The sequence below is a fragment of the Streptomyces sp. NPDC057743 genome, assembly GCF_042798755.1.
Taxonomy (GTDB): domain Bacteria; phylum Actinomycetota; class Actinomycetes; order Streptomycetales; family Streptomycetaceae; genus Streptomyces.
On record NZ_JBHVJX010000034.1, the window covers coordinates 1 to 57,671 of the forward strand.

Here is a 57,671-nt window from a genome sequence, read left to right on the forward strand (position 1 = left end):
TGGGGGGTGTTGTCTTTGTCATACACGCTACCCCCCCCCCCCCCCCCCCCCGGGCGCCCCCGCACCCGGCACCCACCACCCACCACCGCCGGCCCCACCCCACAAACCCCCGCGCCCACGGCGCAACCCCCACGGCGGGAGAGCCAACAACGTGGGCCAAGCCCCGCGCAGCGGAACGGCGGGAGAGCCAACAACGTGGGCCAAGCCCCGCGCAGCGGAACGGCGGGAGAGCCAACAACGTGGGCCAAGCCCCGCGCCGCGGTCACCCCTTGCTAACCGCCGCCAGAATCTCCGGCAGCCGGCCCGCTGCCCGGGGCGCCGCCACCCGCAGGCCCAGCGCCGCGATGCCCACGCCGTAGACCGCGCCGGCCGGGATCAGCACCCACAACAGGTGCGCGTAGCCCGCCACATGGAGCCAGACCATCAGCCCCGCCAGCGGCGAGACCAGCACCGCGGCCGTCAGGAAGCCGGCCAGCAGGCTGATCCAGGCGATCCCGGCCTGGCCGGGCGCCACGTTCTTGTTGCCCTCGGACGGGATGGAGTACGGGAACAGCGTGGAGGCCATCGCACCCGTGGCGACCAGCGCGCCCAGGAGGCCCAGCGAGATGCCGTAGACGTCGGGGAAGGCCGACCAGGGGCCGAGCAGGGCGGCGGAGCCGACGACGACCAGCGTGACGTACGGGACGGAGACCAGCGCCAGGCTCAATGCCCGGGCCCGCAGCTCCTCGTAGGCGTCCCGGGGGGAGGAGATCGTCGAGGCCACCATCCAGAACGCCGAGGTGTCCTGCCCGAATTGGTTGTACATCTGCATGCCGAGCAGGGCGGACGCGGAGAAGGAGGTGTAGATGGTGCCGTTGCCCTGGGCGGCGGTGACGATCGGCACGATCAGGCCGATGCCCAGCGCCATCGCCCAGGACATCTTGGACTTCGGGTCGCGCCAGGCATAGCGCAGGGTGCGCAGCATGACGGTGCCCGTGCGCCCCTCGGGCAGCAGCCGGGCGAGGCCGCGCTCCCCGTCGCCGGACCGGCGCGCGCCGTCCTTGTCGACGGCCTGGAGCGTGGAGGAGTCCGGCGAGGTCATCAGGGTCGTCAGGGTCCGCTGCCACCACCACAGGAGCAGCACCAGGGCCAGCACCGTCAGGGCCAGGCCGGCCGCGGCGCGCCCGTAGGAGCCGTGCCCGGCGTCGTCCACGGCGGAGAGCGCGGAGACCGGCGGTATCCAGCGCAGCACCTCGCCCGCCGGCTCCAGGGCGGCCAGGCCGCCCGCGCGGCCCAGTTGCTGCCCGGCGACGTTGACGACCTGGGCGCCCAGGGCGATGAACAGGCCGCTCAGCACGGCGAGATCGCGGCCGCGGCGGCTGGTCAGCAGCCGCGTCGAGGCGGTGGCGACGGCGCGCGCCAGCGTGACGCAGACCAGCACCACCAGGACGACGGCCAGCACGCCGACGACCGCGGCAACGGCGCCGTCCGCGACCGCCACGACGGAGCTGGCAACCAGGGCGAGCGTCACCAACGGGCCGACGCCCACCAGGGACGTCACCAGCAGCGCGCGGATCAGCCGTTGGGGCCGCAGCGGCAGCATCACCAGGCGGGTCGGGTCGAGGGTCTCGTCGCCCGTGGGGAAGAACAGCGGCATCACCGCCCAGCCCAGGGTGAGCATGGCGGTGAGGATGACGACGAGCGCCGCGGCGTGCGGATTGCCGCGCAGCGACACCAGGGCGAGCACGACCGCGGCGGCCAACACCAGCCCGCCGAGGGCCGAGATGACGAAGGCCGCGGTGCGCCCGGGCGACTGGCGCAGGCCGTTGCGCAGCAGCGTCAGTTTGAGCCGGACGAAGACCGGGACCAGGGAGGAGGGGGTGGCGAGGGTGGTCTCGGTGCTCATCGGGTGCCGCCGCCCAGCCAGTCGAGGTCCTGCCCGGTGCGGCGGCCGCCCGCGCCGACCAGTTCGAGGAAGGCGTCCTGGAGCGAGGGGGCGTCGCCGCGCACCGTGGCCAGCGGGCCCTGTGCGCGGATCCTGCCCGCGGCCATCACCGCGACCCAGTCGCAGAGCGACTCGACCAGCTCCATCACATGGCTGGAGAAGATCACCGTGGCGCCGGAGGAGGTGTAGCGCTCCAGGACGCCGCGGATGGTCTGCGCCGACACCGGGTCGACACCCTCGAACGGCTCGTCCAGGAAGAGGATTTCCGGGTTGTGCAGCAGCGCGGCGGCCAGGCCGATCTTCTTGCGCATGCCGGTGGAGTAGTCCACGACCATCTTGTGCTGCGAGCCGGACAGGTCGAGCACGTCCAGGAGCTGGCCGGCCCGCTTGTCCACCTCGGCGCCCGGTAGGCCGCGCAACCTGCCTATGTAGGCGAGGAGTTCGCGCCCGGAGAGCCGCTCGAAGAGGCGCAGCCCCTCGGGCAGTACGCCGATCCGGGACTTGACCGCCACCGGGTCCCGCCAGACGTCGTGCCCGCCGATCTCGACGAGCCCGGAGTCCGGCCGCAGCAGGCCGGTCACCATGGAGAGGGTGGTGGTCTTGCCGGCGCCGTTGGGGCCGACCAGGCCGATGAAGTGCCCTGCGGGCAGGGTCAGGTCGATGCCGTGGACCGCGGTCTGTTCGCCGAAGCGTTTCCACAGGCCCTCGATGCGGACCGCGGGCGGTCCGGCCACGGCCCCCTCCTGGGTCGCGGCCGACCCCTCCTGCCCTTGCACGTTTTTCGCTTCGCTGGCCACGGCCTGCCCTTCGACGTCCCCGCAGGGGTCTGGTCGTGACCCCCGTCCGGCAACCCACGATACGGGCAGGCTCTGACAACACTCCTCGCGCCGCCGTCAGCGGGTGCGGAGCGCCGCCGCGTCCCGGGCGCAGGCGTACGCGAGCGGACTGATCAACTCCTCGGCGTCCGGCAGCCATCGGTTGCTGGCGGTGGGACGGCGCGCCCACTGGATCGCGCCGTGCGGGCCCACCCGGGTCGGCGGCGCGGCGATGTACTCGCCCTCGCCGCGGCAGATCAGGTCGAGGGCGGCCGGCGTCCAGCCGAGGTTCCGGACCATGTCCGGGACCTTGGCGGCGGCGCCGGGGAGGACGAGGAAGAGCATCCGGCGGTCGGGGGTGCGGGTCACCGGTCCGAGCGTCACGCCCAGTCGCTCCATACGGGCCAGCGCCAGACAGCCCGCCATCTCGGGCACGTCGAGCGCCTCGAACGTCCGGCCCGTGGGCAGCAGGATCGACGCCCGCGGCTGCTTGCTCCACATCCGCCGCACGGCGGTGGCGCTGCCGCTGGCCTGGTTGGCCCAGCCGGGCGCGGTCGGATGGGCCCCGGGCGAGGGGCAGTTGGGGGCGTCGCACGAGCAGCGCGGCCGCTCGCCCTCGTGCTCCAGCCATGCGCCGGGGAACACCTCCCAATGGCGTTCCTCGGCGTAACGCACCGCAGTGTCGATGAATTGCTCGCCGCGCTGTTTGGGGATCTGCGGGGCTCCTGTGACTCCGATGGTCTCTTCCACGCAGAGGACAACTCCCCTTGTCACCAAGGGTTACGGCCGAATGGGTGACGGCCCCGGCGCATCCTTCCGGCACGTGGGGCGCATGGATGCACTAGTGGGGGCGCGTGTGCAGATGGGGTCCGGGAAGCGGGTAGCCACTTGCGTGACGGGCGGACGGACCGCCCGGCGGACGGCCGCGGAGCACTAGGGGAGCCCTGCGCCGCGGCGCCGCGACCGGTGCACGGACACCGCGCGCCACCCCTCCTCGTAGAACAGCCCTCCGCGGCGCGGACCTGGGGGCGGCCGCGCTTCGCACGACGACGCACGGGCATCGCGCGCATCGCACGCAACCCGGGCATCCACTGCGAAGCACGCCCTCCGGGTTCGTACCGCGCATATCCCGGATATCTCGGATATCCCAGATATATACGGGGAATTGATCGCGGGGACGGCGTTCGCCGGTGAACGCGCAGCAGCAGTACAGGGGGTACACACCATGGCCGCCAGGCCACTCGTCGCGCGCCAGCCCAATGAGCGGTTGCAAGCGCTGATTCAGGAAGCCGGCTGTTCCAACGCGGGGTTGGCCCGCCGCGTCAACATGTGCGGCGCGGAGCACGGTCTCGACCTGCGTTACGACAAGACCTCGGTGGCCCGTTGGCTGCGCGGACAGCAGCCGCGCGGCCGTGCGCCCGCCATCATCGCCGAGGCACTGGGCCGCAAACTGGCCCGCACGGTCACCATCGACGAAATCGGGATGGCCGACGGGAAGAACCTCGCGTCCGGGGTGGGGCTGCAGTTCTCGCCGACCGTCCTAGGGGCCATCGAGCAGGTCTGCGAGCTGTGGCGCAGCGACGTCGGGCGTCGGGACTTCCTCAGCGGGTCCACGGTCGCCGCCTCCGCGCTGGTCGAGCCCAGCCGGGACTGGCTGATCACCGGGGCGGATTCCCAGGTGTCGCGCAACGCCGGTGCGAGAGTGGGCACTTCGGACGTGGCGGCCGTACGGGCGATGACCTCGGCGCTCAGTGAACTGGACCACCGCTTCGGCTCCGGGCACGTGAGGCCCGTCGTCGTGCACTACCTCAACAGCGTGGTCTCCGGGCTGCTGGCCGGGTCGTACCGCGAGGCGGTGGGGCGGGAACTCTTCGCCGCCGTCGCCCGGTTGACGGAACTGGGCGGCTACATGGCCGTCGACACCGGCCAACCGGGCCTGGCGCAGCGCTACTACATCCAGGCCCTGCGGCTCGCGCAGGCGGCCGGCGACCGCGGCTACGGCGGCTACGTCCTCGCCGCCAGCATGAGCCATCTGGCCGCCTCGTTGGGCAATCCGCGGGAGATCTCGCAGCTCGCGCGGGCCGCCCAAGAGGGCGCGCGGGGCATGGTCACCCCCAGGGCCGAGGCGATGTTCTTCGCCGCGGAGGCGCGCGGGCACGCCCTGATGGGCGACGCCCGGGCCTTCCAGGCGGTGGCGGGCCGGGCGGTCTCCGCGATGGAGCGCGCCGAGGCGGTCACCGACGCCGGCGACGACCCGGTATGGATCGCCCACTTCGACCCGGCCTATCTGGCCGACGAACTGTCGCACTGCCACCGGGACTTGGGGCAGCCGGCACCGGCCGCGCAGCGCGCCCAGGAGGCGCTCGACGGGCATCCGGCGGACCGGGCGCGGCGCCGCGCCATCGGGCTGGTGCTGCTGGCCACCGCCCAGGTGCAGCAGCGGGAGGTCGAGCTGGCCTGCCATACGGGAACGAGGGCGATCGAGTTGCTGAACGGGCTGCGTTCGGACCGCGGCGCGGAATACCTGGAGGACTTCCGGCAGCGCCTGGAGCCGTATCAGGACGAACCCGTCGTAAGGGAATTCGCCGCCCGGATGAAACTGCGCGCCGTCGCGGCGTGAGCAACGCCTCATCAGGAGCGGCGGCGGGCCCTCGCTTCGAGGGGCGAAACCGGGCGGAAGGGGGTACCGGTCGAAGGGTGTTCGACCGTGTGCTGCCAGGGGCGGGCCGGGATTCCGGCCCGCCCCCGGTGCGTTCTGCGGGGTCGGCCGCGGTGGCCGGCGGTGGCCGGTGCGATGACCAGGACGCATGTCGAACGTTGCCGTGAACCGGTAGCGTGCAGCCGACGATTCCGTAGGTCTGCACGATGGTAGGAGTCCCGGTGACGCAGAGCGGACAGGGTCACGACCCGCAGAATTCTGCGGCCGGCCCGGCCAGAGAGGGCATAGTGCTGCCCGCCGGTGGCGGCGACGCATGGCCGCCCGACCAGCAGGCCGCGCCGCCCGCCGGGCAGCCGTGGGGCCAGCCCTGGGGGCCCGGCCAGCAGCCGCCCGCACCGCAGGGCGCCGGGCAGCCCGGCGCGGCCCCGGGCGGGCCGCAGCCGCACGGTCAGGCACCGTCGTACGGCTACCCGGCCGCGCCCCAGGCGCCCGCCGCGCCGCACCCGCCGCAGCAGGGCTTCCCGCCGCCCTCCCCGTCGCCGACGCCGCCCATGCCGGCCGCGCCGCCCCCGATGCCGCCGCAGGCGCCCCAGGCGGGCCCGCCGACCGCCGGCCCGATGCCGCCCAACGCGTCGGCCGCCGAGGCCACCGCGATCCTCTCCTTCGGCGGCCAGGGAGGGCCGCAGCCCGGCCCCTCCGGTGAACTGGTCCGCGCGACCCCGCAGGCCGGCGCCCCGCTGCCGCCCGCGGCCGGCGACGACGCCACCACCCTCCTGCCGCCCGTCGCCGGCGGGCCCGGCGCCCCCGGTGGCGCCCCGCTGCCGCCCGAGTCGGCCGCCGCGCAACACCGGGACGCGGCCACCCAGATGCTGCGCCCCATCAAGGCGCAGCAGGGGCCGCCGCGTTCGGCCCAGCCCATGCCGCAGTCCCAGCCGATGCCCGGCGCCGGCGCGGACCAGGCAACGCAGTTGATCCCGCCGATCAGCGGCGCCGGCGGCCCCGTTGGCGCCGGTGCGCCCACCCCGCCGCCCGGCGCGCAGTTCGGCGCCCAACCGGGCCCGTCCGGCGGCCGATCGACCCCCGCCGAGTTCGACGGACTGTTCCGCGACGGACCGGCCGCCCCGGTCGCACCCGCCCCCGACGCCACCGCGCAACTGCCGCGCTTCGGCGACGCCGGCCACCCGCCGTACGGCCAACAGCCCACCCCCGGCGGCCCGTTCGTCCCCGGTGGCGGCCAGGACCAGTACGCCCCCTACGAGGAGAGCGGCGGCGGGCGCCGCAAGATACCCGCGGCCGTCGTCGTCGGCGCCATCGTGGTGGCGCTGGCCGGCGTCGGCCTCGGTGTCGGCTGGGCGCTCAGCGGCGGCAGCGGCGACGACACCGCCCAGAAGAAGCAGCAGGACCCCGGCACCAGTACGGCCAAGTCGACCAAGGACGGCGAGACCAAGCCGGCCGACGACCCGGCCGCCGCCCAGGCCAAGGGCCTGGACGCTCTGCTCGCCGACAGCAACAACAGCCGCTCCGCGGTCATCGGCGCCGTACAGAACATCAAGAGCTGCACCAACCTCGGCGGCGCGGCGGGCGACCTGCGGTCCGCAGCGGGCCAGCGCAACGACCTGGTCAAGCGGCTCCAGCAGCTCCCCGTGGACAAGATCCCCAACAGCGCCGAGCTGACCGCCGCGCTCACCACGGCCTGGAAGTCCTCTGCCGACGCCGACAACCACTACGCTGCCTGGGCCGACAAGGCCGCCGGCAAGGGCGGTTGCGACAAGGGCCACGCCAAGGGCGGCAAGGAAGCCTCCCAGGGGAACGCGTCCAGCGGCGCGGCCACCAAGGCCAAGCAGCAGGCCGCCGGCCTGTGGAACCCGATCGCCGAGAAGTACGGCCTCCGGAAGCACAGCCCCGAACAACTGTGAATCCGGGCCGGCGGCTTGACCCGTAGGCGGCGGGCGGGCCTCAGCCGTCGTCGGTGCGCCGCTGCTCCAGCGTCCGGGTCACATCGACGAACCCCTCCTGGGCGGCGACCAGTTCGCCGTGCCGGACGACCTGGTACGTCACGTCCGCGTTGACGATCCGGGGGAAGTCGGCGACGGCCAGCATGTCGTCATTGCGCCAGCGCAGGTCGGGCGTCAGGCCGCCGGTGTCGACGGACTGGTCGCCGCGGTCCAGGGCGGATTGCAGCGCGTGCGCGGTGATGTCCTCGACGCCCGAGGCGGCCAACTGCCGGATGACCGCGCTCAGTACGGTGTAGGCGATCCAGGTCGTCTGGACGCCCTGGTCGGCCGGGTCGATGCGGCGGTCGTCGAACGCCTCCTGGTCGATCACCCGGCGCATCGGCAGCCAGCGCGGATCGCTGGGTACCGGGTACCAGCCGGTGACGTCCGCGCCCTCCAACGGGCCGGAGTCGCCGCCGCTGCGGTTGACCATCGACTGGTCGACGCTGCCCAATACGGAGCCGACCTGCACCTTGGGGCGGGACTCCTGGAGGCGCCGGAAGGAGTCGAAGAAGGTGTCGGTGTGGTCGCCCAGCGAGGCGGCCACGCAGGAACCGGGCGCCGCGCCGCCGGTCTTCGCCGTCCCGTACACCGCGGAGTTAGCCCCCACCGCCTTCAGGGCGGCGCTCACCTCGTCCGTGTAGTCGGTGGCGGCCTCGGGCGCCTTGATGTCCGTGGCGCCGCCCCGACTACCCCCGGCGCGAGCGCCGGCTCCACCGGACCGGCTGCCGCCGGGCTCACCGTCGAGACCGGCGTTGAGCAGCCCCGGCATCTGGTCGCCCTGGATGGTGTCCGGCCGGACCAGGGCCACCCGTTGGCAGTCGCTCGCCAACTGGCGGCCGTTGCCGGCCAGGAGGGCGGCCTGACCGCCGTTGACGGGGTAGGAGAGCGGGCTGGCGAACTCCTCGGCGGAGGCGCCGTACCCGCCGATGAACGGGATGCCCGCCGCTTCGAGCGGTGACATGAACGAGCGGCCCCACTGGCTGTAGGAGCCGACGACGGCCACCGCCCCGCCCTGCACCGCCCGCTGGGCGCACCGCGCGGCCTGCGCCGAGTCGTTCTGCTCGTTGCAGGTGAGGACCTTCAACGGGTGGCCGGCTATCCCGCCGCGGGAGTTGACCCAGCGGGCGTACGCCTGCGCCATCGCCGGCATCCCCGGCATGTTGGTGGTCTTGGTGTCCTCGGGCGCCCAGGTCATCACCGTGACCGGCTCCTGCTCCCCGGAACCGGCGCCGGGGAGGGAGCCGCAGCCGGACAGCAGCGACGCGAGGACCGCCGTGCTCGCCGCCGCGGCGGTCGCAAGAGCGCGGGGAGAGGGGCGGGGGGAGGAGCGTCGCCGTCCGGTCATGGGCCCGCAGCCTTCCGCTCCGGCCGGAACGGGCGCGTGACACCGGGGCAACGGATGGTGACGCTGCGGTGAACTCCGGGGGGCCGATCGAGAGTAATCGGGAGGAACGTACGATCGAGAGCTGTGCAAGGTTCGGAGAAGTCTTCCCGTCGCGGCCGTCGCTCGACCACCATGGGCGGTATGCCGCTCTCTGACATGCCGTGGTGGCGCTGGCGCAGCAACGTCCGCTCCGCGCTGCACATGCTCTCCGACCCCGTCTTCCAGCAACACACCTGGCTGGCCGGCCGGCCCGGCTACGGAGACGTCACCGACGCCGTCTACCGGCTCGTCGAGGACACCTGGTTGGACAACTGGTCCGCCGAGAAGTACGTCGGCACGATCTTCCGGGACGCCCAGGAGGCGCAGTTGGTCGACGCGGCCGTCCTGCGGGTGCTGCGGATCATGCACCAGGTAGGGGCGGACGCCCCGGTCACCGCCTACATAGAGCACCCCGGTTGGCCCGACGCCGTACGGGCCGCCCGCGAGGCGCACGTCCACCTGGCCACCGCGGACGGCGAGGACCCGGACACCGCCCCGCACTCCCTCGAAGCGCTGGCCGCCGCCCTGTCCGGCACGCTGGGAGCCCCGGCGTGACCGGTGTCCCGGCCGCCGCGGTCGGAGGGGCCCCGCGGATGTGGGATCCTATGAGGTCATGAGCGAGTCGCAGCCCACCCAGCCCGGTCCGCGGGACCGGAACGATCAGTACGTCCTCACGCTGTCCTGTCCGGACAAGAAGGGCATCGTGCACGCGGTGTCCAGCTACCTGTTCATGACCGGTTGCAACATCGAGGACAGCCAGCAGTTCGGCGATCGGGACACCGGGCTGTTCTTCATGCGGGTCCACTTCACCGCGGAAGCGCCGGTGGACGTCGACAAGCTGCGGGCCAGCTTCGCCGCGGTGGGCGCCTCCTTCGGGATGGACTGGCAGATCCACCGCGCCGACGAGAAGATGCGCGTGGTGCTGATGGTGTCCAAGTTCGGGCACTGCCTCAACGACCTGCTCTTCCGCTCCCGGATCGGCGCCCTGCCGGTCGAGATCGCGGCCGTGGTCTCCAACCACACCGACTTCGCCGAGCTGGTCGGCTCCTACGGCATCCCCTTCCACCACATCCCCGTCACCCGGGACACCAAGGCCGCGGCCGAGGCCCAGCTGTTGGAGCTGGTGGAGAAGGAGCGCGTCGAGCTGGTGGTGCTCGCCCGCTACATGCAGGTCCTCTCCGACGACCTGTGCACGGCGCTGGCCGGCCGCATCATCAACATCCACCACTCCTTCCTCCCGAGCTTCAAGGGCGCCCGCCCGTACCACCAGGCCCACGCCCGTGGTGTGAAGCTGATCGGTGCCACCGCGCACTACGTGACCGCGGACCTCGACGAGGGCCCGATCATCGAGCAGGAGGTCGAGCGGGTCCGCCACGACGTCACCCCGGACCAGCTCGTGGCGATCGGCCGCGACGTGGAGTGCCAGGCGCTGGCGCGCGCCGTGAAGTGGCACAGCGAGCGCCGGGTGCTGCTCAACGGGCGCCGCACGGTCGTCTTCGCCTGACGCGGAAGGCCCAGACGGCACGGACGCGTCGGCGACGCGAACGACGCAGGTGAGGCGGGTGCCCACGCCCGGCGGCGGCCCGCCTCACCACCGGTCCCCGCACTGCCGGGAGCCTCGTCGCCGGCCCTACAACCGGGACAGCGCCGCCGTTGCGAACAGCACCTCGCGGATCGCCTCGCGCTCGCCGTCCTGCCCCGCCGCGGCCTCCTCCGGCGAGATGTGCCCGGCGGCCAACTGGCAGAACTCGTCGCTGTCCAGGGCGATATGGGCGACGGTGCCCTCGGGCGAGCCGACCGCCGCCGGGGAGTCCAGGGCTATGTACCAGTCCCCGCCGCCGTTGCCCTCGACCTCCAGATGGAGCGTGCGGCCCGGGGCGCCCGCGGCGACCAACTGCCGCGGCGGCGCGGCCAGTCCGGCCCGCCGGCGCTGGGCGAGCGTGGTCGGCAGCAGCCGCGCCGCGAGGTCGACGAGCAGATGGAGATGGCCGGAGGCCGGCGGCTTGTACGGATAGTCCACCGCCTCGGCGATGTCCCCGGCGTGCACCCAGGTCTCGAAGGCGCGGTCCAGGAAGGCGTCGCGCAGCGCGAGGTCGAACTTGCCGTACGGGACGGAGAGTTCGGTGACCCCGGTGCCGGCGAACGAGACCGTTCTGACCAGCGCCTGGCCCTGCTCGCGCCAAGGGTCGTGCGGCGCCCGCGGTTCGGGCTGCTCGCCGAGGGCGCGCCAGTACGCCTCCGTTCTCCGGCGCGGTCCCGGTTGCTCCGGGGCGTTTGAGCCCAGCGGGTCGGGCAGCCCGAGGGCCGCGGCGACCATGCCGTCCACCGCCATCAGGTGCCCGATCACCCCGCCGACGGTGCTGTCGCGCGCCATCGGCTCCCGGCCGTCGAACCAGCGCAGCCGCACCGGAGCCCGCCACTCCGCCTCGCCCATGTCGCGCAGCAGCGCGTCGAGTTTGGCGGCCTCCGCGTCGAACGGGATGGCCCACTCCGGCACCGGGATGCGCGCCGGCCGGCGGCCCAGACAGCCCGCCAACACCCTTGACCTGAGCAGTGGATTGAGGTCGAGGCTGTCCGCGGGGTGCAGCAGCGCCACCGCGTCGCGCAGCCGCAGGGCTTCCTCGGCGCAGGCGGCGCAGTCCGTCAGGTGCTCCTCGACGGCGGCGGTCTCCTCCGGCGAGCAGGCGGACAGTGCCCAGGCACCCAGCAGGGACTTGAGCACCTTGTGGGTCGGAGCGGCCGGCGGTGGCTGGCGCGGTCCGGTGTCGGCGCCGGTCACGGGGTCGTCATCGCTCTCGTACTCCGCAGGGACGTCGTGGGACGGGACGTGGTCCGGGACGGGACCGGGCGTGGGGCGCGGGACGGGCGGCAGCGGGCCGTGGTCCTCCGCGGCGGGGCGCGGCGCCGGTATCCGGGGCCGTTCACCGGGGCCACCGGGGCGCTCGGGGCCGTCCCATTCGTCCGGGCCCCTCACCGCGGCCGCCCGTGGCCCGGTGCGGGCGGTGTGGAGTGCGGTGGCCGCGGGGCCTGCGGTCCCCGGGCGGCGGTGCGGCGCATCGGGACCGCGGGCAGCGCCTGGTGGTTGTGGGCGGTGGACAGCAGTTGGAGGCCCAGGCGCAGCCGGCGCCGGGCCTCGTCCTCGGTGACGCCGAGGTCGGCGGCGGTCTGGCGGTAGTCCCGACGCTGGAAGTACGCGAGCTCCAGGGCCTCGCGCAGCGGGGCGGGCATGGACGTGACGATGTAGTCGGCGCGGGCGGCGGTGGACGCCTCGTGGATCTTGCGCTCCAACTCGCGCTCCGATTCGGCGGATCCGGGCCCGTCCCCGTCGTGGTCGCGCACCGAGGCGGACTCGGTCTGGCGCAGCCGCTGGACGGCCTGGTGGCGGGTGATCCCGGCCACCCAGGAGCGCAGCGAACCCTGTTTGGGGTCGTAGGTGTCGGGGTGCTCCCAGATGTAGCCGAACACCTCGCGGGTGATGCGGTCGGCGGCGTCCTCGTCGTCCAGGACGCGGTAGGCGAGGCTGTGCACCAGCGAGGCGAAACGGTCGTAGAGCTCACCGAGTGCGGCGGCCTCGCCGCGGGCGAGCCGCTGCTGCATCCGCCTGTCCCAGCGCGGTGGTGCGTCGTGTGCCATGGGACCCCCATCCCTGCCCCTCGCGGCCGGGCTCACACCTCGGCCGGCGCCGTCGCCGAAGCCCCCGGACGTGGCCTCAGCCTCTCCACGGGGCCCGTGCTCCGCCGGACCCCGCGCCGTCACTCCCGCCCACTGTCGTACCCGTACTCACCCCTCCGCTCACGAACTGTCGTCCGTCACCCGATCCGGCGGCCCGCCGCATCGGGCGCTTTACGCCCGCCGCCCCGCGCCGTGACGTTCGCCACGACGCCCGCCGTGTTCACGAATGTAGTGGCCGGGTCTGACAGCGCAGGCGCCTTTGCGGCAAAGCGGCCCGCGCGAGCGTTGCGGATGGTAAGGGGGCGATGACGGTGTGGCAGATCCGGCCACACATCACGAGCGAAGTGGAACGATGCGGACCGTTCGTGGCCGTATCGACCCATGTGTTACGCGGGTGTGACCGGTTGCGGGCGAAAACCCGCCTTCCCTTGGGCATAGCCTTAGGAGGGGACGGCCTGCCGCGCCACGGAATCGCAAGCGTTTCAGGGGAGAGAGGCCGGGCAGTCGAGCCGGGAAGGGTGGGTTCCGCATGGCAACCGGGGCGCATCCGGTCCGAAAGCGAGCGAAAGGCTTCGAGCGCGTGTCGTTGAAGGTGGCAGAGGACGAAAAGGGCCCATGGGCGGTGCTCCAGGTCTCCGGCGAGATGGACCTGGTCACGTCGCCGGCGGTGCGGCAGCACGTGCACGACGCGGTGGCCGAAGGCCGGCGCTCCCTCGTCCTCGATCTCTCCGAGGTCCGGTTCTGTGACTCCAGCGGTGTGGGCGTGCTGATCGCCGCCCGCCGCCTGATGCGCTCCTGTCAGGGGCGCCTGCGGCTGATCCTGCCCGCCCAGGGGGCCGTCGACGGCTCCCACGTCAACCGCGTCCTGGCCGCCCTCGGCGTCCGCCGGCTCTTCGAGGTCTACCCGGACCTGTCCACCGCGGTCGACGAGACCGCGGCGCCGCTGTCGGCCTGAGCGGCCCGTTGCCGGCTGACGGGCGGCCCGCTGACGGGCCGCCGTCGCCGCCTGCCCATCTCCCGCTACTCGCCCACCGCGCCCTAACGGGCCACCCCCTGCCCCCGGTTGCCGACCACCTCTCCCGATCACCCCACCCCGTACGGGAATTCCGCCCGTACGACGAAGCCGCCCTCGGCCGTGGGGTGCGCCTCCAGCGTTCCGCCGAGGCTCTGCGCGCGTTCGCGGAGCCCCACCAGCCCGTGCCCGCCGCCCGGGAGCGCGGGGACCGGCGCCGCCGCGTCCGCCGGCCCGTTGCGGATCTCCACCCGCAGCCCGTCCCGGCCCCGCGCCGCGCCCGCGTCGCCCGGTGCCGTCAGCTCCACCGCGTCGACCCGGACCCGCACCCGCGCCCCCGGGGCGTGCTTGCGGACGTTGGTCAGCGCCTCCTGGACGGTGCGGAAGGCGGCCCGCTCGACGGTCCGGGCCCCGCGCGCACGGCCCGCGTCCGTGGCGCCCGCGGCCGCGCCGTCCAAAGCCGCGCCCGCCGCGCCCAGCCCCTCGTACGTCACGTCCAGCGCGCTCATCTCGATCAGCCGCGGCAGCTCGTCGAGGTCCGGCTGGGGCGCCAGTTCGGCGCTCTCCCGGGCGTCGCCGCCGGCCGCCCGCAGCACGCCGACCATGTGCCGCAGCTCCTCCAACGTGCGCACGGACAGCTCCCGGATGGTCCGGGCCCCGCTGCGCGCCGCCTCGTCCGCCGTGCTGACCTGCACGGCGCCGGCCTGGAGGCTGATCAGGCTGACCTGGTGGGCCACCACGTCGTGCATCTCGCGCGCCAGCCGGGCCCGTTCGGTGGCCTTCACCCGCTCCGCCAGCAGCCGGTCCTCGCGGCGCAGGCTGCGGGTCAAGTCCTCCACCCGGGAGGCGAGTTCGCGGCGGGTCCGGACCAGGAGGCCGAGCGCGATCGGGGCCGCGGAGGTGACGCAGGCGTCGATCAGGACCAGGGTGTTCTCCCGGTACGCGGTCGGTTCGAAGTCCGAGATCGGGTACGGCAGGAAGTGCGCGGCGACCAGCAGCAGCGCGCAGACGCCGAGCCGGGCCCGGCCGGGCCGCAGCGCGGCCAGGGTGTAGAGGGCGATCATCGGCGCGAACCAGATGTAGCCGATGTAGAGCCCCGGGAGGGTCACCAGGAACACCAGCAGCGGCCAGCGGCGGCGCACCAGCAGGGCGGTCGCCGCGACCACCGAGACGGTCAGCTCCAGGGCCATCTCCAGCCCGTTGACGAGCAGCGCGTCGGCGATCGCCAGCAACACCGGCACCAGTACGGGACCGATCCGGCGCAGCCGCCGTCCCAACGGGCCGCGGGCGAGCCGCCGGACGGGGCGGAGGCCGGTGCCCGGCCCCCCAACGGGCGCCTGGCCCGCTCCCGTTGGCCGATGGCCCCCGGCGCCCCGTCTTCTCCCGGGCTTCCGGCCGGATATCACCCCGTACTCCGGGGGACGCCGGCCACCAGACCCGCCCGGTCGGCGACGATCGCCGCCTGGATGCGGTTGATTCCGCCCAATTTGGCCAACAATGCCCGCACATGGTCCTTGACCGTGCTGGGTGCCAGCCCCATCCGCTCCGCGATCTGCGCATTGCCCAGGCCCTCGCCCAGCAGCGCCAACACCTGCGACTCGCGCGGCGTCAGCCCGCTCACCGCCCGGGCCGCGGCCGCCTGGTCCTCGGCGGTCAGATAGCCACCGATCACCGCCCGGGTCACCCCGGGGTCCAGCACGCTGCCGCCGGCCGCCAGCGTCCGTACCGCCCGCACCAGTTGCTCGGGGTCGGAGTCCTTGAGAAGGAAGCCCGCCGCGCCCTCCCGCAGCGCGGCCGTTAGGTACTCCTGGGCGTCGAAGGTGGTGAGCATCGCCACGGTCGGCGGCTCCGGGGCGGCCCGCAGCCCGCGCAGCACGGTCAGGCCGTCCACGTCCGGCATCCGGATGTCGAGCAGGACGACCTCGGCCGCGCGGCTCAGCACGGTCTCCACGGCCTCTGCGCCGCCGCAGTCCGCGACCATCTCGATGTCCGGGGCGGTCCCCAGGATCATCCGCAGTCCGGACCTGACGAGCCGTTCGTCGTCCACCACAGCGACACGGATCACCGGCCGCCCCTTTCTCCCACGCATCGTTCGTGCCCCGGAACCGCCCGGCGCTGCGCGACTCCGTCCCCGCCCCCTCCGGGTCCCCCTTAGGAGGGCCCCGCACCCCCGCCGACCGGCGGGGGGTCTCGCCCGACCTGCGGACGATGGCGCGGGGCGGACCCCGCGGGCAGAGTGGTTCTCATGCTGCACCACTGAAGAGGCCACAAGCCCAGGACGCGTTGCAGCTCACATCGACGGCCGCCGCGGCCCCCACACGCGACGGACGTCCCGGCGCGCGGGGGCGGGCCCGGAGGGGGCCTTCCCCACCCCGGTCACGAGGGGTCTACGAGGCCCCGTCGCCGCCGCCCCCGCTACCGCCGCCCCTTTCCGCACCCTCCGGGCCCTCCGTGCCCTCTGCCTCCCCCGCGGCTCCCACGCCCCCTGCCTCTCCCGCATCCCCTGCATCCTCGACATCCCCCGCATCCTCGGCATCCGCCGACTCCCAGTACTGGGCGAGCCGTTCGCCCCGGCTCTCCGCGATGCGTACGGCGTCCCGTAGGGCGGCGAGCAGTTGCGCGGCCAGGAAGCGGAGCTGCCCGGCGTCGGCCGACGGGTCGTCGATGAGGGGCTCGGCGTGGTCCAGCAGCCCGAGGCTCATGGCCAGTTGGAGCGCCTCGATCCGGTCCGCGTAACGGGAGACGGGGCCGTCGCCGGCGAGGTCGGTGAGGAGGTAGCAGGGCTGGTCGTCGGCGCCGGCCCAGGGGAGCAGCCGGCCAACGGCACGGGCGGGACGGACGGTTTCGGCGGTTCGGGCATTCCGGTCGGAACGGTGCGGCACGTCAGCCTGCTTTCTTGGGGTGAGCGGATCGGGCCGGGGCGGCCCGGGGCCGTCGTCTTCGACGCGCCCGCCACGTTAGGCGGGCGCGGTTCGCCCGGACAGTGACGCCCTGTGCGACTTTGCGTGCCGGGTAGGGCGCCGTGCCCTACCCGCCCTCCGGGGAGGGCGTGGCGCTACGCGTCGAGGTCCAGCCGATCGGCGAGTTCCGTCAACGGAGAGGTCCGGCGCCTTTCCCGGCCGCGGAGTTCGGACACCAGGCGCAGGCTGGTGGAGTGGTACCGCATCCACTCCGGGGCGATGCGCTCGGCGGTGAGCAGGGCCGTCACGGCCCCGTCGTCCTGGTCCAGGTCGGCGTGGGCCAGGGCGCGGTCGACGTGGAACCGCGCCCGCCACGTGGGGGGCAGCGCCCGCAGTTCCGGCACCGTGCGCGCGGCGCGCAGGGCCTCCACGCTGTCTTCCATCTCCACAAGGAAGTTGACCTTCGCCACCCCCACGTTGGTGGGGCCGAACGGCGTCGCGTAGTCGAGCCGGTCCGCGCCGAGCCGGGCTGCCGCCGCACCCGCCAGGTTGAGCAGGTCGCGGACGGTGTCCCGGCGCTCCAAGCGGACCGCCGCCGTCGCCGCGCGGAGCAGCAGGATGCCCCACAGTGCCAGTTCGATCGGCGCGGAGCGGAAGCCGGGTTCGATCAACTCGGCCGCCCTGAGTGCGACGCGTTCGGCGTCCGCCAACCGCCCCTGCTTGGTCAGGACCCAGGCGAGGCTGGAGAAGCCGACGGTCTCCAGGTGAGGGTCGTCTCCCTTGGCCGCCGCCGCCCTGGCCCGTTCGAGCGCGGTGAACGCGGCGTCCTCCTTGCCCAGCGCCGTCAGTGTCGTCGCGGCGACCTGGTACGCCTCGGCCAGTACGGAGTGGGCCGCGGCGGCCTGGCTCCCGGTGGAGGCATGCGCCGTCGCTTTGGCGTCGTTGATCAACTGCGGCAGCAGGGCGCCGATTTCGGCCATCCGGCCCTCCCGACGGATCCGCTCCGTCGAGCGCAGCGCCGTCTGCAGCGCCGCGAGGCCCGGCGGGTCCTCGGGGTCCGGGTCCTCCCCGAGGAGCTCGGAGACCGGAGCGACAGCTCGGCGCAGCGCCAGAACGGACGGCTGCTCGCCGTCGCCGCGGACCTCGAAGGTCGAGGGCTTGCCGACGAGCGCGGACGGCTCCACGTCCAGTGCTCTGGCAAGGGAGTTGAGCGTGCTCAGCCGGGCCGTCCGGCGCACCCCCTGTTCCAACTTGCGCACGACGTCTACGGAGAGCCCGGCCCGTTCGGCGAGCCCTTCCTGCGTCAACTTGCGCCGGGCGCGCAGTCGGGCGATGCGGTCCCCAATACTGGGCTCCTCGTGGAACAACTCCATGGCTACTCCCGCGAGACGGACGTAACGACCACGCTACGCCTGCGGGCGCGACGGTGTTGCGCCACCGCCCGGAGCCGCCCGCAGGGCTACCCCTCCCCGACCCCCGGCCCCACCCCGTCGACGACGCCCTCCCCGACCTTCAGGCCGCGCCCCATCGCCAGCACCAACACCGATGTCATCGCGGCCAGACCGAACGCCGTGGTGGCCATGTAGAGCGCGCCGTCGGGGGTGGCGAAGGACTGGTTGAAGAAGTCGGTGACGGTCAGCCAGACCACCGTGCGGACGATGAGGTAGAGCTCGACCGAGGCGAAGACCAGCAGCGCGCCGCGGACGTCGTGGCGGGCGCGGCAGGCCAGCACGCCCAGCACGAGGAAGCCCAGCAGCGAGCCGAGGGTGGTGAACTCGCTGGAGGTGGCCAGATTGAGGGTGCCCAGGACCGAGCCGTCCACCGCGCCGCGGAGGTAGCGGCGAGCGGCCGCCATCCCGGCGGACGTCAGGTCGTACGTGGTCCAGGAGAGCCGGGCTAGGCCCATGATCAGGAAGAGCACGCCGCAGATGCGGGCGAGCCGACGGTCCCGGGGGCCGGGGCAGAGGGGCGGAGCGTCCGGCGCGGCCAGCAGGGTCGGGGCAACCGGGGCGGACCCGCCGGCCCGGGGGCGACGCCAACGCCCCGCCACGGCCCGCTTCTTCGCCGCCCCCGCCGTCTCCCTCGCCGGGAACATCTTCGTCAGGACGACCACCGCGACCACCAGCCCCAGCACCCGAGTGGCCAGCGCCCAGCCGCCGAGCGGGTCGGTGGCGTACTGGTCCCGGTAGGCGGCGTCACTCAGGCCGATCGCCTCCCGCAGCGAGACGGCGAGCAGGAAGAACCCGCAGAACAGGGCGGCGCTGCGGGCCGGCCGGCGGTGCGCGACGGCCAGGCCGGCGGTCGCCAGGCAGGCCGCGGCGAAGGCCCACTCGTAGGGGCCGACCAACTGGGACGCGGGGGCGGCGCCGGGATTGAACAGCCCCTCGACGAAGTCCCAGACCGAACCGTCCCCTTGGACGATGCCGTACACCGTCCAGGCGGCGAGCGCGGCGGCGTAGAGGGTGAGGAAGAACGCGGTGGTGTGGTACGCGGCGTGGTGCCGGGGCGCGGCGTGGGTCGGATCCCCGCCCGGACGGACGTCCAGTGCGTCGCCGTCCCGCATGACCATGCCCGATCCCCGTTCCCGTGCCGCCCGTTGCCATACCGGCGTCGCCGCCGAAGCCGCCGCCTCACTGTGTCAAGGACGGCCGGAGGGGCGGGGGAGGTTCCGCTCCGTGTGTCGCGAGTTGATCAACGTGGGAGGCGAGTTGGCGGGGAAACGGTGCGATGGCGTGCCGATAGGGCTAACGGCCGATATCGGGAGGGGTGTTGACGCCAGGGTGGACAAGGCGTTGACGTCTTGCGCGTCTTGCGCCCCTTGCATGTCCCGCGCGACTTGGACGTCTTGGCGGACACCGACGCCAACCGGTCCTGCGCCGCACCGCACCGCACCGACCCACCCCGCCCCATCTGCCCAGCCCACCCCCCTTGCGGCCAGCAAATACTGGCGCGATGGTGGCTAGCGTGGGAAAACCTGTTACCGCCGGGTACACAAAGCGGTCCCGGACGAATACGCTCGCCCGCATGACGGACTCGCAGGACACCGGAACGGCCACCTCCGAAGCGGCACCCCAGGGCGCCCAGGTCCCCCAGGACGCCCCGGCGTCCACGACGGCCCCCAAGGACCCCACCGCGCCCAGCACGGAGGCCGATCCGGCCGCGCCCGCCGCGCCCCGCGCGGACGGCAACCCGGTCGCCATAGCCGCGCCCGGCACCCGTACCGCAGCGGACGTCGTCCCCCCGGAGGTGGCCGCCCGCCTCACCCGGCCCGTGGTCGGCAGCGGCGCGACCGCCAACCACGCCCCGTTCACCGGCGAGAAGTTGGCGGACCTGCCCGAGTCCACCCCAAAGGACGTGGCCACCGCCTTCGAGCGGGCCCGCGCCGCCCAGGAGCGCTGGGCGCGGGTCCCGGTCCGGCAGCGCGCCGCGGTCCTGCTCCGCTTCCACGACCTGGTCCTGCGCCGACAGGCCGAGGTGCTGGACCTGATCCAGCTGGAGACCGGCAAGGCGCGGCTGCACGCCCACGAGGAGCTCCAGGCGGTCGCCGTCGCCGCCCGCCACTACGGTCGCAAGGCTCCCGCCTACCTCCGCCCCAAGGGCCACACCGGCGTCGTCCCGACCCTCACCAAGGTCACCGAACTCCGCCAGCCGCGCGGGGTGGTGGGGCAGATCGCCCCCTGGAACTACCCCTTCGAGCTCACCGTCGGCGACGCCCTGCCGGCCTTCGTCGCCGGCAACGCCGTGGTCATGAAACCCGACACCGAGACCGCGCTGACCGCCCTGTGGGCGCGCGAGCAGCTGATCGAGGCCGGGCTCCCCGAGGACGTCTGGCAGGTGGTCCTCGGCGAGGGCCCGGTCGTCGGCCCGGAGGTCGTCCGGCACGCCGACTACGTCTCGTTCACCGGCTCCACCCGCACCGGCCGCGAGGTCGCCCGGGGCGCCGCCGACCGCCTCGTCGGCGTCTCCCTCGAACTCGGCGGCAAGAACGCCATGTTGGTGCTGCACGACGCCGACGTGGAGAAGGCCGCCGCCGGCGCCGTCCGTGGCTGCTTCTCCTCCGCGGGCCAGCTGTGCATCTCCATCGAGCGGCTCTACGTCCACGAGTCGATCGCCGACGCCTTCGTCGAGCGGTTCGCCGCCCGTACGAGGGCCATGCGGCTGGGCAACGCCCTCGCCTACGGCGCCGACATGGGCTCGCTGGTCGGCCCGCGCCAGTTGGAGACCGTCACCCGGCACGTGGAGGAGGCGGTGGCCAAGGGCGCCCGGGTGCTCGCCGGCGGCCGCCCCCGCCCCGACATCGGCCCGCTCTTCTACGAACCGACCATCTTGGACGGCGTCGAGACGCCGATGGCCGTCTGTGGCGAGGAGACCTTCGGCCCGGTCGTCTCGATCTACCGCTTCCGCGACGAGGACGAGGCGGTGGCCCGCGCCAACGCCACGCCCTACGGCCTGAATTCCAGCGTCTGGACCAAGGACGGCCGGCGCGGCCGGGCGCTCGCGGCCCGCTTGCGCACCGGCACCGTCAACGTCAACGAGTCCTACGCGGCCGGCTACGGCAGCGTGCAGTCCCCGATGGGCGGCATGGGCGACTCGGGCCTGGGCCGCCGGCACGGCTCCGAGGGCATCCTCAAGTACACCGAGGCCCAGACCGTCGCCCAGCAACGCCTGATGCCCATGGCCCCGTCCTTCGGCATGAACGACGAGAAGTACGCCGCCTTCATGACCCGCAGCCTGCGCGCCATGAAGGCCCTCCGCCTCCGCTAGACGGAGCCCAACCATCCAGCCCCTGGCGTTCAAGGAGCATGGCCGGGGGAAAACCAGCCCCTCCGGCGTTTGAGGAGCGGGGTCCGGGGCGGAGCCCCGAAGACGGACACGGAGGTACCGGTGCCACAGGACAACGCTTCCCCACACCACACCCCGAACGGCGAGTTCGCCACCACAGGGCCCACCACCGACGACTCCGGCTCCGCCGACGATTACGACTACGACGTCCTCGTCGTAGGCTCCGGCTTCGGCGGCTCCGTCTCCGCCCTCCGCCTGACCGAGAAGGGCTACCGCGTCGCCGTCCTCGAAGCCGGCCGCCGCTTCACGCGCGAGACCCTGCCGAAGAGTTCCTGGGACCTGAAGAACTACCTGTGGGCCCCCGCCCTCGGCCTCTACGGCATCCAGCGCATCCACCTGCTGGGCAACGTGATGGTGCTGGCCGGCGCGGGCGTCGGCGGCGGCTCGCTGAACTACGCCAACACCCTCTACGTGCCCCCGAAGGCGTTCTTCGACGACCCCCAGTGGCGCGACATCACCGACTGGCAGCAGGAGTTGGCCCCGTACTACGACCAGGCCCGCCGGATGCTCGGGGTGCGGCTCAACCCGACCATGACCCCCTCCGACGTCCATCTGAAGGCGACCGCCCAGGAGATGGGCGTCGGCGACACCTTCCACATGGCGCCGGTCGGGGTGTTCTTCGGCGACGGCGAGGACGCCGACGGCGCGACGCGGGCGAAGCCGGGCGCGGAGGTGCCCGACCCGTACTTCGGCGGCGCGGGCCCGTCCCGCCGGGCCTGCACCGAGTGCGGCGCGTGCATGACCGGCTGCCGGCACGGCGCCAAGAACACCCTCAACGAGAACTACCTCTACCTCGCCGAGCGGGCCGGCGCGGTGATCCACCCGATGACCTCGGTCGTCGCCGTCACCGAGGACTCCCGCGGCGGCTTCGCGGTCAAGACGCTGCCCACCGACAACAAGAAGAAGGGCCGACGAGGAGGTGCGGCGCGAAGCGCCTCGGTGCGGGGCGGTGGTCGGGCGACGGGTGGGCGGACCTTCACCGCCCGCCGGGTGGTCCTCGCCGCCGGCACCTACGGCACCCAGACGCTGCTGCACCGCATGAAGGACAGCCGGCTGCTGCCGTACCTCTCCGACCGCCTCGGCACGCTGACCCGCACCAACTCCGAGGCCCTGGTGGGCGCCCAGACCACCGACCGCCGCTACCGGAAGCAACACGGCGCCGCGCGCGTCGACTTCACCAAGGGCGTCGCCATCACCTCGTCCATCCACCCCAACGAGAACACCCACATCGAGCCGGTCCGCTACGGCAAGGGCTCCAATTCCATGGGCAGTTTGACGCTCCTCCAGGTGCCGTACCGGCCGGCCGGGCGGGTCCGGGGCTGGGTCGGCAACATGGTCCGCCACCCGGCGCTGGCGCTCCGCTCGCTCTCCAACCGCCGCTGGTCCGAGCGCAGCATCATCGGCCTGGTCATGCAGTCCCTGGACAACTCCCTTACCACGTACCGGAAACCGGGCGGTCTGGGGAAGGGCCTGCTCACCGCCCGGCAGGGCCACGGTGCCCCCAACCCCAACCAGATCCCCGAGGCCACCGAGGCCGCCACCCTGCTCGCCCGCGAGATCAACGGCTTCCCGGGCAGCAACGTCGGCGAGTTGATGGGCACCCCGCTCACCGCGCACTTCCTCGGCGGCTGCCCGATCGGCGCGGACGGCGACCACGGCGTCATCGACCCCTACCACCGCCTCTACGGCCACCCGGGCATCTCCGTCGTCGATGGCGCCGCGGTCTCCGCCAACCTCGGCGTCAACCCGTCCCTGACCATCACCGCCCAGGCCGAACGCGCCATGTCCCTGTGGCCCAACAAGGGCGAGGCGGACCCGCGTCCGGCCCCGGGGCGGCCGTACGAGCGGGTGGCGCCGGTCGAACCGGTCCGCCCGGCCGTGCCCCGCGCGGCCTTCGGCGCGCTCAACTTGCCGTTCCTGGACGTCCCTTCGGTCCCGCCGAAGAAGCCGTAGCGCCCGCCCGGCACAGCGAAGGGCCCCGCGAACTCCTCCGCGAGGGGGGATGCGGAGGCCACGGGGCCCTTGGCGTTCGGTGCCGACGTCAGGGCGGCGGCACCGACAGGCGGCGCTGGGGGGGGGGGAGCGCCGCTGGCTCATCAAGTGGGGTGCGGTGGTGCGGTGTTGCGGAGCGGTGCGCATGCGGTGCGAGACGTGGTGCAAAGTGGCGCGGGACCGTCCGGCATCTGGTGTGGACCAATGGCGTGCGCGGCAAAGGCCCGTACCGGAAGCGGTCTGTGGTTCGTCAAGCATCGTCCAGGATGCGCCTCATCTGGCGCAACCGTTTCGACGGGATGCGGTCGGTCCCGGGCGTCCCCAGGACCGACCACCCCATCGGTGTGACCGGGCTGCTGTCCCCTGCTGACCGGTCACGGACCGGAGCGAGGTCCCACGACGCGGGCCGTGCCAGCGGCCGACGTCTCATCACTCCGGCTTTCCGCCCGTGGGGCGGCGTCTACGCGTAGTCCTGCAGGCCACGTCTGGCTGGCGTGGCACCGGGAACAACGAAGCCTCTCCGGGCCCGGTCACGCGCCGTACGGGTGAGTCGGCAACCGAACTCAGTTCCAGCCGGGCCCCCACTGGCATCCCATCCGCACCGGCCGCGCGACCGGGCGGATCGGGCCGTCGGACCCGCCGCCGGACCGTCGTCCGACCCGCCCGTCAGACCCGGCCCCGGGACAGCTCCAGCAAGGTCATCGCCAGCGCCGTGCCCGGCCGGCCGAGCTGGTCGCGGTAGTGCGCCAGCACCTCCATCTCGCGGGAGAGGTTCACCCGCCGCCCGCCGGAGGTGATCCGCTCGCGCTGGATGACCGCGGAGACCGCCATCCGTTCCTGGACGAGCCCGATGATCCGGCCGTCGAGATCGTCGATCCGGCGCCGGGCGTCCTGGATCACACCGGCCGCCTCCGGGGTGTGCGCGCCGGTGTCCGGGGCGGCGGGGCCGGCGGGGATGGTCGTCGGTCGCGCGGTGTCGCTGCTCGTGCTCATGTCCGTTCCTCCTGGGTTATGGCCCCGGGAGCCGTGGGAACCGGTACCGGTCCCGGACGGACAACAGGCGCCCCGGACCGTGGTCGGCCCGGGGCGCCTGGGGAAGTCGCTGTCAGTTGATCAAGCAGCACGACCTTGGCAGCCGGACGGGCCGGTGCCATAGGTAAAGACGAAGGTGAGCTGCTTGGACATGGCGCTCAGTATGAGCCCGTTAGAATCGAAAGTCCAACCCCTGCTCCACACCGCCGGAAGGCCGCCGAAGTGCCATCAGCGCCCCCTGCCGCCGCACCAGACGTCGTCCTCGTTGTCGACTTCGGCGCACAGTACGCCCAGCTCATCGCCCGTCGGGTCCGCGAGGCCCGGGTCTACAGCGAGATCGTGCCGTCCACCATGCCGGTGGCCGAGATGCTCGCCAAGAACCCCAGCGCGATCATCCTCTCCGGCGGTCCGTCGTCGGTCTACGCCGAGGGTGCCCCCAGCATTGACCGTTCACTGTTCGAGGCCGGTGTCCCGGTCTTCGGCATGTGCTACGGCTTCCAGCTGATGGCCACCACGCTCGGCGGCACGGTCGACAACACCGGTGCCCGCGAGTACGGCGGCACCGCCCTGACCGTCAGCAAGCCCGGTTCCACCCTCTTCGAGGGCACCCCGGTCGAGCAGTCGGTGTGGATGTCGCACGGCGACGCCTGCTCCGCGGCCCCCGAGGGCTTCACGGTCAGCGCGTCGACCGACATGGTCCCGGTCGCCGCCTTCGAGAACGACGAGAAGAAGCTCTACGGCGTGCAGTACCACCCCGAGGTGATGCACTCCACGCACGGCCAGCAGGTCCTGGAGCACTTCCTCTACCGCGGCGCGGGCATCGAGCCGAGCTGGACGACCACCTCGGTGGTCGAGGAGCAGGTCGCCGCGATCCGCGAGCAGGTGGGCAGCAAGCGCGCGATCTGCGGGCTGTCCGGCGGCGTGGACTCCGCGGTGGCCGCGGCCCTCGTCCAGAAGGCCATCGGCTCCCAGCTCACCTGCGTCTACGTCGACCACGGCCTGATGCGCAAGGGCGAGACCGAGCAGGTCGAGAAGGACTTCGTGGCCGCCACCGGCGTCCAGCTCAAGGTCGTCGACGCCAGCGAGCGGTTCCTGAACGCGCTCAAGGGCGTCTCCGACCCGGAGCAGAAGCGGAAGATCATCGGCCGGGAGTTCATCCGGGTCTTCGAGCAGGCCCAGGCCGAGCTGGTCGCCGAGGCCGGCGCCGACGGCGAGGAAGTGGCCTTCCTGGTCCAGGGCACGCTCTACCCGGACATCGTCGAGTCCGGCGGCGGCACCGGCACCGCGAACATCAAGTCGCACCACAACGTGGGCGGCCTGCCGGAGGACATCGAGTTCGAGCTCGTCGAGCCGCTGCGCAAGCTGTTCAAGGACGAGGTCCGGATGGTCGGCACCGAGCTGGGCCTGCCGGACGCCATCGTCCAGCGCCAGCCGTTCCCCGGCCCCGGCCTGGGCATCCGCATCGTCGGCGAGGTCACCCAGGAGCGGCTGGAGCTGCTGCGCGAGGCCGACGCCATCGCCCGCGAGGAGCTGACCGCGGCCGGTCTGGACCGCGAGATCTGGCAGTGCCCGGTGGTCCTGCTCGCCGACGTGCGCTCGGTCGGCGTCCAGGGTGACGGCCGCACCTACGGCCACCCGATCGTGCTCCGCCCGGTCTCGTCCGAGGACGCCATGACCGCGGACTGGACGCGCATGCCGTACGAGGCGCTGGCCCGGATCTCCACGCGGATCACCAACGAGGTCGCGGACGTCAACCGCGTCGTCCTCGACGTCACCAGCAAGCCGCCGGGCACCATCGAGTGGGAGTGAGCGGCTCCCACTGACGCCCGATGAGGAACGCCGTCGTCCGCTGTGTGCGGGCGGCGGCGTTCGTCGTGTGCGGGCCGGCCCGGCGCGGGCGGGCGGTGGTTGACGGTCGACGACCGAGGAGGGAAGATATTTTCCGCTAGACGGTATTCATTCTTCGGTATGCGGAAGTGAGTGGGGCGCGCTATGAGCACCATCGGTTTCCTCGGCCTCGGCATCATGGGCAGTCCCATGGCGGTCAACCTCGCCAAGGCCGGGCACACCGTGCGCGGTTGGAACCGCAGCCCCGGCAAGGCGGGCGCGCTGCTCGCCGCGGGTGGCCGGGAGGCCGGGTCGATCGCCGAGGCGGTCGCCGACGCGGACGTCGTCATCACCATGGTCCCGGCCTCCCCGCAGGTCGAGGCGGTCGCCTACGGGCCGGACGGCATCCTGGCCCACGCCAGGTCCGGGGCGCTGCTGATCGACATGTCCTCGATCACCCCGCAGACCTCCATCGACCTGGCCAAGAACGCCGCCGAGAAGGGCATCCGGGTCCTGGACGCCCCGGTCTCCGGCGGCGAGGCCGGCGCCGTCGAGGCCGTCCTGTCGATCATGGTGGGCGGGGAGCGGGCCGACTTCGACGCCGCCAGGCCCGTCCTGGAAGCCCTCGGCACGACCCTCGTGCACTGCGGCCCGCACGGGGCCGGGCAGACCGTCAAGGCCGCCAACCAGCTCATCGTCGCCGTCAACATCCAAGCCTGCGCCGAGGCCGTGGTCTTCCTGGAGAAGTCCGGCGTCGACCTCGCGGCCGCCCTCGACGTCCTCAACGGCGGCCTGGCCGGCTCCACCGTCCTGACCCGCAAGAAGGACAACTTCCTCCGACGCTCCTACGCCCCCGGCTTCAAGCTGGAACTCCACCACAAGGACATGGGCATCGTCACCGACGCCGCCCGCACCGTCGGCGCCCCGCTCCCGGTCGGCGCCACCACCGCCCAGCTCATCGCCTCCGCGGTGGCCCGGGGCGACGGCGCGCTCGACCACTCCGCGCTGCTCCGCGGCGTGGAACTGCTCGGCGGCGACAACCGGGAGCAGTAGGGCCGCCCTTGGGGCGCGGCGCGGGTTGGTGGCGGCACGGGCCTGGTCTCCCGCGAAAGCGCGGGGTAGCTTCCGCCCGAGCGCCGCGAGCCGCCCGCGCCCGGAAGGAGCACCACGATGTCGGAGCCGACCCCGATACCCCCCGAGCAGCTGTACTTCGCGATGCCGCCGACGCACCCAAGCGTCGAGGAGGAGCGGCGGCACCGCAAGGAGCGCCTGGTGGCGGCGCTGCGCCTGTTCGGCCGGCACGGGTTCGACGAGGGCGTATCGGGTCATTTCACCGTGCGGGACCCGGAGTTGACCGACTGCTACTGGGTCAACCCCTTCGGCCTCGCGTTCGCGCTGCTGACCGTCGGCGACCTGATCCTGGTCAACGGCGACGGGAAGGTCGTCGAGGGCCACCACCACGTCAACCAGGCGGCGTTCACGCTCCACGCGCAGATCCACCGGGCCCGCCCAGACGTCGTCGCCGCCGCCCACAGCCATTCCCCCTACGGGCGCGCACTCTCCGCCCTGGGGGAGCCCCTCGCCCCGATCACCCAGGACGTCTGCGCGTTCTACGAGGACCACGTTCTCTACAACGCCTATACGGGCGTGGTGGTGGACGAGGAGGAGGCCCGCAAGGTGGCCGCCGCGCTCGGCCCGCACAAGGCGGTGATCCTGCGGAACCACGGGCTGTTGACGGTCGGCGACTCGGTCGACGCGGCGGCCTGGTGGTTCCTCACCATGGAGCGCTGCTGCCAGGTGCAGCTGGCCGCCAAGGCGGCCGGCAAGCCGGTGCCGATCGCCCACCAGGACGCGGTGCGCACCCGGGAGCAGCTCGGCAGCGACCTGGTCGCCTGGATCAACTACCAGCCGCTGTACCAGCAGATCGCCCGGCGCGAACCGGAGATGTTCGGCTAGCGATGTTCTGCTGGCGCTGCCGGCCTGTCGGTCGCGTGCGCGAGGTCGGGCCCGCGCGCACGCGACGGACGGCGCTCAGGAGGCCGTGAGAGGCCCGGTGAGCGCCGTCCGCGGGTATCGAGTGCTCCCGGGCGCTACTTCTGCGGGAAGAGCTTCAGGAACGGATCCACGGCGGCCGGCAGCCCCCGGCTGAACGGCGCGTCGAAGTCCCAGACGAGGAAGAGCAGGAAGGCGATCAGCGCACTGAACAGGCCGGCCATCAGCAACTCCCGTGCCGAGCGCCTGATCTGGAGCGTGAACATCACCCCGATCGAGATCACGCCCCCGACGATCAGCCCGAACCACACCACTCCGGGAAGCGTCGGTTCCGCCGCGTCCGAACGGGCCATCCGCGCGCTGTCCGCGGCCGCCACCTGGTCGATGAGGGGCTGGTAGGACTCCCGCTCGTAGTCGTCCCGCGGGTGGTAGCCGATGACGTCGGAGCGGACCTTCGCCAGCAGGGCGTCGCCCTGATCGGTGAGCTCGCCGCGCTCGGCCATCACCGGCCACTCCTTGTGGACGACATAGCTGACATAGGAGTTGGCGTCCGCGCGGATGGCGTCCCGTACGGGTGCCGGCCACGCCTGGGCCCGCGCGCTGACCTCGTGCAGCGCCTGCGCCTCGGCCCGCACGGTGTCCTCGGCGGTGCTGCGGGCCTCCCAGACACCGGCGATGGCCAGGCCCAGCACGATCGCGTAGACCACGCCCACCATCATCGTCAGGTACTCGATCACGTCCGGCGTCTCGGACGGGTCGTCGTCCTCGCCGATTCGGCGGTCCTTGAGGACGGTGATGGACAGCACGACGCCGCAGACCGCGGCCATGGCGATGGTCAACACCAGCCATTGCGACATGGAGACCTCCTACGAGGAGCTGCGCCCGGCGGTGCGGGACGAGGAGCGCGAACGGGGACGGAGGGCGACGCCGGCCACCACGGCCGGGGTGGTGACCAGCAGCATCCGGGTCACCACGGAGCGCCCGCGGTGCGGCTTGTGGCGGGCCGGCGGCACATAGTCGTGCCGGGCCGCCGGCTGCGGAACTTCCAGGAGGTGCGGGGGCGTTGAGGGGGGTGGTGGCGCCGGCGGCGTGGGGCGCGCGGGCGGTGGCGCCGGCGGTGACGGCCGGGGCGCCGGTGGGTCGGGCGGCGCGTGCCATGGGTGGGGCCGCGGCGCCGCGCTCCGACTGGGCGGCGGCGGGGCCGGTTTGGGCGTGGGACGGGGCGGGGGGTGGTGCGTCGGCTTGGTGCAGGGGAAGTGCCAGCCGGGCGGCATGGGGAACTCGGTGGGCAGGTGGACGGGCGGAGCGGTGCCCGCGTAGGCGCAGTTGTCGCCGGACGGCCGCTGGAGCGGTCCGGGGTGGGCCGCCGCCGGCGGGGACGTGACCAGGGCCAGCGCGGCCGCGAGCGTCGACGCCGCGGCCAGCGCCAGGGCCGCGGCGCGGACCAGGGCGGCGAACGGCGGCCGACCCGCGGACCGGCCACCGCGCCGAACACGGGAGCGCCGGCGCGCTGTGGCGCCGGCGTCGTTTCGGACAGATTCGTGTATCTCGTGCACGGCGGGAAGTCTGCGCAGCGCCCGGGCCGGGCAGCCGCCCCTCGACGGCGATTCGCCCAAACGGGGGGCATCGGGGAAAGCGCGTCCGGGCGACCGGCGGGCCGCCGCACCGCCTGCGCACAGGTGAGCGTCAACCTGCCGATGCCCAACGGGACTTCCGTGACCTGGACGATTACCCCTCGCCCCGGTGGTCTACGGCACAATTCCCGTCCAGGGAAGAGAAGTTGATACGAGCGCGGCGGGGCGGTACGGACGTGTCGGTGGAATCGGCGAGCACAGTGGCCGGGAGGAGCGAGCCGGGAGGCGGCGCGGGGCCCGGCGACGGCGGCGGATGCCGGTGCGGACAGTGCCCGCACGGGGCCCGCGAGGGGCACCGGCAGGCGCTCGCCGCGTTCGTCGCGCTGCGCGAGGAGTTCGCCGCCGGGCGCGGGGTGCCGGCCGGGTTGGCGCACTCCGCGGGCGCCGCCCGGCAGTGGGTGTCCGATGAACTCGCCCTGTCGGCCCGCCTGTTGGCCGAACGCGGCGCGGCCGAGGGCGCCACCTGGCCGGCGACGGCCCGCCTGCGCGCCGTACTGGCGGTCTGGGCCGGGGTGTTGGCCCTGCTGCTCGGGCAGGCGCTCACCGCCGTCGGGCACGGCTGGACGGCGGGCCGCACGGCCACGCTGGCCGCGGCCGGCCTCCTGGCGCTCGGGGTGACGGCCGCGGCCCGCCTCCACCGCGAACAGGGCGGCGCGCTGGCCCCGTTGGTCGGCGAGGATCACCGGCTGTCCACCTCCCGGGCGGTGGCCGTGGCCTGGGTGACGGCGGTGCTCTACGCCGTCCTGACGCTCGCCGTCCAACTGGCGCTGGGCCCCGGCCCGGATGCCCGGCACCACCTGCTCTCCGGGCTCGGACTGGTCTCCTCGGGCGGACTGTTGGCCATGCTGGCCATCGGGTCCACGGTGGCCGTGCTGGCCTACGGGATGACCGCCGGGCGGGTCCGCGCCGGACGGGTGCAGAAGGTGCCGGCCGACCGGCCGCGGGTCGCCGACCTGCTGGCCGACGACGGGGGCCGCGGCAGCTTCACCGACGCGCAGTACGTGCTGGTGAACGCGGCCGTGCTGGCCTTCGCCCTGGTCCGACTGGCCGGAGACCCGACCCAACTGCCCGGGCTCCCCTGGGTGTTGGTGGTCCTGGCGGCGCTCTCCGCGGTGACGTACCTGGCGGGCAAGGCCGTCTCCGGGGGCCGGCCGGTGATCCTCTCCGTGGTGCGCGCCAGGGAGCTCGGCGACCTCGCCGCCCCGATCCGCACCGGCGACGACATCGAGATCCGCGGTGCCGGCTTCGTCCCGCCCGGGGCGGCGACCCCGGACCGGCTGGCCCGTACGGTCGTCCGGATCGGCGGGGTGCATGTGCCCGTCCCGCTGGTGCCGGTGCCCGGCGGATTCGGCAACCCGACGGACGGGGTGCTGACCGTGCCGGTCCCGGTCGACGTGGAACCGGGCCCCGTGGACGTCCGGGTGATCACGGCCGCCGGCGCGGAAACCCGGTCCTACCGGATCGAGGTCCAGGACTGAGGCGAGCGGGGGCGGTGGGGGCGGTGGCCCATCCGCTTGGTGCTGTGGTGGTTCAACCCTACTGATGCCTAAGTGGGGTTGATGGCCCGTTGGCCGCGGGGGGCGCGCATCTGGGCGATGACGTAAGGATGTTGGCCGGGCTCGCGACTGGTCTTGTGCCCGCCCTCACGCCTGGTCTTGCACCTGGCCTTGCGCTCGGTCTCGGGCGCATCCATCCCTGTGCTCGTCCGGCATGGCGCTCAGCCGGCCTTGCGGTCGTTTCCCGCCTTGCGCTCGTCCGGTGTCGTGCTTGTCCGGTGTCGTTCTTGTCCGGCCTTGTGTGGGTGGTGACACGGGGCCGGCGTTGGCGGGGCCCATCTGGGCGGTGGCGTAGGGATGTTGGCCGGCTTCACGCCTGGCCTTGCGCTTGGCCTCGTGTTCGCCGGGCCTCGTGTTCGTCCGGTCTCGGGCTCGTTCGGCCTCGCGCGGGCGGTGCTGGGGGCCGGCGTTGGGGCCCGTATGGGCGGATCCGTCTCCGGCGCCGGAGGGAATGCGGGTGGGAATCTCGCGCAACCGCGCGTACGCATCTCGCCAAGCCGTGCGGGTCCCGGCACAATCGTCTGCCCCCGGTGGCAACGGAGAGGCAGACGTCATGGCCCACGCACACCGCACGCACCCCGCCGACCTGGCCGGTACCCGGCCCGGCGGGCTCCGGGGCGGGCTGGCGCGGCACGCCCTGCTCCCGCTGCGCCTCTTCCTGGGCGCCACCTTCCTCTACGCCGGAACCCAGAAGCTGACGGACCGGGCCTTCCTGAGCACCGGCGGCAAGGGCTCGCTGGGCGAACTGCTGCGGCAGGTCCACGACTCCGCGGCGCTACCGCAACTGGTGGAGCTGGCGCAGCACAGCCCGGTGGCCTTCGGCTATGCGCTCGCCGGCGGCGAGGTGCTGGTCGGTATCGGGACGCTGCTGGGGCTGCTGGGCCGGCTGGCGGCCCTCGGGGGCGCGCTGATCTCGCTGACCCTCTGGCTCACCGTGAGCTGGCCGGCCGCCCCCTACTACTACGGCAACGACCTCGCCTATCTGATCGCCTGGACCCCGCTGGTACTGGCCGGCGCACCGCGCTTCTCGCTCGACGCCGCACTCACCCACCGCCGCAGCCGACAGGGGGGACAGCTCTACGGCTGAGCGGAAGCGCCCGAGCACCTCAACACCGCGGGCGTGGGCGTGCTGCCCCTTGCCGGCTCGTTTGTCGCCTGGTGCTCGGCGTTCCGCCGCGGGTTGTTCGTCATGACGACTGCCGGGGCGGGGTTCTACGGGGGAGTGGGGGCGCCCCGGTGCTTCAGCCGTGCGAGCAGGAGCATGTCGCCCATCGCCCGGTCCTTCCATCGCGCAGCGCTCGGTGCTCCGCCGGCGGCCGCCCGTCATGACGGCTGCCGGGGCGGGGCGTCCCGGTGGTGGTGGCGTCGGACGGTGGCCCAGACGGCCGTGGTGATGCCGGAGAGCAGCAGGCCGGCCGGGATGGCGAAGAACAGCCAGGGGCCGGGGGCGTGCCAGCGGCCGACGGCGTCGAGGCCGTAGCCGACGCCGACGGCGAGGGCGGCGACGCCGGTGATCAGGCGGCCCGGCTCGAAGGGGTGACGCTTCACTTGGAGGCTCCCTGGGGGGTCTGGGCCGGGGACGGGGTGGCCGAGGGGGTCGGCGCGGCACGCTCGACGGCGATCTGACCGACGCCGACCTTGAGGTCCAACTCCAGTGCGCCGTGCGGCGGCTCGCCCTTCCTGAGGCCCTCCGCGGCCAACGTGACGGTCCGCTGGCGGTGCCCGGCGACGATCTCCACGTCGTTGGCCGCATCGCCCGGCATCTGGATGTCACCGGCGCCGAGCGAGAGGTGGAGCGTCGCGGTGGTGCGCTGCGGCAGCGTCACCTGGAGCCGCCCGGCGCCGACTTCCGCCGTGCTGTGGACCGTCGCGCCGGGTTTGAGGGGGAGTTGGGAGAGATCCAGCCGGGCCTCACCGGAGCCGACCGCGTAGCGCGGCTGGACGGCGGTGGCGGCGGCCGGCGTCCAGGTGCGGCGCTGCCAGTCGGCGGTGACGGTGGGGGGCAGCGCCGTCGCACCGGCCAGCAGGGCCGCCGTCAGCATCATCAGGAAGACCGTGCCGCCGCCGGTGCGCCCCAGCCACGCGCTCAGGAGGAGGCCCAGCCCGAAGACGGCCAACGCGCAGGCCAGGCCCGCCTGGAGGGACGGGGCCAGCGCGGCGTGCCGGGACACGGCGAGGCCGGTGCCGGTGCCCGCCAGCACGGCGAGCACGAACGTCCGCCCGCCGATCGCCCGGCCGCGTAGGGGCCGGGGCGGGGCGGCGGTGCGCGCGGCGGCCGGGGGGGACGGAACCGCGCCGGGCTGCCCGGGGCTGGCGTCCGCGTCGTCGGGCGCCCCGTGGGTGAAGTCGTAGCTGATGTCGAGCCGGGCGTCCTCCGGGCCCCAGAGATAGCCGCGGCGCATCAGTGCCTCGGTGCGCGGATCGCGCCACCAGGACGGGGCGTTGGGGGCCGGGGGCGCGGTGGCCTCCGGCGGGGCGTCGGCGACCGCCTGGGCCGTGGCGGCATCAACGGAGCCCAGGCCCTCGGACTGCGCCCGGCGGCGCTGCCGCGACCAGTAGGCGGCGCCGGCCACCGCCAGCGTCACCATGATCGCGAAGGACATCATGCTGCCCTTGCCGAGCGTGGTCAGGAACAGCGCGCAGCCGGCCAGCGCACACAGCAGCGCCGTCAGCGCCGAGCCCTCGACCCGGCCGGAGAGCAGCCGGCGGCCCTCGTTCTCCTCCTGGCCCTCAAGGGGCACGATCAGCCAGGCGAAGCCGTAGAAGATCAGGCCGAGCCCGCCGATGGAGAGCACGGCGAGCACGACCCGGAAGATCACCGGATCGACGTCCCACTGCCGGCCGAGGCCGCCGCACACGCCCGCGACGACCTTGTGCCGCCGGCTGCGGCGCAGCGGCGGGCGCGGCGGGGTGGGGCCGGCGGGGTCGGAGGCCGTCGGCTCCGCGGCGGTGGGTGCATCGTTCATGGAGACATGGTGACAAGGGCGGCGGGCGCGCGGTATCGGTGAAAACCCTGGCTGACCCCTGAGATCCCCCGGAGCGACCCTGGGGTTTTCCCCGAGGGGCCCAGAACCGGGCCTTCCAGAGCGCGCCGTGGGGCGTCGAACCACGCCCCGAGCCGCCGAAAAGTGGCCGCGCCCGCCGCGTGCGCCGCGACCCGCGTCGGAAAAAGAACTCGTCGCGGCGGTGGCCGGAGCTCTTTTCCGTCCGGCCGAAGACTATCGTTGCGCCCTGAACCTGAATACGTACGGGTTTCCGGAGGGGCGTGCGGTGTCGGAGGACGAGGGGCGACTGGTCGCCGGGCGGTATCGCCTGGTCCAGCGGATAGGCCAAGGCGGTATGGGCACCGTCTGGCGGGCCCGGGACGAGCTCCTGGGGCGTCAGGTCGCGGTGAAACGCCTGCACGTCTCGCCCCAACTCGACGCGGACGAACTCGCCACCCGCCACGAGCGCACCACCCGTGAGGCGCAGGCCGCGGCGCGGATCAACCACCCCAACGTCGTCGGCGTCCACGACGTCGTGGACGACGAGGGGTCGCCGTGCATCGTCATGGAGTACGTCCCCTCCTCGACGCTCGGCGACGCCATCAAGGAGGCGGCGCAGTCCGGCACTTACCTCTCGCCCCGGGAGACCGCCCGGATCGGCCGCGGCATGATTTCCGCGCTGCGGGCCGCGCACTCCGCCGGCGTGCTGCACCGCGACGTCAAGCCGGGCAACGTGCTGCTCGGTGAGGACGGCCGGGTGGTCCTCACCGACTTCGGCATCGCCGTCGCCACCGGCACCTCCACCCTCACCAAGACCGGCGAACTCGTCGGCTCCATCGACTACCTGGCGCCCGAGCGGGTCAAGGGCGGTACGCCGGGGCCGGCTTCGGACCTGTGGGCGCTGGGGGCGACGCTCTATCAGGCGGTCGAGGGGAAGCCGCCGTTCCGTAAGAACACCGCGGTCGAGACGGCGTACGCCATCGCCGTCGACCCGTTGGAGCCGCCGCGCAGCGCTGGCCAGTTGACCGCCCTGATCGAGGCACTGCTGGCCAAGGAGCCGGCCGAGCGGCCCACCGCCGAGGTCGTCGAGCAGGCGCTGCGGGCCGCCGAGGCCGAGGTGGACACGGCGCTGATGGGCTGGCCCACGCTGGCCCTGGGGACGGTGGGCCGCGGCCGGCGCACCGAGGGCGAGCCCTCCGAGGCGCCCACCCGTCCGGTCACGCACACCGGCACCCCGGCCACCTCCACCCACGCCAACACCGGCACCGGCCCCGGCAGTACCCAAAGCCCCACCGGGGGCGGCGCGGACACCGGCTCGACCACCGGGAGCGCCGCGGGTACCAGGGCGGGGACCACGACCGGGACCGCCCCTGGGGCGGCTGCCGGAGCCACCGCGGGGACCACCGCCGGAACCGGTAGCCATCCGGGACCGGCGACCGGCGCGGCTCCCGGTGGCCATCCCGCCGCCGGCCTTCCCGTCGGCGCGGCCCTGGACGGCGAGGTGACCGGCCCGGTGTCCGTACCGGGCGCGGCGGCCTCCCGCACGCCCACCGAGGCCCGCACCGATGTGCTCGGCGGCTCCCCGGCGCCCCGCAAGCGGCGGGGCCGGGTCGTGGTCTGGAGCGTCGTCGGCGTCCTGGTCGTCGGCGGCGGCGCGGGCACGGCCTGGTACGTCAGCCACCGCAAGAGCGACGGCAGTTCGACCAACCAGGCGGGCGACAGCGTCCCCTCCCCTCCGGCGCGGCCGACCCCCAGCGCCGAACCGCCGCCGCCCCTGCCCCAGGGCTACCGCCAGGCCACCGAGAAGGACATGGGGGTGACCTTCCCGGTGCCCTCGGGCTGGAAGCGGGAGGTCAAGGAGCCCGGCCGGCAGATCGTCTACTCCTCCAACGCCGACCTGGCGCAGCTCACCATCAGCAGCCTCGACTTCGCCTCCGCGGACCAGGTGCAGCACTTCAAGAGCGTCGAATCGGACATGAAGCGCCAATACCCCAACTACAAGCGCCTCCGGCTCCAAGACACCATCTACCAGGGCGACCCGGCCGCCATTTGGGAGTTCACCTTCCAGGGCCGGGCCCGTGAGTACCGCGGCATCGACCTGGGCTTCGGGCGCGAGGGCTCGAAGGAGTACGCGATCTACGTCTCCGCGCCGTCGGCGAACTGGTCCACGTTCGAGGAGGTCTTCTCGAACGTGAAGGACGGATTCCGGAAAACCGCGACTGCGGGCTGACCCGCAGCGGGTCCCTGAGCAAGCTCAGGGACCGGTCAGGGTCGACCCTGATGTCCCCGGCCCGGCCGGCGTGTGACGATCTGAGGCATGACCACAGCGCCACCGCGCGCCGAGACGGGCTACGCCCCGGCGCCGGACCCCGACGAACCGCCCGTGCGCAAGCTCTACCGCAGCGCCGAGGGGCGGCTGCTCGGCGGTGTCGCGCGCGGGCTCGCCGGGCACCTCGGGCTGCCGGTCACCTGGGTGCGGATCGTCTTCGTCGCGCTCTTCATGGCCGACGGCATGGGCGCGCTGCTCTACGCCGCGTTCTGGTTCTTCGTGCCCCTGGGCGTCGGCGGCGTCGAGACCCGGCAGCCCGCGGCGGGGGAGGGGCGGCGGCTGCTGGGCCGCAGGCCCGACAAGGGGCAACTCCTCGCTCTGATCGCCCTCCTGGCGGGGGCCTCGATCGTGGCCTCCCGTTTCCAGCCGGGCCGGGCCAATGTCTACCTCTGGCCGGTGCTGCTCATCGGCGCCGGTGTCGCCCTGGTCTGGCGCCAGGCGGACAACTCCCGCCGCGCCCAGTGGCTGGAGCTCGGGCGCCGCAAGGGCCTGCTGCCGGTGGTGCGCGGCGCGGCCGGGGTGCTGCTGGTCGGCGTCGGGGTCACCGGCATCGTCGTGCTCCAGGGCTCCGTGCAGAACCTCGGTTCGGTGCTCCAGGCCGCGCTCGCCGTCGTCGTCGGCATCGCCCTGCTCGCCGGCCCCTATCTCGTCCGGATCACCCAGGACCTCTCCGAGGAGCGGCTGATGCGCATCCGGGCCCAGGAGCGCGCCGAGGTCGCCGCCCACGTCCACGACTCCGTCCTGCACACCCTCACCCTGATCCAGCGCAACGCCGACGACCCCCGGGAGGTGGCCAGACTGGCCCGCGCTCAGGAACGCGAGCTGCGCGCCTGGCTCTACAAGCCCGAGGGCCGCGGCAAGGATGAGGACGAGGAGCCGGCGACGCTGGCCGAGGCGGTGCGGGCGGCCGCCGCCGAGGTCGAGGACCACCACGGCGTCCCCATCGAGGTCGTGGTGGTGGGCGACTGCCCGTTGGACGAGGCGCTCGGCGCGCAGATGCAGGCCGCGCGCGAGGCGATGGTCAATGCCGCCAAGTACGGTGGCGAGGGCGGCGCGGTGCAGGTGTTCGCCGAGGTGGAGGGCCGCACGGTCTTCGTCTCGGTCCGCGACCACGGCCCCGGTTTCGACCTGGACGCGGTGCCCGCGGACCGGATGGGGGTACGGGAGTCCATCATCGGCCGTATGGAGCGCAACGGCGGCACCGCCCGACTGCGCGCCGCCCCCGACGGCGGCACGGTCGTCGAGCTGGAGATGGAGCGCGGCGAGGAGCGCGGGGGCGCCGACCGCCGCGCGGGCGCGGAGGGGGAGCCGCAATGAGCGCGATGACATCCCCGGGCGTTCCCGGGGACGACGGCGTCGACGGGCGGGCCCGCGGCGGCACCGCGGACGGGGCGGGGGATCATGACGGGGCAGCGAGCGAAGGACGGACGGACGAGATGAGCAGCGACGACGCACAGCAGGGCGAGACCGGCGGCGGGGGCCAGGACCGCACCGTCCGGGTCGTGCTGGTCGACGACCACCGAATGTTCCGGACGGGCGTCCAGGCCGAGATCGGCCGGACCGAGCAGACCGGCGTCGAGGTGGTCGGCGAGGCCGCCGACGTCGACCAGGCGATCACGGTCATCACCGCCACCCGCCCCGAGGTCGTCCTCCTGGACGTGCACCTCCCCGGGGGCGGCGGCGTCGAGGTGCTGCGCCGCTGCGCCGGGCTGATGGCCGACCCCGAGCAGCCGGTGCGGTTCCTGGCGCTCTCGGTGTCCGACGCGGCCGAGGACGTCATCGGGGTCATCCGCGGCGGCGCCCGCGGCTACGTCACCAAGACGATCACCGGCACGGACCTGGTCAACGCGATCTTCCGGGTCGCCGACGGCGATGCGGTCTTCTCGCCCCGCCTGGCCGGCTTCGTCCTGGACGCCTTCGCCTCGACGGACGCCCCGCCGGTGGACGAGGACATGGACCGCCTCACCCAGCGTGAGCGCGAGGTGCTCCGGCTGATCGCCCGCGGGTACGCGTACAAGGAGATCGCCAAGCAGCTGTTCATCTCCGTCAAGACGGTTGAGTCACATGTCTCGGCCGTGCTGCGCAAGTTGCAGCTCTCCAACCGTCATGAGCTGACCCGTTGGGCGGCCGCCCGCCGCCTGGTCTGACCTGCGGTTTCGCGGGAGCGTGGGGGTGCGGGGGCGGACGGTCGGGGACCGCCCCTGTGATGCAGGGCACGGAGGGGGTGCGTAAAGAAGCGGCCAAGGCGGGCAACCAGGATCGCGCGGATCGCCATCTAAGGGCGCGGAGAGGCTCGCTGCCCGTAGGCGGGGCCGGAACCAAGCCCACGCCCTGCGCGCATACGTCCTGGAAACGAGATCCCGATGAGCCTGACGGGTACGCCCTTCTTCCTCTTCTCGATCCTGCTGTTGATCGTCGCCCTCGTGCTGCCGTTCACCGTGTGGGGCCGAGTCGCTGGGCCGCCGCTTGTGCGCGGCCTGGCACGGCTGTTGATGCTGCTGTTCGCCCAGGCCACCGCGATCACCGTGGTCTTCCTGATGGTCAACAACGCCAACAACCTCTACGACAACTGGGGCGACCTGCTCGGCACCGGCAACCACATCGACGCGGCCCGGAACCTCGGGCCGGACGGGCTGGGCGGCAAGAACCTCAAGGACGAGCCCAAGGTGCTCCAGCACTTCCGGCCGGCGGACGACCCGGTGGTGGGCCCCGGCGTCCAGATGACCGACCTCAAGGGCCAGATCTCGGGCGTCAACGGCGAGGTGTACGTCTGGCTGCCGCCGCAGTACAACGACCCCGCCTACAAGGACAAGAAGTTCCCGGTGGTCGAGCTGCTGCCCGGCTACCCCGGGTCCTCCAAGTCCTGGTTCGGGTCGCTGAAGGCCAATGAGCAGCTCGCGCCGCTGATGCAGAGCGGGGCGGTCAAGCCGTTCATCCTGGTGGCGCCGCGGACCAACGTGCTGCCCAACGCCGACACCGGGTGCGTCAACCTCCCCGGCAAGGTCAACGCCGATAGCTGGCTGACCGTCGACGTCCGCCAGATGGTGATCGACAACTTCCGGGCCGGCAACAAGCCGGACTCCTGGGCGCTGGCTGGCTACTCGGCGGGCGCGCACTGCGCGACCAAGCTGGCGCTGGCGCACCCGGACCGGTACCGCGCCGCGGTCGGCATGTCCGGCTACAACGACCCGGCCATAGAGAAGGACTCGCTCGCCGGCAAGGACCCCAAGCTGCGCGTGGAGACCAACCCGCTGCACATCCTGAAGGCCGCCAACGCGGCCGGGCGGCCGCCCCGCACCGCGCTGTACATCTCCGGCGCGAACGGCGACGGTTACCAGGCCGGGATGGGCCTCAAGCAGCTCGCGAAGCAGCCGACGACGGTCACCGTCGAGCAGATCTCGGCGGGTGCGGGCGGTCACACCGTGCCGGTGTGGAAGCGCCAAGTGCCGGAGATCTTCCGTTGGTTCGGGTTGTACCTGCGGGGCTAGGGCCTGCCCGATGGGTCAGGGCCGGGTAGGACGGGGCGTCCTGAATAGCGGAGCTATTGGGGCGTTTCGGCAACGCCGCGAGGTGCCGTGCCAGGCGTCGCGGTCCCGGCCATGACCCATCGGACAGGCTCTAGCGCGGACGGCGGCCCGCGTGGTCCGCCCCAACGGCCGTCGCGGCAGGCGGAGTTCATCGTTCGGGTGAAACTCCTCCGGAGTTGCCGGAACCGGGCACATCGCCGCGCCGCGGTGCGTTGTACAGCGTGACAGGGATCGACGCGCGAGGGACGTACGGGGGCGGTGCAGATGTGGGGTCACGGTGGCGATGGGGAGCGGCCGGGAGGGCTACCGCGAGGGTGGTCAGGGCGGGCGTTCGGCGCCCAGCGGCTGCTGCGGGGACGACCGGGGGCGTGGCCGGGGGAGCGGTCGTACGGTGACGGGCGGGCCGACGGTGGGCGTCGGCGCGTAGCCAGGTGGGTGGCCCAACGGGCGGCGATACCCGGGTGGTTGGGCGGTTAGGGCCTGCCCGATGGGTCAGGGGCGGAGAAGCCCTAGGCCGGGCGGGTCGCGCCGGCGAAGGGCATCCGGTCGATCGGGGTGATCTGGACGGGCTCGCCGGGGTGTGGTGCGTGGATCATCTCGCCGCCGCCGATGTAGAGGCCCACGTGGCTGATGCCGGAGTAGAAGAACACCAGGTCTCCGGGGGCGAGTTGGGGCCAGTCGATGCGGGTGCCGGAGGCGATCTGGGTGTAGGTCGTGCGGGGCAGGGCGATGCCAGCGGCCTGCCAGGCGGCCTGGACCAGTCCCGAGCAGTCGTACGCGGCTGGTCCGGTCGCGCCCCAGGCGTAGGGCTTGCCGAGCGCTCCGCGGGCGAAGGAGACGGCGCGGGCGGCGCGTTCGGCCGGTGCCGGGGTGCGCGGGGCGGTGGTGGGCCCGGGTTCCGGGGGGCGTTCCTCGGCGTTCGCGGGGCGGGTGCCGAGCCGGCGGATGCTGCCCAGGCGGCGGGCCCAGCCGGCCACCGCGGTGGCCTGGTGGCTACCCGTGCGCTCCAGCACCGTGGCGCCGTCCAGGCAGCGCTGCGGGTCCGCGGCGATCAGCAGCCCCGGGTGGGCGGCACGGGCGGCGCGGGCCCGGGCCGGCGGCGGTGCGAGCTGCGGTCGCTCGGCGGTCGTGTGGTGCGAGGCCATGGCGGCCGTCACTTCCTTCCCTGCGGGGCGGGGCGACCGGAGAGTGCGGGCCCGGTCGCGTGCAGGAGGAAGCTAGGCCCGGGGTCACGGCGGCGAACCCCCTTGCCCGGCATTGCCGTTATCCGACCGCTCATGGTGCGGGGATGACCGCCCGGGCGGCCGGGGGCGAGCCGGGGCCGGCGGGCCCTGACCGAAGCGGGCATCGCGGACGCCCTGCCGGAAAGGACGTGCTATGGGGCGGATACGATCCAGCACTATGGACGTAGTAATCAATGTCTTCGTCGCCCTGCACATCATCGGCATCGCCTCCCTCCTCGGCGGGTTCCTGACCCAGATGAAGGCGATGAGCGCGGGCACCGCCCGCTTCGTGCCGGCCATGCTGCACGGCGCGCTGACGATGCTGGTCACCGGCATCGTGCTGGTCGGCCTGAACCAGATGCAGGGCGCCTCGCTCAACAACATCAAGTTCGGCATCAAGTTGGCCGTCCTGGTGGTGATCCTGGCGCTGGTCTACGTCAAGCGGGACGAGGAGAAGATCGCCAAGCCGGTGTTCGGCGCGGTCGGCGGCCTCACCATGCTCAACATCTTCATCGCGGTGCTCTGGACCTGAGCCCGCCCGGCGCCCCGGCGGCCCGCCCGGCAGAGAGCCGGCGGCCCGGCCCCGGCGCCGCACCGCCGTGCCGAAACGGCACACCGCGCGGTCATCCCGCTCCGTACTCCGGAGCCGGCGGATGGCCGCGCGGTGGCATGTGGGGGGTGGATCAGCGGGGCGCGGAGCGCGCGCCCGTGTGCCGGCTAGCCTGGCCGGACGCTCCCGTAGATCGGCATGTAGTAGATCGACTCCACCCGGACGTTGGCACCCGGGTGCGGGGCGTGGATCATCTTGCCGCCGCCGATGTACATCCCGACGTGGCTGATGTCGTTGTAGAAGAACACCAGGTCACCGGGTTGGAGATTCTCGGTGGAGATCCGGGTGCCGGTCTTGACCTGGTCCCAGGTCGTGCGCGGCAGATCGACCCCGGCCGCCTTCCACGCGGCCTGCGTCAGGCCCGAGCAGTCGTAGGAGTTGGGCCCGGTGGCGCCCCAGACGTAGGGCTTGCCCATCTGGGAGCGGGCGAAGGCGAGCGCCTTCTGGGCCTTGGTCCCGTACGAGCCGCTGTCCGAGGAGCCGCCGCCGGACGAGCTGCCGCCGCCGGTGTTCTGGTCGGAACCGCCGGGATGCTGCCGCCGCTTCTCGGCCTCCTTGCGGGCCTGCTCCTCGGCCTTGCGCTCGGCCGCGGCCTCCTTCTGACGCTCCAGTTCGGCCAGCCGCGCCTTCTCCTGCGCGGTCAGCCGGGAGAGCAGCTGCCGCGCCTCGGCCAGCTTGGCCTGGACGTTGCGCTTGGTCTCCTTCAGGGACGTCTGCGCGTGCTGGAGGTCGGTAAGGCTCTGCGTGGCCTCGGCCCGTTGGCGGGCGGCCACCGCGGCCTGCTCCTGATAGTCGGTGACCACCTGCTTCTGCCGACCGGTCAGCTGCTGCATCAGGTGGTTGCGGTCGACGAACTGCTGCGGGTCCTTGGCGAGCATCAGTTGGGCGGTCGGGTTGATCCCGCCGCTCTGGTACTGCGCCGAGGCGAACGAACCCAGCCGCCGCCGGGACTCGTTCATCTTCTCCGCGCGCCGGGCCGCCTCGTCGATCAGGCGGTTCACCGTGCGCTGCTCGCCGTCGGCCTTCTCCTTGGCGGCGTTGTACTTCTGGGTGGCGACCTCGGCCTGCTGGTACAGGTCGTCGACCTGCTGCTTGACCTCTTCGACGGTCGGCTGGGGCGCCTTGGGGGCGGCGTTCGCGGTCTGCGAGAGCAGGGTGACCGAGGCCAGTGCGGCCGTGGTCAGCCCGGTGGCCGTACGACGGCCGCCGGGCGTGGCAAGTATGGGGGTGCGCGGCTTGCGATGGGACGCCAAGGCCGGCGACTCCTTCCGTGGACCGCCTACCGGGTTAGCTGTCGGGTTCGGGCGGTCTGCTGACGGAAGGCTTGCCCTACGGCCGGTGCGTCCGCCTGGCAACGGTCGCCCCGGTCGATTCACCCCGGTGGTGCTTGTGGGTCCCCGGCTCCGGATGCCTCGCGGCAGGCCGGACTCGGCGGAGGCGGCCCGTGCGGACGCTGTCGTCCGCGGGGACGGCGGGCTGCCTTGAGCGAGACCGTAGCCAACTCGTGTGGCTTCTGTGAAGGCAGGTGTTCGATATGCCCGAAACCTTTTCGTGACCTGAATGCGGAGGGCCCACGAGGCGTCCCCGGCCGCGCAGATGACGCCCCGACCGGGGCGGTACCGGGCAATCCGTCACTTCGGGACCGGTTGTCAGTGCGGCGGCCTAGACTCGGTGGGCGATGAGCAGCCTCTTTGACGACAGCTTCCTGGCGGACCTCGGCCCCGCGGACGAGGAGCCCCCGCCGCCGCCCGAGGACGAGCACGGCCCGGCCCCGGAGGAGATCCCCGCCGACCTCTTCGGCGGGAAGTTCGACGCGCCCGCGCCCAGGGAGCCGTACTACCGCGACGGCGCCGCCCGCCCCGCCATCGACCCGGCGGCGCTCCTGGAGGGCCTCAACGACCAGCAGAAGGCCGCCGTGGTGCACAGCGGCAGCCCGCTGCTGATCGTCGCCGGCGCCGGCTCCGGCAAGACCCGGGTGCTCACCCACCGCATCGCCCACCTGCTCGCCGAGCGCCACGTCCACCCCGGCCAGATCCTCGCGATCACCTTCACCAACAAGGCCGCGGGCGAGATGAAGGAGCGCGTCGAGGACCTGGTCGGCCCGCGGGCCAACGCCATGTGGGTCTCCACCTTCCACAGCGCCTGCGTGCGGATACTGCGCCGGGAGTCCAAGCGGCTCGGCTTCACCTCGTCCTTCTCGATCTACGACGCGGCCGACTCCAAGCGCCTGATGGCCCTGGTCTGCCGCGATCTGGATCTGGACCCCAAGCGCTTCCCGCCCAAGTCCTTCAGCGCGAAGATCTCCAACCTCAAGAACGAGCTCATCGACGAGGAGACCTTCGCCGGGACGGCGGCCGACGGGTTCGAGAAGACCCTCGCCGAGGCGTACGCGATGTACCAGGCGCGGCTGCGCGAGGCCAACGCCCTGGACTTCGACGACATCATCATGACGACGGTCCACCTGCTCCAGGCGTTCCCCGACGTCGCCGAGCACTACCGCCGCCGCTTCCGCCACGTCCTCGTCGACGAGTACCAGGACACCAACCACGCCCAGTACACCCTCGTCCGCGAGCTGGTGGGCCCGGGCACGGTCGAGATCCCCGCCGCCGAGCTGTGCGTGGTCGGCGACGCCGACCAGTCCATCTACGCCTTCCGCGGCGCCACGATCCGCAACATCCTCCAGTTCGAGGAGGACTATCCGAACGCCACCACGATCCTGCTGGAGCAGAACTACCGCTCCTCGCAGACGATCCTCTCGGCCGCCAACGCCGTCATCGAGCGCAACGAGAACCGCCGCCCCAAGAACCTCTGGACGGACGCCGGCGCCGGCCCCAAGATCACCGGCTATGTCGCCGACACCGAGCACGACGAGGCCCAGTTCGTCGCCGACGAGATCGACCGGCTCACCGACGCCGGCGACGCCAAGGCCGGCGACGTGGCGATCTTCTACCGCACCAACGCCCAGTCCCGCGTCTTCGAAGAGATCTTCATCCGGGTCGGGCTGCCCTACAAGGTCGTTGGCGGCGTGCGCTTCTACGAGCGCAAGGAGGTCCGCGACATCCTCGCCTACCTCCGGGTGCTCGCCAACCCCGAGGACGCCGTCCCGCTCCGCCGGATCCTCAACGTCCCCAAGCGCGGCATCGGCGACCGTGCCGAGGCGATGATCGAGGCCCTCGCCCAGCGCGAGAAGATCACCTTCCCGCAGGCGCTGCGCCGGGTCGACGAGGCGTACGGCATGGCCGCCCGCTCCGCCAACGCCGTCAAGCGGTTCAACGCCCTGATGGAGGAGTTGCGCACCATCGTGGAGTCCGGGGCCGGCCCCGCCACGATCCTGGAGGCGGTCCTGGAGCGCACCGGCTACCTCGCCGAACTCCAGTCGTCCACCGACCCCCAGGACGAGACCCGCGTCGAGAACCTCCAGGAACTCGCCTCCGTGGCCCTGGAGTTCGAGCAGGACCACGGTGAGGCCGGTGAGGCCGACGAGACCCAGGAGGCCGAGGGGGCGGAGGCCGCCGCCCCCGGCCCCGGGACGCTCGCCGAGTTCCTGGAGCGGGTCGCCCTGGTCGCCGACTCCGACCAGATCCCCGACGCCCCCGCCGAATCCGACGACGCGGCGGGCGCCGAGGACCCCGGCGTCATCACGCTGATGACCCTGCACACCGCCAAGGGCCTGGAGTTCCCGGTCGTCTTCCTGACCGGCCTGGAGGACGGCGTCTTCCCGCACATGCGGGCGCTCGGCCAGACCAAGGAGTTGGAGGAGGAGCGCCGGCTCGCCTACGTCGGCATCACCCGCGCCCGCGAGCGGCTCTACGTCACCCGCGCCACGATGCGCAGCGCCTGGGGCCAGCCCTCGTACAACCCGCCCTCGCGCTTCCTGGAGGAGGTCCCGGACACCTTTCTGGACTGGCGGCGCACCGGCTCCGCGACGCCGTCCGCGTCCATGGGCGGCCTGTCGTCGGGCAGTTCGTCGGGCGGGGGTCTCGGCGGGGGCGGCATCGGCGCCTCGCTCTCCTCGACGCGGGCCAAGGGGCCGAGCGGCTTCGCGACCCGGCGGACCAAGGACCGCCCGGTGGTCTCGCTGGCCGTCGGCGACCGCGTCACCCACGACAGCTTCGGGCTCGGCACCGTCGTCGGCGTCAAGGGCAGTGGGGACAACGCCGAGGCGACCATCGACTTCGGCGGCGAGAAGCCCAAGCGGCTGCTGCTGCGGTATGCGCCGGTGGAGAAGCTCTAGCCAGTTGGCGAGCCGGGAGACGCGTGCGGGGCCTGTCGCGGTGTGCGGCGGGCCCCGAAGTGTCCGATGGCTTCCGGCCGTTCAGTTCGGGTTGAGGCCGTGGGCGCGCAGCCACGGGAGCGGGTCGACGGCCGCGCCGCCGGCCGGCCGGACCTCGAAGTGCAGGTGCGGGCCGGTGGAGTTGCCGGAGCTGCCGGAGTAGGCGATGGTGTCGCCGGCCTTGACCTTTCCGGAGCGGATCTTGGTGCTGCTGAGGTGGCAGTACCAGGTCTCGGTGCCGTCCGGTGCGGTCAGGATCGCCATGTTGCCGTAGGCGGAGTTCCACTTGGTCTGCATGGTGCCGTCGGTCGCCGCCATGACGGGGGTGCCGTAACTGACCGGGAAGTCGATGCCGGTGTGCACCGACATCCAGTTCACCCCGGCCTGACCGAAGAGCGCGCTCAGCCCGTGTTGGGTGACCGGCAGCACGAACTTGGGGCGCTGCGCCTCCTTGCGGGCCGCCTCCGCCTCCTTGCGCTTGCGCTCCTGCGCCTGCCGCTCCTTGAGGTCCAGCCGCTCCTGGGTGCGGCTGGCCCGCTCGCGGAAGTCCTGGGCGCTGGCGCTGAGTCCGGCGAGTTGGTTGTCCAACTTCTTGTTGGCCGCGGTGGTCCGCGTCGTGGTGCTGGCGTCCGGCGCGGCCTGGGTGGTCGCCTCGTCCTTGGACTCCCCGCCGAACTGGCTGACCGAGGCCGCGGCCGCCGCGCAGACGCCCATTGCGGCCACGGACGGCACCGCGACGGTCAGCAGCGCCGATCGCTTGGCCTGGCGGCGCCGGCCGCGGCCGCTGCCACGGGGCGTCCGGCTCGCCGCGGGAGCGCTGCCGTGCCGACCGGAGGCGGGGGCTTCCGGGGAATCCGGGGAACTCGGGGCGTCCGGGATGGCGGTGACGGGCATCGCCTGCGTCATCGCCTCGGCGATCGACGCCTCGTCCGGCGCGGGGGCGTCGACGTCGACGCCGCCCCTGTCGGCGAACTCCGCGAGCGGCTGGTCCCAGACGACGGTGTCCTCGGCGGGCGGGCCGGCCTGGGCCGGGATGCCGGGGGTCGGGTCGTGCGGGCGGGCGCCCAGGTCGGCGTAGTCCGCGGTCGACCAGACCGCGGTGGCCTCGTAGCCGATCGGCTCCTGCACGGCGGTGGCGGCGGCCGCGAACGAGGCGGTGTCATAGGCCGCGTTGTCGTGGGCCGCGGAGTCGTAGGCGGTGCCGCCGTACGCGCCGGTGTCGTAGCCGGATTCGGGGTAACTGCCGGTGTGGTAGCCGTCGGTGAGGACATCGCCGGTGCCATACGGGGCGGTGTCGTACGCCGTGCCGTCGAAGCCGCCGGCTGGGTAGTCGACGGTGTCGTAGGCGGCGCCGCTGCCGTGGGCCGTCACGTCGTGGCCGCCGGGGTAGCCGTAGGCGGCGGTGTCGTACCCGGTGGCGTACCCGGCCACGCCGTCGGTGCCGTAGCCGGTGGTGTCGTAGCCGGCGTGGGGGTACGGGTCGTAGCCGGTGCTGCCGTAGGCGCCGGGGTCGTAGACGGTTCCCGCGTAACTGCCGTTCGGGTAGGCGCCGGTGAGGTGCCCGGCCGGGTCGTAGGCGCCCATGCCGTAGGCGTCGGGGTGCGAACCGAAGAGGGGGTCACCATCGCCGTACGCCGACTGTGCATGGGAGGCGTCGGAAGCGGGGGCGTGAGGAAGCTGAGCCCCTGAAGGGTGACGGTTGTCCACCAACTTCTCTTTCGCCTCGGCTGCAGGAGAATTAGCGGCGACTGTACCCGGCGGTACACGACGGCCACAATCTTCCCGAAGTTTCGGGCTCGGCGGGGCCGGGCATTTGGCCGCCTTCCGGCGGCGCGCATGCGCGTTCTTGGCGACCCGTTCGACGGTCGTTCGACGCTGCGGCCGAAAGACGGCCGGCGCGGGGCGGCCGGGCGCCGGCGGGTTGCTGGACTGCGCCGTCGGCGACGCGGTCGAGCGCGTCACCGGCGTTGACCACGCCGGCCAGTGAACTGGCTGCGCTGGTCGCCGAGTCAGGCCCGCCGAGATCGCGTCGCTCAGGCCACCGATATCGCGTCCGAATCCGGCCGGGCGGCCGCCGAGGCGGTCAGCGCCTCCCGAATCCCGGCCGCCACCGTCGCGTTGACCGGCAGCGCGAGGTGCCCGACGCCGTCGACCCGGACGTTCTCGGCCCGCAGGTCCGGGTGGGCGATCCGGGCCGTGGTGGCCGGCACCATCACCTGGTCCGCCTCGCTCCAGAACGCCACGCAACGCGTCCGACAGCGCGGCGCCGGAAGCGCCAACTCCGCTATCACTTCGGAGTCCGGGCGCATCTGCCGGACGATCGGGTGCGCCGACATCAGGGGCGCGACGCGGGTGCCGGAGTGCGGGGTGCCGAGCGTGATCAGCGTGCGGACGCGGGCGTCGCCGCCGCGCCGCTGCACGTAATAGCGGGCGACCAGGCCGCCGAGGCTGTGGCCGACGATGTCCACCCGACGGTGGCCGGTCCGGGCGCAGAACTCCTCGACGTGGCGGCCCAACAGCTCGGCGGCGCCGCGCAGATCGCAGGTCAGCGGGGAGTAGTTGAGCGCCTCGACGTGGCGCCAGCCGTGGCGGTGCAGGGAGCGGCGCAACAGGACGAAGACCGAGCGGTTGTCGACGAAGCCGTGGAGCAGCAGGACCGGCGGGTGGGCGCGGCCCTCGGTGGGCAGCCGGGCCGCGGACCCGGTCGCCGACGGCGCGGGCAGCGGGCGTTCTTGGGTGATACCGGTCGGATAGAGGATCAAGTGGGCAGCGAGCACCGCCGCGTCCACCAGTGTGGCGCGGAGCGAAGCGGTGGTGGAGAGAACAGTCAGGGCCCCCATGGCCGACCTCCCGAACGGCACGCGGCAGGCGGCGATGACCCCCGAATGCCCTTGGGGGAAGCCGCGCGCGGCGATGGCAAGGCGGTGGGGCCGGGCGTGCTGGCCCGGCTGCGGCTCCCCGGGCGCCCGATCCGCGCATGCCTCGCCGGCCGTCCCTGGCGGCGGTGCGACACGCGGAACGCGGCGCGTAACGAATGTGTCCCGTGTGTGATTTCCCCCTCGCCCGATGTCACGAAACGGCTGGGTACGGGATGCTGTAGATAACGTTCGTTCACGCTCGCGGCCGCCGGAACGCGGTGGCGCGACCGAATGTCGGCTCGGCGGCACCGCCCTGGCGGTGCCGCGCATGTCTTGGAGGCAGTGATGAGTGTGGCGCGGCAAGACGGGGCGCAGGCGGAGGCCCAGGGCGCGGCGGAACGGTCGGGGCCGATCCGGGTCGTCGTCGCCAAGCCGGGGCTGGACGGGCACGACCGGGGGGCCAAGGTCATCGCCCGGGCGCTGCGGGACGCCGGTATGGAGGTGATCTACACCGGGCTGCACCAGACGCCGGAGCAGATCGTGGACACCGCCATCCAGGAGGACGCCGATGCGATCGGGCTGTCCATCCTCTCGGGTGCGCACAACACCCTCTTCGCGAAGGTGTTGGCCCTGCTGGCGGAGCGGGACGCGGCGGACATCAAGGTCTTCGGCGGCGGCATCATCCCGGAGGCGGACATCGCCCCGCTGAAGGAGCAGGGCGTCGCGGAGATCTTCACGCCGGGCGCGACCACCGCCTCGATCGTGGAGTGGGTCACGGCGAACGTCCGCCCGTTGGCGGTGTGAGCCGGCCGGGTTGGGGGACGCGTACGCGCTGGACGGGCCGTACGTGCCGGGTGGTCCGTACGCGCTGGATGGCCTGTCTGCGCCGGGCGGCCCGTGGGCCTCGGGCGCTTCGTACGCAGCGGCTGGGCGGTACGCAGTGGCCGGTCCGTACGCCGTGGAGGGGGCCGATTGCGGGCGTGGGCCCGGGCGTTGGCGGAATCGGGCCGGCGCGCTCCGGTGACGGAAGGCGAGGGTGGCCGCGGGGGTCATGACGGCTCTCCGGAGAGTTCGGCGTGCATGGTGGCGCGCAGCCGGAGGGTGCCCACCAGCCGTTGGAACGCCTCGGCCCAGTAGCCGACGGAGCCCGGGGAGGCGCCCTCCGGCTCGTCCGTGAGCGCCGTGAGCATCTCCAACCGGTCGGCCGCCGCCGGGTCCAGACAGCGCTCGGCCAGGCCCATCACCCCGCTGAAGCTCCATGGGTAACTCCCCGCGTCCCGGGCGATGTCCAGCGCGTCGACCACCGCCCGACCCAGCGGCTCGCTCCACGGGACCGCACAGACGCCCAGCATCCGGAAGGCGTCCGCGAGGCCGTGTACGGCGATGAACTCGGCGACCCACCGCGCCCGTTCGTCCCCCGGGAGCACCGTCAGCAGCTTCGTCAGGTCCCGGGAGGAGCCGGCCGGCGCCAGCTCGGCGGCGGCCTGCCCGGGATCGCCGGGCGCGCCCAGCAGCGCCCGCGCCCAGCCGGCGTGCCGCTGACGGACCGCGGCGCGGCACCAGGCGTCATGCAGCTCCGTCCGCCAGTCGCCGGCGACCGGGAGCGCGACGATCTCCGCCGGGGTGCGGCCGCCGAGGTGGGCGGTCCAGCGCTCCAACGGGGTCGCCTCCACCAACTGCCCCAGCCACCAGGCACGTTCCCCTCTTCCGGAGGGCGGCTGACGGGTGACGCCGTCCCGCTCCATCCCGGCGTCGCAGGTCCGCGGCGGATCGACGGCCAGGACCTCGGCGGTGGTCGGGGCCCCGGCAGCCGGGCGGGACGGTCGGACGCAGGTCAGGCTGCGCTCGGCCATCCGGGCCGCGAGCGCGGAGCCGGGCAGCGCGGAGAGCAGCTCCGCGGCGATCGCGCGGACGTTGCGGCTGCGGTCGGACAACGCCTGTTCCAGGAACGGCTCGTCGGCCGCGGTGAGGGCCTCGCCCAGGGAGTCGAGGAACATCAGGCGGTCCTCGGCGCGCTCGCTCGCCCAGGTGGTGGCGAGCAGCTCCCGGCCGGCTGTCGGGTCGCGGCGGCGCAGTGCGGTCAGCAGCGCCACCCGCTCCGCGAACAAGCCCTCCTCCCACAGCCGTTGGACCGCCTCCGGGGTGTCGGCCCCGGGGAGGGACAGTGCGCCACCGATGCCGCGGAGCGCGAACCGCCAGGCGTCGTTGAGACGGGCCAGCCACAGGCCCCGGGGGCCCGCCAGGGCGAGCGCGGCGGGTCGTAGGTCCGTCCGGGCCCGGGCGGCGTCCAACAGGGCGGGCAGCAGCGCCTCGGGGGCGCGGTAGCCGTGCTCGCCCGCGGCGGCCAACCACTGGGGCAGCAGCTCGGTGACGTCCGGGTCCGTGCCGCGCCGGCCTCCGGAGCCGGGGCCCCGGTCGGCGAGCAGGAACGCCAACCGGCGGCGCGCGGCCGGCGGCAGCGGTGGGCGCGGGTCGGCGGGCGCCGGTGCGAGCCGATCGCCGGCCGGAGCGGGACGCAGGGCGGCGCGCCGCCGCACCGTGCTCGTCGCCGCCGCGTCCAACAACGCGGCCGCGGCGCTCTGTCCGGCCCGAACGGCCACCGGTGGGGTGCGCCGCTCGGTCCCCAGCAGCGCGGCACCCACCAGATCGGACCACGGGGCGGGGAGGGGAGCTGGGGTTGGGGGTGGACAGGGGGGTGAAGTGGGTGAGGGTGGGGGCGGGGGCGCGTTGGGGGAGAGGGGTGCGGTGGGCATGTGGTGCCTCCGGATGGGGAGTTGGGGTGCCTGGGTGTGGGTGTGACGTGTGGAGGTGGGGTGGGGGATCGCCGGGCGGGCTGGTCAGGCGGGCAGCGGTACCGGGGTCGGGTCCCAGGCCGTCAGGGGAAGGAAGCCGCGGTGGCCGCATGCGCCGAAGACCGTGAGCGGCGCGCCGCCCGATATGGACACCAGCTGCCACAGGGCGGTGCGGCCCAGTCCGCGCGGGTCCAGGGGCAGGGCGGATTCGCCGTCGGCGTCGGCCAGTTGCCAGCCTTCGCCGTCCCCGGCCGGTAGCGGGACGACGTCGGTGAGTACCACCGGCCAGGCGTCCAGCCAGGGGTCGTCGCGCAGCGCGTGCCCGTACGCGGCCAGGGCGGCGTCGACGCCACAGCCGGACGGGACCGGGCCCGGCGCCGCGGGGGCGTGCCGCTCACCGAGGGCGGCGCGCAGCGGGCGGGCGCCCGGATAGTAGGCCAGGTCGGCGTCGAGCAGCAGGCCGGGCGGCAGGGTCACGTCCAACGGGCGGTGCGGGCCGCCGAAGGAGAGGTGCAGCGCCATCCGGCCGGTCCGCTCGCCGCGGAGGAAGATGCGCCGGCTGGTCAACGGGCCCTCCTGGCCGTCATGTTGGGCCAATACGAGCCAGCGGTCCCGGACCGTCACCGTATCCGGGGCGGCGAGCACGTCCGCGGCGTCCGTGGTCAGCCCGACGCGGGACCGGACCGTCGCCGCGAGTGGGGCCGGCAGCCGCTCCATGCCCAGGAAGCCCTGGTCGAGGAGGTGCAGCAGGGCGCACTCCTCCAGGAGGCGGGACGGCCAGTCCGCTCCGGATGCGGGGATGGCTCCCAACTCCCGCACGCGGGCGGCGAGTCCGGGAGCCTGGGCGTCGACCATCCGGGCGGCGGTCTCGTCCCAGGAGTCGCGTCCGCTGGACGTACCGTCCTCGCGCGCGGTGCTCCCGCCGCCGCGACCGGCCGTGGTGAGGCCGGAGCGCAACAGATCCTCCAACCGCCGCTCCAACTCGGTGGCCCCGGCGGCGATGCGCTGCCGGCGGCGCTCCGCCCGCTGCCTGGCGGCCTCCGAGGCCGCCGGTGTGCGGGACGGGGCGCCGCCCTTCGCGGCGCCCGCCGGCCGCCCGGCTCGGCCGGGCCGCTGCCGCCGGGCCGTGAGCCACTCCGCCGCCCACGGCGGGGGGTCCTCGCCCCCGGCTTCGGCAGCGGGGGCGGATCCGGCCCAGCGGAGCAGCAGTCCCAGCGCGTGCTTGCAGGGGGTCTTCCGGCTCGGGCAACTGCAGTGGAATGCCGGCCCGTTGGGGTCGATGAGGTCTATGGCCGTTCGGTAGGGGGTGGCGCCGCCGCCCTCGCGCTCTCCCCACACCGCGCCCGCGTCTGCGCCCGCGTCTGCGCCCGCGTCCGTGCCCGCACTCGCGCCCGCAACCGTGCTCGTCTGCGTCCATCGGCCCGACGCCGCGAGCCGTTCGGCTGCCGTGCGCGAAGCCTCGTCAGGCGCCAGCGCGAGCACCTGGTCCGTCGTCCAGCGTTCCCCGTGCGCACTCATCTCCGACCCCCTGCGGATGTTCGTCGATCGCCGTCGACCTCCTGCGGATGTGCTGTCTTCGACGCTACGACCGACCACTGACAATGCCGGTCGGTCGACCCGAACTCCGCAGGTCAGAACGGGTTTTGGGGCGATTGTCAGTGGTCGGGTGCAGGCTTGGAATCGCAAGCGGTCGGCGGGATCGGCGTGAGCGCCGGCCGCGCATCGTGCGACGAGGGGGAGAGATGTCCGAGAACGGGATCACGACGGCAGGCGAAGCGGCACGCGGCGCGCTGGGCGATGTGCGCGACGCGTCGGACGAAGCGCGTGCGGCGGTGGGCGGCGCGGGCGGCGAGGTGGGGGAAGCGCTGCGGCCACACGCCGAAGTCGCCTTCGCAAAGGAGCTGTCGGCGCTCGCGGCGGCCGACGACCGGACCCGGCCGGAGCGTTGGCGGCTCTCGCCGTGGGCGGTCGCGACGTATCTGCTCGGCGGCACGCTCGCCGACGGCACGTTCATCACACCCAAGTACGTCGGCCCGCGACGGATCGTCGAGGTCGCGGTCACCACCCTCGCCACCGATCGCGCACTGCTGCTCCTCGGCGTGCCCGGCACCGCCAAGACCTGGGTGTCGGAGCATCTGGCGGCGGCGGTCAGCGGCGACTCCACTTTGCTGGTACAGGGCACCGCCGGCACCCCCGAAGAGGCCATCCGCTACGGCTGGAACTACGCCCAGCTGCTCGCCCACGGGCCCAGCCGGGACGCCCTGGTGCCCAGCCCCGTCATGCGGGCGATGACGCAGGGCATGACCGCGCGCGTCGAGGAGCTGACCCGGATCCCCGCCGACGTCCAGGACACCCTCATCACCCTCCTGTCGGAAAAGACCCTGCCGATACCGGAGTTGGGGCAGGAGGTGCAGGCCGTGCACGGTTTCAACCTGATCGCCACGGCCAACGACCGCGACCGCGGGGTCAACGACCTCTCCAGCGCGCTGCGCCGCCGCTTCAACACCGTCGTGCTGCCGCTGCCCGCCAGCGCGGACGACGAGGTGGACATCGTCGCGCGACGGGTCGAGCAGATCGGCCGCTCGCTCCGCCTCCCGCCCGCCCCCGAGGGGATGGACGAGATCCGGCGGGTGGTGACGGTCTTCCGCGAGCTGCGCGAAGGCGTCTCGGCCGACGGCCGCACCAAGATCAAGTCCCCGTCCGGGACGCTCTCCACGGCCGAGGCCATCTCGGTCGTCACCAACGGACTGGCGCTGGCCGCCCACTTCGGGGACGGCGTGCTGCGCCCCGGGGACATGGCGGCCGGCATCCTCGGCGCGGTGGTCCGCGATCCGGCCGCGGACCGCGTCGTCTGGCAGGAGTACCTGGAGACCGTGGTGCGCGAGCGCGACGGCTGGAAGGACTTCTACCGCGCCTGCCGGGAGGTGAGCGCATGACCAGCGAGAGGGGGAGCGGGACCGGGAGCGGGGGCGGTCGGATGGCCGGGGACGGGGCCGAGCCGGTGGTGCTCGGGGTGCGGCACCACGGCCCCGGTTCGGCGCGGGCGGTGCGGGCCGCGCTGGAACAGTGCGCGCCCCGCGCGGTGTTGATCGAGGGGCCTTTGGAGGCGGACGACCTGGTGCCGTTCGCCGCCCGAGCAGAGATGCGGCCGCCGGTCGCGCTGCTCGCGCACGCGGTGGACGACCCCGGGCGGGCGGCGTTCTGGCCGCTGGCCGCCTTCTCCCCGGAGTGGGTGGCCTTGCAGTGGGCCCTGGAACACGAGGTTCCGGTGCGCTTCATCGACCTCCCGGCGGCGCACGCCCTGGCCGTGGCGGACGAGGAAGAAGGAGGGGGAGGGGAGGCGGGGAAGGCGGGTGCCCCGGGGAGCGCGGGCGGCTCGGACGCCGCGACGGCCGAGGTGTTGCGGTGGGATCCCCTCCGGGCGCTCGCCGAGGTCGCCGGGCACGACGATCCCGAGCGCTGGTGGGAGGACGTGGTCGAGCACCGCGGGGCGCACGGGCCGGGGGCGGACGCGCTGGCTCCGTTCGCCGCGCTCGCCGAGGCCATGACGGAGCTGCGCGCCGCATACGGCGACGGCGGGCACCGCCACGATCTGGTGCGGGAGGCCCAGATGCGGCTCCGACTGCGGGCCGCGCGGCGGGAGTTCGGCGATCCCGTAGCGGTGGTGTGCGGGGCCTGGCACGTGCCCGCACTGGCCCCGCGGCCGCGCTCGGGCGATCGGCGGCCCCGCCCCACGGTGGCCGCCGACCGGCAGCTCCTCAAGGGCCTGCCGAAGGTGAAAACGGCGGTGACCTGGGTCCCGTGGACCCACCGCCGGCTGTCCCGACGCAGCGGCTATGGCGCCGGGATCGCCTCCCCCGGCTGGTACGGGCACCTCTTCGAGGCCCCGGACCGCCCCGTGGAGCGCTGGCTGACCAGGGTCGCCCGGCTGCTGCGCGAGGAGGACTACGCCGTCTCGTCGGCCCACGTCATCGAGGCGGTGCGGCTCGCCGAGGGGCTCGCGGCGGTCCGCGGTCGCCCGTTGGCCGGGCTCGCCGAACTGGACGACGCGGTGCGGGCCGTGATGGGCAACGGCTCCGACGCACCCTCCGCGCTGATCCACGACCGGCTGGTGGTCGGCGACGTGCTGGGCCAGGTGCCCGAGGACGCCCCGGCCGTGCCGCTCCAGCGGGACCTCGCCCGCTGCCAGCGCACCCTCCGACTCAAACCCGAGCCGGCGGAACGGGAGTTGGAGCTCGACCTCCGCAAGGAGACCGACGCCGGCCGCAGCCGACTGCTGCACCGCCTGCGGCTGCTCGGCGTCCCCTGGGGCGAGCCCACCCGCTCCCGGGGCAGCACCGGCACCTTTCGGGAGACCTGGCGGCTGCGTTGGGAGCCGGAGCTGTCGGTACGGGTCGCGGAGGCCGGCGTATGGGGCACCACGGTGCTCGCGGCCGCCACCGCCAAGGCCGCCGCGGACGCCCCGGGGGCCACCGCCCTCGCCGAGATCACCGCGCTCGCCGAGCGCTGTCTGCTCGCCGAACTGCCCGAGGCACTCACGGTGGTGATGCGGGTGCTGGCCGACCGCGCGGCCCTCGACGCGGACGTCGGCCACCTCGCCCAGGCCCTGCCCGCCCTGGTGCGGTCGGTGCGCTACGGGGACGTCCGCGGCACCGACGCGGCGGTGCTCCGCGAGGTGGCGCTGGGGCTGGCCGACCGGGTCTTCGTCGGCCTGCCCCCGGCCTGCGCGGGCCTGGACGCGGACGGCGCGTCCGAGATGCGCGGCCACCTGGACGCCACCCACCGGGCCGTCGGCCTCCTCGGACAGATGGCGGAGTTGCCGGGGATGCCAGAGATGCCGGAGGTGCTGGAGGCGTCACAGGTGTCGGCGAGGGCGGATATGGCAGGCGTGGCGGATGTGGCGGAGACCGCGCCGGCAGCGGGAGTTGCGGAGGTGGGGCAGGCGGGAGCGCCATCGGCCTCGATGTCCGGTACGACCCCCGTGGTGGCGCTCCTGCGGGAGCGTTGGACCGCCGTGCTCCGGTTGCTCGCCGAGCGGGACGCCGTCCCCGGGCTGCTCCGTGGGCGGGCCACCCGGCTCCTGCTGGACGACGGCCGGCTGCCCGACGACGGTGCGGAGCGGCTGATGGCGCTCGCCCTCTCGCCCGGCGCCCCGCCCGCCGATGCCGCGGGATGGATCGAGGGCTTCGTCGGCGGCCCGGACGGGGGTCTGCTGCTGGTCCACGACGCACGGTTGTTGGCGCTGGTCGACGGCTGGCTGACGGGCGTGCCGGACGGCGCGTTCAGCCACGTACTGCCGCTGCTGCGGCGCACGTTCGCGGAGTACGACACCGGGGTCCGGCGCAGCCTGGGCGAGTTGGTCCGCCGAGGTCCGTCCGACGGCCCTTGCCACCCGGCGGTCGGCCCGGAGGACGCGGCGGCGCCCGGCTTCGGGCCCGGCCTGGATCGCGACCGCGCCGCCGCCGTCCTCCCGACCCTCCGACTCCTGCTGGCCATACCCCAACCCGGCGCGGCGGACGAGGACATGGACGGCGGCTTGGGAGCAGAGGCGGTCACGGCTGAGGGGCGGGGCGACGCGGACACCGGCAATCACTCCGACACCGGCGCTCGCACAGGCGCCAGCGAAGACACCGGCACACGCGGGCCACGACAGCCCAACGACCTGACGGGGGCGGGAAGATGACCATCGAGACGGGCCGGGAGACAGCCCGGGAGACGGGCTGGGATTCGGGCCGGGATGCAGATCAGGAAGTCGAGCGGCTGCGGCGCTGGCGGCTGGTGTTGGGCGACGCCGGCGC

At 73.6% G+C, this 57,671-nt stretch carries 44 protein-coding genes and 1 riboswitch (1 of these 45 running past the window's edge); of the genes, 22 read left to right on the forward strand and 22 right to left on the reverse strand.

What is annotated here, in order from left to right:
• Positions 1-262: 262 nt before the first annotated feature.
• From ACFVFQ_RS30270 to ACFVFQ_RS30280, 3 genes are all read right to left on the reverse strand, one after another.
• Complete coding sequence (locus tag ACFVFQ_RS30270) at positions 263-1,885, reverse strand: transporter (protein WP_383422125.1); 1,623 nt, start codon at positions 1,883-1,885, stop codon at positions 263-265.
• Positions 1,882-2,700 carry an ABC transporter ATP-binding protein gene (locus ACFVFQ_RS30275; protein WP_383422231.1) on the reverse strand — a complete coding sequence of 273 codons (819 nt, stop codon included), beginning with the start codon at positions 2,698-2,700 and terminating at the stop codon, positions 1,882-1,884. Before ACFVFQ_RS30275 ends, ACFVFQ_RS30270 begins: the two co-directional genes overlap by 4 nt.
• A gap of 117 nt (positions 2,701-2,817) precedes the next feature.
• Positions 2,818-3,489, reverse strand: coding sequence for a bifunctional DNA primase/polymerase (locus tag ACFVFQ_RS30280; protein WP_383422127.1), 672 nt, complete (start codon positions 3,487-3,489; stop codon positions 2,818-2,820).
• A 475-nt stretch (positions 3,490-3,964) separates the two neighbouring features.
• Between ACFVFQ_RS30280 and ACFVFQ_RS30285 the strand changes: the two genes are divergently transcribed.
• The gene (locus ACFVFQ_RS30285; protein WP_383422129.1) at positions 3,965-5,359 is read left to right on the forward strand and encodes a transcriptional regulator; all 1,395 of its coding nucleotides are present in this window, start codon (positions 3,965-3,967) and stop codon (positions 5,357-5,359) included.
• Positions 5,360-5,619: 260 nt separating this feature from the next.
• Positions 5,620-7,314, forward strand: coding sequence for a hypothetical protein (locus ACFVFQ_RS30290; protein ID WP_383422131.1), 1,695 nt, complete (start codon positions 5,620-5,622; stop codon positions 7,312-7,314).
• Positions 7,315-7,354: 40 nt separating this feature from the next.
• On the opposite strand, the gene ACFVFQ_RS30295 is transcribed toward ACFVFQ_RS30290, so the two are convergent.
• Positions 7,355-8,740: an ABC transporter substrate-binding protein gene (locus ACFVFQ_RS30295; RefSeq protein ID WP_383422133.1), complete on the reverse strand. Its 1,386-nt coding sequence runs from the start codon at positions 8,738-8,740 to the stop codon at positions 7,355-7,357.
• A 171-nt stretch (positions 8,741-8,911) separates the two neighbouring features.
• On the opposite strand from ACFVFQ_RS30295, the gene ACFVFQ_RS30300 reads away from it, so the two are divergent.
• On the forward strand, positions 8,912-9,373 hold the full coding sequence (locus ACFVFQ_RS30300) for a hypothetical protein (RefSeq protein WP_383422233.1): 462 nt from the start codon (positions 8,912-8,914) through the stop codon (positions 9,371-9,373).
• 58 nt (positions 9,374-9,431) lie between these two features.
• Positions 9,432-10,322 (forward strand): formyltetrahydrofolate deformylase, encoded by an 891-nt coding sequence (gene purU / locus ACFVFQ_RS30305; RefSeq protein WP_383422135.1) that lies wholly within the window; start codon positions 9,432-9,434, stop codon positions 10,320-10,322.
• 126 nt (positions 10,323-10,448) lie between these two features.
• On the opposite strand, the gene ACFVFQ_RS30310 is transcribed toward purU, so the two are convergent.
• Entirely contained in the window at positions 10,449-11,792 is a 1,344-nt protein-coding gene (locus ACFVFQ_RS30310; protein ID WP_383422137.1) for a zf-HC2 domain-containing protein, read from the reverse strand.
• Complete coding sequence (locus ACFVFQ_RS30315; protein WP_383422139.1) at positions 11,789-12,451, reverse strand: RNA polymerase sigma factor; 663 nt, start codon at positions 12,449-12,451, stop codon at positions 11,789-11,791. Before ACFVFQ_RS30315 ends, ACFVFQ_RS30310 begins: the two co-directional genes overlap by 4 nt.
• 619 nt (positions 12,452-13,070) lie before the next feature.
• Between ACFVFQ_RS30315 and ACFVFQ_RS30320 the strand changes: the two genes are divergently transcribed.
• Entirely contained in the window at positions 13,071-13,445 is a 375-nt protein-coding gene (locus ACFVFQ_RS30320; RefSeq protein ID WP_383422141.1) for an STAS domain-containing protein, read from the forward strand.
• A 128-nt stretch (positions 13,446-13,573) separates the two neighbouring features.
• Here the strand turns inward: ACFVFQ_RS30320 and ACFVFQ_RS30325 are convergent, their stop codons facing one another.
• The 5 genes from ACFVFQ_RS30325 to ACFVFQ_RS30345 all read right to left on the reverse strand — a co-directional run bounded on the left by ACFVFQ_RS30325 (position 13,574) and on the right by ACFVFQ_RS30345 (position 18,971).
• On the reverse strand, positions 13,574-14,779 hold the full coding sequence (locus ACFVFQ_RS30325; RefSeq protein ID WP_383422143.1) for a sensor histidine kinase: 1,206 nt from the start codon (positions 14,777-14,779) through the stop codon (positions 13,574-13,576).
• A 125-nt stretch (positions 14,780-14,904) separates the two neighbouring features.
• Positions 14,905-15,567, reverse strand: coding sequence for a response regulator (locus tag ACFVFQ_RS30330; RefSeq protein ID WP_383422145.1), 663 nt, complete (start codon positions 15,565-15,567; stop codon positions 14,905-14,907).
• Between the two features lie 322 nt (positions 15,568-15,889).
• Positions 15,890-16,384 (reverse strand): hypothetical protein, encoded by a 495-nt coding sequence (locus ACFVFQ_RS30335; RefSeq protein WP_383422146.1) that lies wholly within the window; start codon positions 16,382-16,384, stop codon positions 15,890-15,892.
• 173 nt (positions 16,385-16,557) lie between these two features.
• Positions 16,558-17,775: a helix-turn-helix domain-containing protein gene (locus ACFVFQ_RS30340; protein ID WP_383422147.1), complete on the reverse strand. Its 1,218-nt coding sequence runs from the start codon at positions 17,773-17,775 to the stop codon at positions 16,558-16,560.
• Between the two features lie 86 nt (positions 17,776-17,861).
• Entirely contained in the window at positions 17,862-18,971 is a 1,110-nt protein-coding gene (locus ACFVFQ_RS30345) for a hypothetical protein (protein WP_383422149.1), read from the reverse strand.
• Positions 18,972-19,426: 455 nt separating this feature from the next.
• On the opposite strand from ACFVFQ_RS30345, the gene ACFVFQ_RS30350 reads away from it, so the two are divergent.
• Together ACFVFQ_RS30350 and ACFVFQ_RS30355 are read left to right on the forward strand one after the other, a co-directional pair.
• A complete protein-coding gene (locus ACFVFQ_RS30350; RefSeq protein ID WP_383422151.1) occupies positions 19,427-21,166 on the forward strand; it encodes a succinic semialdehyde dehydrogenase in 1,740 nt (579 codons plus the stop codon).
• A 120-nt stretch (positions 21,167-21,286) separates the two neighbouring features.
• On the forward strand, positions 21,287-23,197 hold the full coding sequence (locus tag ACFVFQ_RS30355) for a GMC oxidoreductase (RefSeq protein ID WP_383422153.1): 1,911 nt from the start codon (positions 21,287-21,289) through the stop codon (positions 23,195-23,197).
• Between the two features lie 705 nt (positions 23,198-23,902).
• Here ACFVFQ_RS30355 and ACFVFQ_RS30360 read toward each other — a convergent pair.
• A complete protein-coding gene (locus ACFVFQ_RS30360; protein WP_383422155.1) occupies positions 23,903-24,229 on the reverse strand; it encodes a chorismate mutase in 327 nt (108 codons plus the stop codon).
• Positions 24,230-24,490: 261 nt separating this feature from the next.
• On the opposite strand from ACFVFQ_RS30360, the gene guaA reads away from it, so the two are divergent.
• The 3 genes from guaA (at position 24,491) to ACFVFQ_RS30375 (ending at position 28,051) form a co-directional block, all read left to right on the forward strand.
• A complete protein-coding gene (guaA, locus tag ACFVFQ_RS30365; RefSeq protein ID WP_383422157.1) occupies positions 24,491-26,077 on the forward strand; it encodes a glutamine-hydrolyzing GMP synthase in 1,587 nt (528 codons plus the stop codon).
• A gap of 183 nt (positions 26,078-26,260) precedes the next feature.
• On the forward strand, positions 26,261-27,148 hold the full coding sequence (locus ACFVFQ_RS30370) for a 2-hydroxy-3-oxopropionate reductase (protein ID WP_383422159.1): 888 nt from the start codon (positions 26,261-26,263) through the stop codon (positions 27,146-27,148).
• Between the two features lie 117 nt (positions 27,149-27,265).
• A complete protein-coding gene (locus ACFVFQ_RS30375; protein ID WP_383422161.1) occupies positions 27,266-28,051 on the forward strand; it encodes a class II aldolase/adducin family protein in 786 nt (261 codons plus the stop codon).
• 134 nt (positions 28,052-28,185) lie between these two features.
• Here ACFVFQ_RS30375 and ACFVFQ_RS30380 read toward each other — a convergent pair whose 3' ends face one another.
• Complete coding sequence (locus ACFVFQ_RS30380; protein WP_383422163.1) at positions 28,186-28,944, reverse strand: hypothetical protein; 759 nt, start codon at positions 28,942-28,944, stop codon at positions 28,186-28,188.
• A gap of 9 nt (positions 28,945-28,953) precedes the next feature.
• The gene (locus ACFVFQ_RS30385; protein WP_383422165.1) at positions 28,954-29,643 is read right to left on the reverse strand and encodes a hypothetical protein; all 690 of its coding nucleotides are present in this window, start codon (positions 29,641-29,643) and stop codon (positions 28,954-28,956) included.
• Positions 29,644-29,897: 254 nt separating this feature from the next.
• On the opposite strand from ACFVFQ_RS30385, the gene ACFVFQ_RS30390 reads away from it, so the two are divergent.
• Positions 29,898-31,199 (forward strand): hypothetical protein, encoded by a 1,302-nt coding sequence (locus ACFVFQ_RS30390; protein ID WP_383422236.1) that lies wholly within the window; start codon positions 29,898-29,900, stop codon positions 31,197-31,199.
• Between the two features lie 631 nt (positions 31,200-31,830).
• Positions 31,831-32,364 carry a TQO small subunit DoxD gene (locus ACFVFQ_RS30395; RefSeq protein WP_383422166.1) on the forward strand — a complete coding sequence of 178 codons (534 nt, stop codon included), beginning with the start codon at positions 31,831-31,833 and terminating at the stop codon, positions 32,362-32,364.
• 236 nt (positions 32,365-32,600) lie between these two features.
• Here ACFVFQ_RS30395 and ACFVFQ_RS30400 read toward each other — a convergent pair whose 3' ends face one another.
• Positions 32,601-32,825 (reverse strand): hypothetical protein, encoded by a 225-nt coding sequence (locus ACFVFQ_RS30400; RefSeq protein WP_383422168.1) that lies wholly within the window; start codon positions 32,823-32,825, stop codon positions 32,601-32,603.
• Positions 32,822-34,243: a PspC domain-containing protein gene (locus tag ACFVFQ_RS30405; protein WP_383422170.1), complete on the reverse strand. Its 1,422-nt coding sequence runs from the start codon at positions 34,241-34,243 to the stop codon at positions 32,822-32,824. Before ACFVFQ_RS30405 ends, ACFVFQ_RS30400 begins: the two co-directional genes overlap by 4 nt.
• Before the next feature lie 304 nt (positions 34,244-34,547).
• Here ACFVFQ_RS30405 and ACFVFQ_RS30410 point away from each other — a divergent pair, with 304 nt between their 5' ends.
• The 4 genes from ACFVFQ_RS30410 (at position 34,548) to ACFVFQ_RS30425 (ending at position 40,078) form a co-directional block, all read left to right on the forward strand.
• Positions 34,548-36,491 (forward strand): serine/threonine-protein kinase, encoded by a 1,944-nt coding sequence (locus tag ACFVFQ_RS30410; RefSeq protein WP_383422172.1) that lies wholly within the window; start codon positions 34,548-34,550, stop codon positions 36,489-36,491.
• An 87-nt stretch (positions 36,492-36,578) separates the two neighbouring features.
• The gene (locus tag ACFVFQ_RS30415) at positions 36,579-37,907 is read left to right on the forward strand and encodes a PspC domain-containing protein (RefSeq protein WP_383422174.1); all 1,329 of its coding nucleotides are present in this window, start codon (positions 36,579-36,581) and stop codon (positions 37,905-37,907) included.
• A gap of 119 nt (positions 37,908-38,026) precedes the next feature.
• Positions 38,027-38,737, forward strand: coding sequence for a LuxR C-terminal-related transcriptional regulator (locus ACFVFQ_RS30420; RefSeq protein ID WP_383422238.1), 711 nt, complete (start codon positions 38,027-38,029; stop codon positions 38,735-38,737).
• Positions 38,738-38,953: 216 nt separating this feature from the next.
• Positions 38,954-40,078, forward strand: coding sequence for an alpha/beta hydrolase (locus ACFVFQ_RS30425; protein ID WP_383422176.1), 1,125 nt, complete (start codon positions 38,954-38,956; stop codon positions 40,076-40,078).
• Positions 40,079-40,626: 548 nt separating this feature from the next.
• Here ACFVFQ_RS30425 and ACFVFQ_RS30430 read toward each other — a convergent pair.
• Positions 40,627-41,262: a C40 family peptidase gene (locus tag ACFVFQ_RS30430; RefSeq protein WP_383422178.1), complete on the reverse strand. Its 636-nt coding sequence runs from the start codon at positions 41,260-41,262 to the stop codon at positions 40,627-40,629.
• A gap of 256 nt (positions 41,263-41,518) precedes the next feature.
• Between ACFVFQ_RS30430 and ACFVFQ_RS30435 the strand changes: the two genes are divergently transcribed.
• A complete protein-coding gene (locus tag ACFVFQ_RS30435; protein WP_383422180.1) occupies positions 41,519-41,872 on the forward strand; it encodes a hypothetical protein in 354 nt (117 codons plus the stop codon).
• Positions 41,873-42,057: 185 nt separating this feature from the next.
• Here the strand turns inward: ACFVFQ_RS30435 and ACFVFQ_RS30440 are convergent, their stop codons facing one another.
• Positions 42,058-43,203: an NlpC/P60 family protein gene (locus tag ACFVFQ_RS30440; protein ID WP_383422182.1), complete on the reverse strand. Its 1,146-nt coding sequence runs from the start codon at positions 43,201-43,203 to the stop codon at positions 42,058-42,060.
• A gap of 7 nt (positions 43,204-43,210) precedes the next feature.
• Positions 43,211-43,394, reverse strand: a riboswitch (cyclic di-AMP (ydaO/yuaA leader).
• Between the two features lie 234 nt (positions 43,395-43,628).
• Here ACFVFQ_RS30440 and pcrA point away from each other — a divergent pair.
• Positions 43,629-46,184, forward strand: a complete 2,556-nt coding sequence (pcrA, locus tag ACFVFQ_RS30445; RefSeq protein ID WP_383422184.1) for a DNA helicase PcrA — start codon at positions 43,629-43,631, stop codon at positions 46,182-46,184.
• Positions 46,185-46,265: 81 nt separating this feature from the next.
• On the opposite strand, the gene ACFVFQ_RS30450 is transcribed toward pcrA, so the two are convergent.
• Together ACFVFQ_RS30450 and ACFVFQ_RS30455 are read right to left on the reverse strand one after the other, a co-directional pair.
• Positions 46,266-47,930: a peptidoglycan DD-metalloendopeptidase family protein gene (locus ACFVFQ_RS30450; protein ID WP_383422186.1), complete on the reverse strand. Its 1,665-nt coding sequence runs from the start codon at positions 47,928-47,930 to the stop codon at positions 46,266-46,268.
• Positions 47,931-48,256: 326 nt separating this feature from the next.
• On the reverse strand, positions 48,257-49,063 hold the full coding sequence (locus ACFVFQ_RS30455; protein ID WP_383422188.1) for an esterase/lipase family protein: 807 nt from the start codon (positions 49,061-49,063) through the stop codon (positions 48,257-48,259).
• A gap of 363 nt (positions 49,064-49,426) precedes the next feature.
• Here ACFVFQ_RS30455 and ACFVFQ_RS30460 point away from each other — a divergent pair, with 363 nt between their 5' ends.
• Complete coding sequence (locus ACFVFQ_RS30460; protein WP_383422190.1) at positions 49,427-49,885, forward strand: cobalamin B12-binding domain-containing protein; 459 nt, start codon at positions 49,427-49,429, stop codon at positions 49,883-49,885.
• Between the two features lie 245 nt (positions 49,886-50,130).
• Here the strand turns inward: ACFVFQ_RS30460 and ACFVFQ_RS30465 are convergent, their stop codons facing one another.
• Positions 50,131-51,834, reverse strand: a complete 1,704-nt coding sequence (locus ACFVFQ_RS30465; RefSeq protein WP_383422192.1) for a DUF5691 domain-containing protein — start codon at positions 51,832-51,834, stop codon at positions 50,131-50,133.
• A gap of 84 nt (positions 51,835-51,918) precedes the next feature.
• Positions 51,919-53,391: an SWIM zinc finger family protein gene (locus tag ACFVFQ_RS30470; RefSeq protein WP_383422193.1), complete on the reverse strand. Its 1,473-nt coding sequence runs from the start codon at positions 53,389-53,391 to the stop codon at positions 51,919-51,921.
• A gap of 224 nt (positions 53,392-53,615) precedes the next feature.
• Here ACFVFQ_RS30470 and ACFVFQ_RS30475 point away from each other — a divergent pair, with 224 nt between their 5' ends.
• The 3 genes in view from ACFVFQ_RS30475 to ACFVFQ_RS30485 are tightly spaced (at most 41 nt apart) and all read left to right on the forward strand, a layout consistent with a single transcriptional unit that may run on beyond the window.
• Positions 53,616-54,809, forward strand: coding sequence for an AAA family ATPase (locus ACFVFQ_RS30475; protein WP_383422195.1), 1,194 nt, complete (start codon positions 53,616-53,618; stop codon positions 54,807-54,809).
• Between the two features lie 41 nt (positions 54,810-54,850).
• Positions 54,851-57,556, forward strand: a complete 2,706-nt coding sequence (locus ACFVFQ_RS30480; RefSeq protein ID WP_383422240.1) for a DUF5682 family protein — start codon at positions 54,851-54,853, stop codon at positions 57,554-57,556.
• Positions 57,553-57,671: the beginning of a VWA domain-containing protein gene (locus ACFVFQ_RS30485; protein WP_383422197.1), read on the forward strand. Its footprint extends 1,120 nt past the window's final position; 119 of the gene's 1,239 nt are visible here — the first part of the coding sequence; it begins with the start codon at positions 57,553-57,555; its stop codon lies beyond the right edge, outside the window. Before ACFVFQ_RS30480 ends, ACFVFQ_RS30485 begins: the two co-directional genes overlap by 4 nt.

Coding starts and splice junctions, on each gene's coding strand:
- ACFVFQ_RS30270 (WP_383422125.1), bottom strand. CDS start 1,885: ATGAGCACCGAGACCACCCTCGCCACCCCCTCCTCCCTGGTCCCGGTC.
- ACFVFQ_RS30285 (WP_383422129.1), top strand. CDS start 3,965: ATGGCCGCCAGGCCACTCGTCGCGCGCCAGCCCAATGAGCGGTTGCAA.
- ACFVFQ_RS30295 (WP_383422133.1), bottom strand. CDS start 8,740: ATGACCGGACGGCGACGCTCCTCCCCCCGCCCCTCTCCCCGCGCTCTT.
- ACFVFQ_RS30300 (WP_383422233.1), top strand. CDS start 8,912: ATGGGCGGTATGCCGCTCTCTGACATGCCGTGGTGGCGCTGGCGCAGC.
- purU (WP_383422135.1), top strand. CDS start 9,432: ATGAGCGAGTCGCAGCCCACCCAGCCCGGTCCGCGGGACCGGAACGAT.
- ACFVFQ_RS30315 (WP_383422139.1), bottom strand. CDS start 12,451: ATGGCACACGACGCACCACCGCGCTGGGACAGGCGGATGCAGCAGCGG.
- ACFVFQ_RS30340 (WP_383422147.1), bottom strand. CDS start 17,775: ATGGAGTTGTTCCACGAGGAGCCCAGTATTGGGGACCGCATCGCCCGA.
- ACFVFQ_RS30345 (WP_383422149.1), bottom strand. CDS start 18,971: ATGGTCATGCGGGACGGCGACGCACTGGACGTCCGTCCGGGCGGGGAT.
- ACFVFQ_RS30350 (WP_383422151.1), top strand. CDS start 19,427: ATGACGGACTCGCAGGACACCGGAACGGCCACCTCCGAAGCGGCACCC.
- ACFVFQ_RS30360 (WP_383422155.1), bottom strand. CDS start 24,229: ATGAGCACGAGCAGCGACACCGCGCGACCGACGACCATCCCCGCCGGC.
- ACFVFQ_RS30370 (WP_383422159.1), top strand. CDS start 26,261: ATGAGCACCATCGGTTTCCTCGGCCTCGGCATCATGGGCAGTCCCATG.
- ACFVFQ_RS30375 (WP_383422161.1), top strand. CDS start 27,266: ATGTCGGAGCCGACCCCGATACCCCCCGAGCAGCTGTACTTCGCGATG.
- ACFVFQ_RS30380 (WP_383422163.1), bottom strand. CDS start 28,944: ATGTCGCAATGGCTGGTGTTGACCATCGCCATGGCCGCGGTCTGCGGC.
- ACFVFQ_RS30395 (WP_383422166.1), top strand. CDS start 31,831: ATGGCCCACGCACACCGCACGCACCCCGCCGACCTGGCCGGTACCCGG.
- ACFVFQ_RS30405 (WP_383422170.1), bottom strand. CDS start 34,243: ATGAACGATGCACCCACCGCCGCGGAGCCGACGGCCTCCGACCCCGCC.
- ACFVFQ_RS30415 (WP_383422174.1), top strand. CDS start 36,579: ATGACCACAGCGCCACCGCGCGCCGAGACGGGCTACGCCCCGGCGCCG.
- ACFVFQ_RS30420 (WP_383422238.1), top strand. CDS start 38,027: ATGAGCAGCGACGACGCACAGCAGGGCGAGACCGGCGGCGGGGGCCAG.
- ACFVFQ_RS30425 (WP_383422176.1), top strand. CDS start 38,954: ATGAGCCTGACGGGTACGCCCTTCTTCCTCTTCTCGATCCTGCTGTTG.
- ACFVFQ_RS30430 (WP_383422178.1), bottom strand. CDS start 41,262: ATGGCCTCGCACCACACGACCGCCGAGCGACCGCAGCTCGCACCGCCG.
- ACFVFQ_RS30435 (WP_383422180.1), top strand. CDS start 41,519: ATGGACGTAGTAATCAATGTCTTCGTCGCCCTGCACATCATCGGCATC.
- pcrA (WP_383422184.1), top strand. CDS start 43,629: ATGAGCAGCCTCTTTGACGACAGCTTCCTGGCGGACCTCGGCCCCGCG.
- ACFVFQ_RS30455 (WP_383422188.1), bottom strand. CDS start 49,063: ATGGGGGCCCTGACTGTTCTCTCCACCACCGCTTCGCTCCGCGCCACA.
- ACFVFQ_RS30460 (WP_383422190.1), top strand. CDS start 49,427: ATGAGTGTGGCGCGGCAAGACGGGGCGCAGGCGGAGGCCCAGGGCGCG.
- ACFVFQ_RS30465 (WP_383422192.1), bottom strand. CDS start 51,834: ATGCCCACCGCACCCCTCTCCCCCAACGCGCCCCCGCCCCCACCCTCA.
- ACFVFQ_RS30470 (WP_383422193.1), bottom strand. CDS start 53,391: ATGAGTGCGCACGGGGAACGCTGGACGACGGACCAGGTGCTCGCGCTG.
- ACFVFQ_RS30475 (WP_383422195.1), top strand. CDS start 53,616: ATGTCCGAGAACGGGATCACGACGGCAGGCGAAGCGGCACGCGGCGCG.
- ACFVFQ_RS30480 (WP_383422240.1), top strand. CDS start 54,851: ATGGCCGGGGACGGGGCCGAGCCGGTGGTGCTCGGGGTGCGGCACCAC.